General features: G+C 42.5%; 52 protein-coding genes and 2 tRNA genes (2 of these 54 only partly in view). 32 read left to right on the top strand and 22 right to left on the bottom strand.

Going from position 1 to position 57671, the window contains the following annotated elements; translation table 11 throughout:
- On the bottom strand, positions 1-780 hold the 5' portion of the coding sequence (locus tag H4K34_RS17330) for an alkane 1-monooxygenase (RefSeq protein WP_210758644.1). It extends 258 nt beyond the left edge of the window; the window shows 780 of its 1038 coding nt (coding positions 1-780); it begins with the start codon at positions 778-780; its stop codon lies beyond the left edge, outside the window.
- A gap of 131 nt (positions 781-911) precedes the next feature.
- Here H4K34_RS17330 and H4K34_RS17325 point away from each other — a divergent pair, with 131 nt between their 5' ends.
- The 3 genes from H4K34_RS17325 to H4K34_RS17315 are packed head-to-tail and all read left to right on the top strand — an operon-like array spanning position 912 to position 5517.
- The gene (locus H4K34_RS17325) at positions 912-4019 is read left to right on the top strand and encodes a WD40/YVTN/BNR-like repeat-containing protein (protein WP_210758643.1); all 3108 of its coding nucleotides are present in this window, start codon (positions 912-914) and stop codon (positions 4017-4019) included.
- The gene (locus H4K34_RS17320; RefSeq protein WP_210758642.1) at positions 4019-5266 is read left to right on the top strand and encodes an NAD(P)/FAD-dependent oxidoreductase; all 1248 of its coding nucleotides are present in this window, start codon (positions 4019-4021) and stop codon (positions 5264-5266) included. The genes H4K34_RS17325 and H4K34_RS17320 overlap by 1 nt, the downstream gene beginning before the upstream one ends.
- On the top strand, positions 5263-5517 hold the full coding sequence (locus tag H4K34_RS17315) for a hypothetical protein (RefSeq protein ID WP_210758641.1): 255 nt from the start codon (positions 5263-5265) through the stop codon (positions 5515-5517). The genes H4K34_RS17320 and H4K34_RS17315 overlap by 4 nt, the downstream gene beginning before the upstream one ends.
- A gap of 7 nt (positions 5518-5524) precedes the next feature.
- Here H4K34_RS17315 and H4K34_RS17310 read toward each other — a convergent pair whose 3' ends face one another.
- The 6 genes from H4K34_RS17310 to htpG all read right to left on the bottom strand — a co-directional run bounded on the left by H4K34_RS17310 (position 5525) and on the right by htpG (position 12884).
- On the bottom strand, positions 5525-6109 hold the full coding sequence (locus H4K34_RS17310; RefSeq protein WP_210758640.1) for a thioredoxin family protein: 585 nt from the start codon (positions 6107-6109) through the stop codon (positions 5525-5527).
- A 150-nt stretch (positions 6110-6259) separates the two neighbouring features.
- Positions 6260-7147: a 3-hydroxybutyryl-CoA dehydrogenase gene (locus H4K34_RS17305; protein ID WP_210758639.1), complete on the bottom strand. Its 888-nt coding sequence runs from the start codon at positions 7145-7147 to the stop codon at positions 6260-6262.
- 22 nt (positions 7148-7169) lie between these two features.
- Positions 7170-8411: a TlpA family protein disulfide reductase gene (locus H4K34_RS17300; RefSeq protein ID WP_210758638.1), complete on the bottom strand. Its 1242-nt coding sequence runs from the start codon at positions 8409-8411 to the stop codon at positions 7170-7172.
- Positions 8408-10117 (bottom strand): phospho-sugar mutase, encoded by a 1710-nt coding sequence (locus H4K34_RS17295; RefSeq protein ID WP_210758637.1) that lies wholly within the window; start codon positions 10115-10117, stop codon positions 8408-8410. The genes H4K34_RS17300 and H4K34_RS17295 overlap by 4 nt, the downstream gene beginning before the upstream one ends.
- 19 nt (positions 10118-10136) lie before the next feature.
- Positions 10137-10835, bottom strand: a complete 699-nt coding sequence (locus H4K34_RS17290) for a head GIN domain-containing protein (protein WP_210758636.1) — start codon at positions 10833-10835, stop codon at positions 10137-10139.
- 162 nt (positions 10836-10997) lie between these two features.
- Positions 10998-12884 carry a molecular chaperone HtpG gene (htpG, locus tag H4K34_RS17285; RefSeq protein WP_210758635.1) on the bottom strand — a complete coding sequence of 629 codons (1887 nt, stop codon included), beginning with the start codon at positions 12882-12884 and terminating at the stop codon, positions 10998-11000.
- 161 nt (positions 12885-13045) lie between these two features.
- On the opposite strand from htpG, the gene H4K34_RS17280 reads away from it, so the two are divergent.
- From H4K34_RS17280 to H4K34_RS17265, 4 genes are all read left to right on the top strand, one after another.
- A complete protein-coding gene (locus H4K34_RS17280) occupies positions 13046-14311 on the top strand; it encodes an acetyl-CoA hydrolase/transferase family protein (RefSeq protein WP_210758634.1) in 1266 nt (421 codons plus the stop codon).
- A gap of 65 nt (positions 14312-14376) precedes the next feature.
- Positions 14377-15384 (top strand): 3-oxoacyl-ACP synthase III family protein, encoded by a 1008-nt coding sequence (locus tag H4K34_RS17275; RefSeq protein WP_210758633.1) that lies wholly within the window; start codon positions 14377-14379, stop codon positions 15382-15384.
- 63 nt (positions 15385-15447) lie between these two features.
- Positions 15448-16158, top strand: a complete 711-nt coding sequence (locus tag H4K34_RS17270; RefSeq protein ID WP_210758632.1) for an META domain-containing protein — start codon at positions 15448-15450, stop codon at positions 16156-16158.
- A gap of 57 nt (positions 16159-16215) precedes the next feature.
- Positions 16216-17370, top strand: a complete 1155-nt coding sequence (locus H4K34_RS17265) for an AI-2E family transporter (RefSeq protein ID WP_210758631.1) — start codon at positions 16216-16218, stop codon at positions 17368-17370.
- Here H4K34_RS17265 and H4K34_RS17260 read toward each other — a convergent pair.
- A complete protein-coding gene (locus H4K34_RS17260) occupies positions 17348-19558 on the bottom strand; it encodes a response regulator (protein WP_210758630.1) in 2211 nt (736 codons plus the stop codon). The genes H4K34_RS17265 and H4K34_RS17260 overlap by 23 nt on opposite strands.
- Positions 19559-19666: 108 nt before the next feature.
- Between H4K34_RS17260 and H4K34_RS17255 the strand changes: the two genes are divergently transcribed.
- A complete protein-coding gene (locus H4K34_RS17255) occupies positions 19667-20260 on the top strand; it encodes a hypothetical protein (RefSeq protein ID WP_210758629.1) in 594 nt (197 codons plus the stop codon).
- Here H4K34_RS17255 and H4K34_RS17250 read toward each other — a convergent pair.
- From H4K34_RS17250 to H4K34_RS17235, 4 genes are read right to left on the bottom strand one after another with little or no spacing between them, the layout of a single operon-like run.
- Positions 20257-21621, bottom strand: coding sequence for a PrsW family intramembrane metalloprotease (locus tag H4K34_RS17250; RefSeq protein WP_210758628.1), 1365 nt, complete (start codon positions 21619-21621; stop codon positions 20257-20259). The two genes, H4K34_RS17255 and H4K34_RS17250, sit on opposite strands and share 4 nt — an antisense overlap.
- Position 21622: 1 nt before the next feature.
- Entirely contained in the window at positions 21623-22741 is a 1119-nt protein-coding gene (locus H4K34_RS17245; RefSeq protein ID WP_210758627.1) for an MBL fold metallo-hydrolase, read from the bottom strand.
- 9 nt (positions 22742-22750) lie between these two features.
- On the bottom strand, positions 22751-23278 hold the full coding sequence (locus H4K34_RS17240; RefSeq protein ID WP_210758626.1) for a hypothetical protein: 528 nt from the start codon (positions 23276-23278) through the stop codon (positions 22751-22753).
- A gap of 32 nt (positions 23279-23310) precedes the next feature.
- Positions 23311-24225, bottom strand: a complete 915-nt coding sequence (locus H4K34_RS17235) for an NAD-dependent epimerase/dehydratase family protein (protein WP_210758625.1) — start codon at positions 24223-24225, stop codon at positions 23311-23313.
- Positions 24226-24404: 179 nt separating this feature from the next.
- Here H4K34_RS17235 and H4K34_RS17230 point away from each other — a divergent pair, with 179 nt between their 5' ends.
- The 3 genes from H4K34_RS17230 to H4K34_RS17220 are packed head-to-tail and all read left to right on the top strand — an operon-like array spanning position 24405 to position 27265.
- Positions 24405-24953 carry a BatD family protein gene (locus tag H4K34_RS17230; RefSeq protein WP_210758624.1) on the top strand — a complete coding sequence of 183 codons (549 nt, stop codon included), beginning with the start codon at positions 24405-24407 and terminating at the stop codon, positions 24951-24953.
- Positions 24950-25555 carry a hypothetical protein gene (locus H4K34_RS17225; RefSeq protein ID WP_210758623.1) on the top strand — a complete coding sequence of 202 codons (606 nt, stop codon included), beginning with the start codon at positions 24950-24952 and terminating at the stop codon, positions 25553-25555. The genes H4K34_RS17230 and H4K34_RS17225 overlap by 4 nt, the downstream gene beginning before the upstream one ends.
- A 48-nt stretch (positions 25556-25603) precedes the next feature.
- Positions 25604-27265 (top strand): sodium:solute symporter, encoded by a 1662-nt coding sequence (locus H4K34_RS17220; RefSeq protein ID WP_210758622.1) that lies wholly within the window; start codon positions 25604-25606, stop codon positions 27263-27265.
- On the opposite strand, the gene H4K34_RS17215 is transcribed toward H4K34_RS17220, so the two are convergent.
- Complete coding sequence (locus tag H4K34_RS17215; protein ID WP_210758621.1) at positions 27262-27450, bottom strand: helix-turn-helix transcriptional regulator; 189 nt, start codon at positions 27448-27450, stop codon at positions 27262-27264. The genes H4K34_RS17220 and H4K34_RS17215 overlap by 4 nt on opposite strands.
- Positions 27440-27925, bottom strand: coding sequence for a hypothetical protein (locus tag H4K34_RS17210; protein WP_210758620.1), 486 nt, complete (start codon positions 27923-27925; stop codon positions 27440-27442). Before H4K34_RS17210 ends, H4K34_RS17215 begins: the two co-directional genes overlap by 11 nt.
- Before the next feature lie 389 nt (positions 27926-28314).
- On the opposite strand from H4K34_RS17210, the gene H4K34_RS17205 reads away from it, so the two are divergent.
- A complete protein-coding gene (locus H4K34_RS17205) occupies positions 28315-29721 on the top strand; it encodes a hypothetical protein (RefSeq protein WP_210758619.1) in 1407 nt (468 codons plus the stop codon).
- A 79-nt stretch (positions 29722-29800) separates the two neighbouring features.
- On the opposite strand, the gene dapA is transcribed toward H4K34_RS17205, so the two are convergent.
- The 5 genes from dapA to ettA are packed head-to-tail and all read right to left on the bottom strand — an operon-like array spanning position 29801 to position 35843.
- Positions 29801-30685 carry a 4-hydroxy-tetrahydrodipicolinate synthase gene (dapA, locus tag H4K34_RS17200; RefSeq protein WP_210758618.1) on the bottom strand — a complete coding sequence of 295 codons (885 nt, stop codon included), beginning with the start codon at positions 30683-30685 and terminating at the stop codon, positions 29801-29803.
- 1 nt (position 30686) lies between these two features.
- Entirely contained in the window at positions 30687-31205 is a 519-nt protein-coding gene (locus H4K34_RS17195) for a DUF6913 domain-containing protein (RefSeq protein WP_210758617.1), read from the bottom strand.
- Positions 31202-33220, bottom strand: coding sequence for an NAD-dependent DNA ligase LigA (gene ligA / locus H4K34_RS17190; RefSeq protein WP_210758616.1), 2019 nt, complete (start codon positions 33218-33220; stop codon positions 31202-31204). The genes H4K34_RS17195 and ligA overlap by 4 nt, the downstream gene beginning before the upstream one ends.
- A gap of 53 nt (positions 33221-33273) precedes the next feature.
- On the bottom strand, positions 33274-34149 hold the full coding sequence (locus tag H4K34_RS17185) for a glycosyltransferase family 2 protein (RefSeq protein WP_210758615.1): 876 nt from the start codon (positions 34147-34149) through the stop codon (positions 33274-33276).
- A complete protein-coding gene (gene ettA, locus H4K34_RS17180; protein ID WP_210758614.1) occupies positions 34149-35843 on the bottom strand; it encodes an energy-dependent translational throttle protein EttA in 1695 nt (564 codons plus the stop codon). The genes H4K34_RS17185 and ettA overlap by 1 nt, the downstream gene beginning before the upstream one ends.
- A gap of 33 nt (positions 35844-35876) precedes the next feature.
- Here ettA and H4K34_RS17175 point away from each other — a divergent pair, with 33 nt between their 5' ends.
- Positions 35877-36647, top strand: a complete 771-nt coding sequence (locus tag H4K34_RS17175; protein WP_210758613.1) for a carboxypeptidase-like regulatory domain-containing protein — start codon at positions 35877-35879, stop codon at positions 36645-36647.
- Between the two features lie 86 nt (positions 36648-36733).
- Here H4K34_RS17175 and H4K34_RS17170 read toward each other — a convergent pair whose 3' ends face one another.
- Positions 36734-37987 carry a cation:proton antiporter gene (locus H4K34_RS17170; RefSeq protein WP_210758612.1) on the bottom strand — a complete coding sequence of 418 codons (1254 nt, stop codon included), beginning with the start codon at positions 37985-37987 and terminating at the stop codon, positions 36734-36736.
- Positions 37988-38114: 127 nt separating this feature from the next.
- On the opposite strand from H4K34_RS17170, the gene H4K34_RS17165 reads away from it, so the two are divergent.
- The 4 genes from H4K34_RS17165 to H4K34_RS17150 are packed head-to-tail and all read left to right on the top strand — an operon-like array spanning position 38115 to position 43239.
- Complete coding sequence (locus tag H4K34_RS17165) at positions 38115-38807, top strand: TetR/AcrR family transcriptional regulator (protein WP_210758611.1); 693 nt, start codon at positions 38115-38117, stop codon at positions 38805-38807.
- On the top strand, positions 38788-40494 hold the full coding sequence (locus tag H4K34_RS17160; protein WP_210758610.1) for a peptidase domain-containing ABC transporter: 1707 nt from the start codon (positions 38788-38790) through the stop codon (positions 40492-40494). The genes H4K34_RS17165 and H4K34_RS17160 overlap by 20 nt, the downstream gene beginning before the upstream one ends.
- A complete protein-coding gene (locus H4K34_RS17155; protein ID WP_210758609.1) occupies positions 40488-41861 on the top strand; it encodes an HlyD family secretion protein in 1374 nt (457 codons plus the stop codon). The genes H4K34_RS17160 and H4K34_RS17155 overlap by 7 nt, the downstream gene beginning before the upstream one ends.
- Positions 41848-43239: a TolC family protein gene (locus H4K34_RS17150; RefSeq protein ID WP_210758608.1), complete on the top strand. Its 1392-nt coding sequence runs from the start codon at positions 41848-41850 to the stop codon at positions 43237-43239. The genes H4K34_RS17155 and H4K34_RS17150 overlap by 14 nt, the downstream gene beginning before the upstream one ends.
- Here the strand turns inward: H4K34_RS17150 and H4K34_RS17145 are convergent.
- Together H4K34_RS17145 and H4K34_RS17140 are read right to left on the bottom strand one after the other, a co-directional pair.
- Positions 43236-43823, bottom strand: coding sequence for a nitroreductase family protein (locus H4K34_RS17145; RefSeq protein WP_210758607.1), 588 nt, complete (start codon positions 43821-43823; stop codon positions 43236-43238). The two genes, H4K34_RS17150 and H4K34_RS17145, sit on opposite strands and share 4 nt — an antisense overlap.
- Entirely contained in the window at positions 43820-44329 is a 510-nt protein-coding gene (locus tag H4K34_RS17140; protein ID WP_210758606.1) for a shikimate kinase, read from the bottom strand. Before H4K34_RS17140 ends, H4K34_RS17145 begins: the two co-directional genes overlap by 4 nt.
- Before the next feature lie 143 nt (positions 44330-44472).
- Here H4K34_RS17140 and H4K34_RS17135 point away from each other — a divergent pair.
- From H4K34_RS17135 to H4K34_RS17065, 15 genes are all read left to right on the top strand, one after another.
- A tRNA-Lys gene (locus tag H4K34_RS17135) sits at positions 44473-44548 on the top strand.
- A gap of 59 nt (positions 44549-44607) precedes the next feature.
- Positions 44608-44691, top strand: a tRNA-Leu gene (locus tag H4K34_RS17130).
- 302 nt (positions 44692-44993) lie between these two features.
- Positions 44994-46463: a rhomboid family intramembrane serine protease gene (locus tag H4K34_RS17125; protein WP_210758605.1), complete on the top strand. Its 1470-nt coding sequence runs from the start codon at positions 44994-44996 to the stop codon at positions 46461-46463.
- 89 nt (positions 46464-46552) lie between these two features.
- On the top strand, positions 46553-47005 hold the full coding sequence (locus H4K34_RS17120) for a hypothetical protein (protein WP_210758604.1): 453 nt from the start codon (positions 46553-46555) through the stop codon (positions 47003-47005).
- A 48-nt stretch (positions 47006-47053) separates the two neighbouring features.
- Positions 47054-47443 carry a hypothetical protein gene (locus H4K34_RS17115; RefSeq protein ID WP_210758603.1) on the top strand — a complete coding sequence of 130 codons (390 nt, stop codon included), beginning with the start codon at positions 47054-47056 and terminating at the stop codon, positions 47441-47443.
- Between the two features lie 114 nt (positions 47444-47557).
- Complete coding sequence (locus H4K34_RS17110; RefSeq protein WP_210758602.1) at positions 47558-48247, top strand: helix-turn-helix transcriptional regulator; 690 nt, start codon at positions 47558-47560, stop codon at positions 48245-48247.
- Between the two features lie 71 nt (positions 48248-48318).
- Entirely contained in the window at positions 48319-49275 is a 957-nt protein-coding gene (locus tag H4K34_RS17105; protein WP_210758601.1) for an alpha/beta fold hydrolase, read from the top strand.
- Between the two features lie 140 nt (positions 49276-49415).
- A complete protein-coding gene (locus H4K34_RS17100) occupies positions 49416-49850 on the top strand; it encodes a GNAT family N-acetyltransferase (RefSeq protein WP_210758600.1) in 435 nt (144 codons plus the stop codon).
- A gap of 37 nt (positions 49851-49887) precedes the next feature.
- A complete protein-coding gene (locus H4K34_RS17095) occupies positions 49888-50700 on the top strand; it encodes a hypothetical protein (protein WP_210758599.1) in 813 nt (270 codons plus the stop codon).
- Positions 50701-50763: 63 nt separating this feature from the next.
- Positions 50764-51369 (top strand): hypothetical protein, encoded by a 606-nt coding sequence (locus tag H4K34_RS17090; RefSeq protein WP_210758598.1) that lies wholly within the window; start codon positions 50764-50766, stop codon positions 51367-51369.
- 1287 nt (positions 51370-52656) lie between these two features.
- A complete protein-coding gene (locus tag H4K34_RS17085) occupies positions 52657-53190 on the top strand; it encodes a hypothetical protein (RefSeq protein ID WP_210758597.1) in 534 nt (177 codons plus the stop codon).
- Between the two features lie 2 nt (positions 53191-53192).
- Positions 53193-53819, top strand: coding sequence for a type IX secretion system motor protein PorL/GldL (gene porL, locus H4K34_RS17080; RefSeq protein WP_210758596.1), 627 nt, complete (start codon positions 53193-53195; stop codon positions 53817-53819).
- 18 nt (positions 53820-53837) lie between these two features.
- The gene (locus H4K34_RS17075) at positions 53838-55241 is read left to right on the top strand and encodes a hypothetical protein (protein WP_210758595.1); all 1404 of its coding nucleotides are present in this window, start codon (positions 53838-53840) and stop codon (positions 55239-55241) included.
- A complete protein-coding gene (locus tag H4K34_RS17070; RefSeq protein WP_210758594.1) occupies positions 55241-56632 on the top strand; it encodes a hypothetical protein in 1392 nt (463 codons plus the stop codon). The genes H4K34_RS17075 and H4K34_RS17070 overlap by 1 nt, the downstream gene beginning before the upstream one ends.
- Before the next feature lie 10 nt (positions 56633-56642).
- A protein-coding gene (locus tag H4K34_RS17065) for a hypothetical protein (RefSeq protein WP_210758593.1) crosses the window boundary here: on the top strand, positions 56643-57671 show its 5' end (the start). It continues 1089 nt past the right edge of the window; the window shows 1029 of its 2118 coding nt (coding positions 1-1029); its start codon is at positions 56643-56645; its stop codon lies beyond the right edge, outside the window.

The following is a 57671-nucleotide window of genomic DNA, read 5'->3' as shown; positions in this document are numbered from 1 at the left end:
GCGACTCAGTCCGTAATGCTCAATGTAATTAACGGTTTCCAGCAATAAAGCTCCAAACAAAGCAGCTGCTAAAAAGGCTAATAAACTTTCCAATCCGAAGAACAGGAAAATGGCGGTCAAGGCAATGAGCTGAATTAATGACCACAGTAACAACTCATTCGAAGGAGACCAAAATGACTTTTTCCGGGACTTCAATAACTGGCCTTGAATTTTCCAGGCATGCAGATAGGAGAAGACTATACTGCGCAGCCAAAAGGCATAGAGACTCTCCTTGTAGCGAGCAGTAGCGGGATCTTCCGGTGTGGCCACATTGCGGTGATGTCCATAATTATGCTCGGTGAAGAAATGCACGTAGAGGCTGGTACTCAAAAGGATTTTCGCCAATACTTGCTCATATTTCTTGCGACGATGACCTAGTTCATGGCCCACATTAATTCCGATTACCCCACACATTAGGCCCATGGCAGTTATTCGTCCCCAAAAAGTGAGGCTATCGTAAGTATGATGATTAAGGTCCCAAAGAAAATAAAGCAGCAAAGCCAATTGAATGGGCACCATCAGGTAAAGCAAACGATCGTACCAGGGATCTTCCTTGATCATCTCTTCCCTTTGTTTATCGAGGTTTCCCGGATTCGGAGCAAAGAACAATTCCAATAAGGGAACCACTAAAAAGGCGTAAAACAAAGGTAGATAAGCCAAGAGTCCTTCCCTTTGCATAGACAGGAAAACCGCCAGCGGTAAGGAATAGGCCATTAGGTATTTGAGAAAGCGCCATTTCATAGCTCCAATTTAGCTATTGTTTAAACATTTTCAAGCTTGTACTGAACCAAAGTAGGGAGCCAGAGTTTTATTGTAGCTCTGCATCCTGCCGATTAATGACTATTTTCGAGGATAAGACCAAACAAGCTATTATGAAACGACCTTTATTCGTTGCCATTCTTCTCTTATTTTCCGTTCTGGGCTTTGCTCAAGACAGTATTCCCCAAAAACTTTTAAGTGATCTCAATTTCCGTTCTATCGGCCCGGCCGGGATGAGCGGTAGGATAACCGCCATTAAGGTTGATCCGCGTGATGATAATCGGATCTATGCAGGTTCGGCCTCGGGTGGACTGTGGCGCAGCGAAAATGGAGGCACCTCCTGGTCATGCATTTTTAATAATGAAGCGGTTAGCAGCGTAGGCTCTATAGCTCTGGATCCACAAAACCCGGATGTAATTTGGCTGGGTACCGGAGAAGGTAATCCTCGGAATTCCAATACAGGTGGGGCTGGTATCTATCGCTCTCCCGATGGTGGTAAAAGCTGGAAGCTGATGGGATTGGAGGAAAGCCGACATATCCATCGCATTTTGGTGCATCCCTATGACCCCAATATTATCTATGTAGCTGCGATTGGTAATCCCTGGGCAGACTCCAAAGATCGCGGGGTATATAAGAGTATTGATGGCGGTAAGAACTGGGAACTCATTCTCTACAATAATGAACGAACTGGTGCGGCTGAAATGGTTATGGATCCTCAAAATCCGGATAAGCTGATTGTAAATATATGGGAGCACCGCCGTAATCCCTGGTTCTTTAAATCGGGTGGTCCCGGTAGTGGTTTATATATCACCTATGATGGTGGTGCCAGCTGGAGCCAAAAAAGCGAGAAAGATGGTTTACCCAAAGGAGAATTAGGCCGCATGGGTATTGCGATTGCCCCCTCCCAGCCCAATCGCATTTATGCCTTGATTGAAAACAAAGAAAAGAACGCCCTCTACCGCAGTGATGATGGCGGTTCGAAATGGCAGAAGATTTCGGTGGACCCTAATATTGGCAATCGCCCCTTCTACTATGCTGAAATCTATGTGGATCCTGAAAATGAAAATCGGGTATATAGCATTTGGTCAGTGCTGAGTCGTTCCGAAGACGGAGGCAAAAATTGGGAGGTGATTGCTCCTTACGACTATATCCACCCGGATCATCATGCTTTTTACATTCACCCACAGGATCCCAACTATATTATTAATGGTAATGATGGTGGCTTGAACATCAGCCGGGATCGTGGTCGTAGCTGGCGATTTGTGAATAATCTACCCCTAGCCCAATTCTATCATATCAGCTACGATATGGAAATGCCCTATAATGTTTATGGCGGTATGCAGGACAATGGTTCCTGGAAAGGTCCGGCCTATGTATGGCGTGCCGATGGCATTCGCAATGATTATTGGGAAGAGCTCTTCTTTGGCGATGGCTTTGATGTTTTACCCGATCCTAATAACAATCGCTATGTGTATGCGATGAGTCAAGAGGGCTTTGTAGGTCGGGTAGATGTAAATACTGGGTATACCCAAATGATTCGCCCGGTGCATCCAGAGCATATAAAACTGCGTTACAATTGGAATGCCCCCATTGCTCAAGATCCCTTTGATAGCACTTGCATTTACTTCGGAGCTCAATTTGTGTTTAAGTCTAAAGATCAAGGTCAAAGTTGGGAAGTGATTTCTCCTGATCTCACTACTAATGATACCAGCAAGCAGCATTTTGATGAAAGTGGCGGTTTAACTTATGATGTAACCGGAGCTGAAAATTATACCACTTTACTCTGTATTGAGCCCGGCTTATCGCCCGGAGAGCTTTGGGTGAGCAGTGATGATGGCCTTTTACATTTAAGTCGTGATTCGGGTAAAAATTGGCAGGAATTAAGTGCTAAAATGAAGGCTCTGCCTGAAGGAGCTTGGATTCCCCAGATTGTGCATTCTGCCCATCAAAAAGGAGCGGCCTTTGTAGTAGCCAACGATTACCGCCGAGGAAATGAAAAGCCCTATCTCTATTATACCGATAATTACGGCAAGAGCTTCCGCAATATTGGTATGGACCTCCCCGCCTATGTGCTATCGGTGGTTCAAGATCCGGTTGATCCCAATTTATTATTTGCCGGCACCCAAAGAGGTCTTTTCTTTACTTGGGATATGGGTCTACACTGGCAAAAATGGACTAAGGACTTCCCTACTGTGCCCGTTAATGACCTTAAGATTCATCCCCGTGAGCATGACCTCATTGTAGGCACCTTTGGAAGAGCCGCTTATATTCTGGATCCTTTAGAGCAATTAAGGGAGAGTATTGCATTACATCGCCGTAATGAAAATCCTAAGCTGCAACTATACACGGTAAATGACCCTTGGAAGCATGCCACCAAAAGAGCGGATGGCTCTCGCTTTCCAGCGGATGGAATTTTCAAGGGGGAGAATCGTAATTCAGGATTGGAAGTCTTTGTTTACAATGGTTTTGAGAAGGAAGATTCGGTAAAAAGCAAAAAGCTCCAATTGAATTTATTCGATGCTCAAAATAAGCTTCAAAGAACCTGGTACCTCGATCCCAAAGAAGGTTTGCATAAATACCGCCTAGCTATGCAGGGCAAAGGTTTAGGTTTCCCTGATAAAAATCGAAGTTTGAATGATACCACAGAACAAGCCCCAACTCCCCTGCCCTGTGGCTATTATCGCCTAGAACTGAGCTATGCTGGCCAGAAGGCCGATCAAAGCTTTGTGTATCGACTGGATCCGCGTTTGAGCGACCAAATCTCTCTGGAAGATCTGGAATCTAGTTTCCATTATCGACAGAAATTAGATGCTTCTTTAGATTCATTGCATCTGGCAAGCGATTGGTTAAAAGAGGCCAAAATGAAAATCCAGATCAGTAAGGAATTAGCACAATTGAGCTTGAAGGCAGATCAGGCGAAAGCCTACCAAGACTCCTTGAAAAGCTTGGAGAAAGGCTTAAAAGAGCTGGAAGAAAAGATATTTGGCAAGGTGGTAGATGGCTATTACGATCAGCCGGAAACCCTGCAAAGTCAGTACAATGCGATCTTAATGTACTTCTGGGGCAATTGGGCGGAAGTCCCATCCCAAGCCCAAATTTTAGAGGATAAATACCGAAAATCGGAACAGGCTTTCCTGGAAGAATGGAAAGCTTTTAAGCAAAATGACTGGCCCAAATTTGAAAGCCTTCGTCAGCAATTCAATTTAAACCTAAAAGGATAATGGCAAATTACGATGCGATTGTAGTAGGCGCCGGAGTTTCGGGCCTGATCGCTGCGAAAGAACTGGAATCGTATAATTTAAAAACGCTGATCATCGATCAGTCTCCACAGGTGGGTGGTCGATTAAAAACCGATTTCTTTGAAGGCTTTACGCTGGATCAGGGTTTTCAGGTTATCCTGAGTGCTTATCCCATGGTAAAGAAGCATTTGGATTTAAAGGCTTTGGAATGCAAGGCTTTTGACCCCGGTGCCTTTATCTTTAATGGAGCCAAATCCTTTACTGTTAGTGATGTGAAACGAAATCCGGCCGCAGCCATTTCCATGTTTTTTAGTCCGGTAGGCAGTATTTGGGATAAATTAAAAATGGCTAAGCTCCGTAAATGGGTATTGGAGCAATCCGTCGAGGATATTTTTGAGATTAAAGAAGAAAGCACCTATGACTATTTACGTGGCTATGGTTTTTCACGCAAGATTATTGAGCGCTTTTTCCGCCCCTTCTTTAGCGGGATTTTTCTGGAAAATGACCTGGAAACCTCCAATCGTCAATGCCTCTTTGTATTTAAGATGTTTGCGGAAGGCGAAGCCTGTCTTCCTAAAAAAGGTATCGCCTCAGTTGCCCAGCAAATCAAAGCAGGACTGCGTTCTACCGAGTTTCGTTTAAATACCGAAGTATTGAAAGTCGAAAAGGGGCAAGTACATCTAAAAGACGGCAGCAGTTTGGAAGCAAAGCAAATCATTATTGCTTGTGAACCGGGTGCTCTATTGCCCCAATTGGCAGATAGCACTGAATGGAATCCCACCCTGCAAGCCTATTTTGAAGGTACGGCTGGCAAATTGGCGAAAAGCCTGATTGGGCTGAATTCAGATCCTGAAGGCCTAATCAGCAATGTGGCTTGCTTATCGAAGGTGCAGCCCGCCTATGCTCCTAAAGGCAAACATTTGTATTCAGTAAGCTTAAAACAGGATCCCGGTTTATCCGAAAATCAATTGGAGGCGAAAATTCAGTCGGAGCTGGCTCCCTTATTAGGAACTCAAGCCAGCCAATGGAAATTGATTCGAACCTATAAGGTCAATCGCTCCCTGCCTCGTATCGATCAAGTGGTTTATAGCCGGTCCTTTGAAGAAAGTAGGGTTTTAGATGGAATTTACCTGGCTGGAGATCATATCTTGAACCCCTCATTAAATGCCGCTATGCTAAGCGGTGAATTGGCCGCTAAGGCCCTCATTTTAAACCATCAAGCCTCATGAGAATAGTGGGACCTCTGCCCCATCCAAAGTTCAAAGTGGTGCTCTATGCGCAGGAGCAGCACTGGTATGTCGAAATAGAAACCGGGCCCATGAAACAATGTTTTAAGGTTCCAAAAGCCCGGGCTGCCAGTCAGGCAGAAGTACAAAAGTGGCTGGATGAGGAATTTAGCGAGGAAACCTATCGCATTTTTGAAGCGATGTATCGTAATTACAAGGCTTCTGCAGATCGGAACCTCGAAAATCCCTCCTAGCCAAATTTTAGTCTTTTAAGAAATCGGCAATTTCCTTGCTGAGGCTTTCACCACGATCGCGAGCATACCATTTTTGCAGGTCGATGGTCACATCCGCTTTAGCTCTTCCTTCTGCTTTGCCATCCAAATGAATTTGTTGCGCGGCTTCCGGTCTAGGTCCCCATTCTCCTAATACTTCGCCACTTTCGCTGTAACGAATTAATTTAGGAATAGATCGACCTCCATTCGTAAGATGTTGATCCATTAGGTCCAGATTTTCATCGCGAAGGAGAATGCTTAATTCTATATTAGGACTGTATTCTGCGATTTTAGCCAATACGGGTACTGAGTGAGCTGCATCGCCACACCAGCCTTCGCTTAGCACTACCCACTTTTCCTTGCGATTCAAATTATCGAGAGTGGACTTCAATTCATCGCTAAACTCATAGCGCTTGTCCCACTTGTCCATGCGGGCCATATTCAAGTCGGTGTATCGTAGGAAATCATCCGATTCAGAGCCGCCAGTAGCTTGGCCTTGGTAGCGCATTTGCTTAATTAAATCGCGGTATTCAGTGTAAGTATAGGATTTGCGTTCTGTTGCTGTATCAGACATGGTCTATTATTTTTTCGGTTTGCAAGGTATAGACGAAGCCATCGCTGTACTATGACAAAAGGCACCAAAAGCTCTATGAAAATATAGTTCCTATCGATAAAACAATAAAGGCCTCCACAATGGGAGGCCTTTCAATGCTGTTTGCTAGACTTAGCTAAACTGAGAAGAAACAGTTTCGCTTTTAGGGCCTTCACTGTAATCGTAAAAACCTTCGCCTGATTTTGCTCCTAATTTTCCGGCACGCACCATATTTACTAATAAGGGACAGGGAGCATATTTAGGATTACCAAAGCCCTCGTACAATACATTCAGGATGGAAAGACAAACGTCGAGGCCAATGAAATCAGCTAATTTCAAAGGTCCCATTGGATGTGCCATACCTAATTTCATAATGGTATCGATTTCCTTCACTCCTGCTACACCTTCAAATAGGGTGATGATGGCCTCATTAATCATGGGCATCAGGATACGGTTGGAAACGAAACCTGGGTAGTCATTACATTCGGTAGGTACCTTGCCTAATTTCTCAGACAATTCCATAATGGTTTTGGTAGTTTCATCGGAGGTGGCATAACCGCGAATCACTTCTACCAGTTTCATTACCGGTACCGGATTCATAAAGTGCATACCAATCACCTTATCGGGACGAGAGGTAACGGCGGCAATTTGAGTTAAGGAAATGGAAGAGGTATTCGAGGCCAAAATTGCTTCTGGCTTAGAATAGCGATCCATATCGCCAAAAATCTTCAATTTAAGGTCTACGTTCTCCGTTGCGGCTTCCACTACCAAATCGGCATCGCTTAAGGCGGTCGCCATATCGGTAGAACCACTCAAATTGGTGAGGGTAGCTTCCTTTTTCGCTTCGTCGATAATTCCTTTAGAAACCTGACGATCCAGGTTTTTGCTGATAGTGTTTAATCCGCGATCGAGGGCTTCGTCAGAAATATCAACCAGATTTACTTCAAAGTCATTTTGAGCAAAAACATGGGCAATTCCATTTCCCATGGTTCCCGCTCCGATCACTGCTACTTTCTGCATGTTATAATTTTAAGAGAGGTAATTATTCGTTGAGTAATTTTTGCAAAAATGCATCATTTTCGCTCACAAAGTCTTCCCAAACCGGAGTTCCTGGTCCGGAAAAGCCGGTATGGATCTTTCGCAGCTTATGCTCCTTGTCCAGATAAATGGCCGTTGGATAGCTCATTATATGATTGAGCATCGGCAATTTCTCCGCCGCTTTATCATCGCGAGTGGCTCCCGCCAGCAGCACAGTATAAGGAATACTAAGATCCTTCTGCATTTTAGCTAAGCGCTCTTGAGCGGTAGCATAATCGCGTGTGCGCTCAAAGCTCAGGCAAACGATTTCTAGGCCCTGATCTTTGTATTGTTCATAGACCTTTGAGAGGTAACGACTTTCATCATAGCAGTTAGGACACCAAGAGCCGCTAATTTGGATGATTACCGCCTTATCGGCAAAGCGAGGATCACTTAAAGCAATGGTATCCCCTTCCAAATTAGGAAAGGCAAATTCCATTTTAGAATAGCCCTCCTTCAAATAAGTTAGGGTATCCGGGTCGGGCAATTCAAAGGTACTGTCGCGATAAGCAATCCAGGTAGCATGATAGCTACGACCGGAATAGAAATGCCCTTGCAGTGTATCATGCAATTCGGCTTCCAGGTAAAAGAGATGCGCTCCATCAAAGGCAGAGAGGTATAATTTACCTGCAGCGCCCGAACCTTCCAAATAGCGGTAATCGCCAGTAGCTGTCATGATGGTACCATAAACCCCTTTCTCCTGATCCCATTCGAAATAAGCTTTGCCAAAGCTTTCATCTTCGGTACCCGGATTAAATACCACTTTCCAATATCCTGGCAAAGGATAAAGATGCTGGGCATTTTCATAGCGTTCAGAAACTCCGGCGGTAGCGTTAAAAGGTAGATAATAGTCCTCAGCATCGGGATTGATATACTGACCTTTTAGCTGATTTCCCTCCTTTTTAACCAAGAAATAATTGGCAAAAACGGGCATTTCAATTTTGAAACTATCGGCCGCTAAGCGAATTACTTTAGCATCGATAATCTCCTCCGCATTTTTAATATGTGCCACATATTCAGAATCACTTAAGGATTCTAAGTTGAAGTTGAACTTTAAGTTGGTACTATCGTTTTGCGCGATCACAGCCTGCCAAATTCCTTCTGCTAATTGGGAGTCGGCATTGCTACCATCTGGCTTGGGAGCCGAATTCTGACAAGCTCCGAGACTCAAGCCTAAAAGCAGAATCCCTGTGGCTCTTTTTATCATAATCCTAATTCTTTGGTAATTGCCTCTAATCGACCTTCGAGTTCTGCTTTCCTGACAGCAAATTCAGAAGTATCGGCTAAATTTCCTTTTACGCTTACATAGAACTTAATCTTAGGTTCGGTTCCACTAGGACGTGCAGTAATTTTGGTGCCCTGATCCGTAACAAACTGCACCACATTGCTTTTAGGTAAGTCGATAACTTCCGTACGATTATCCGCTACATAGCGATGCTCGGAACTTTGATAATCCAATACTTCCACAATTTTCTCCCCTGCAATGGTAGCGGGGGTTTTGGTGCGGAAGTCTTCCATCATTTGGGCAATTTCCTGCTGACCTTTCATGCCTTCACGCTTCAAGGAAACCAGTTTTTCGAGGTAGAAACCAAATTTGTGGTAAACTTCTACCATCATCTCATAGAAGCTGGAGCCTAGTGATTTAGCATAAGCAGCAGTTTCTGCTAGCATTACTGCAGAAGCTACCGCATCCTTATCACGCACGAAATCGCCAATCATATACCCGTAGCTTTCTTCACCACCACCAATAAAGGTGGCTTCACCTTCGCGCTTGCGAATGATATCGGCAATCCATTTAAAACCGGTTAAACATTCGGGGCAAGGCACATCGTAGGCCTTAGCGATATCTGCAATGAGGTCTGTAGTAACAATGGTTTTGGCTACATATTCATTACCGGTCAATTTGCCATTTTCCTTCCAACGTTCAAGGAGATAGTAAATCAATACCGAAGCAGCTTGATTACCATTGAGCAATTCCATTTCACCTTCAAGATTACGAACTGCAATCCCTACTCGATCCGCATCGGGATCGGTACCAATTACCATGTCCGCACCTAGCTTCTCAGCTTGTTTAAGGGCCATGGTTAGGGCTTCTGCTTCTTCTGGGTTTGGAGAAGCTACGGTAGGGAAATCTCCATCTGGAGTAGCTTGCTCTTCCACTATAGAAACCTTTTTGAAACCGGCATTTTCCAAAGCAGGTGGTACCAAAGTAATACTGGTACCATGGATGCTGGTGAATACTACCGAAAGGTCTTCTTTACCTTGATTGCTCAAGCTTAGTTCTTGCACTTTGGCGAGATAGGCCTGATCTACAGCATCGCCAATCATTTCAATCAGATCCGGATTGGCATCGTAGCGAATTTCATCGGCTTTAACCGCACGAACCTCAGTAATTACAGCCTTATCATGAGGAGGAACTAATTGACCGCCATCACTCCAATATACCTTATAACCATTGTAGGCAGGTGGATTATGGGAAGCGGTTAAAACGATTCCACTTTGACAGTCTAAATGGCGAATAGCAAAGGATAAAGCCGGAGTTGGACGTAAATCCTCATAAAGGAAAACCTTAATACCATTGGCCGAAAGTACTTCTGCCACTTGACGGGCAAAAGGTTTGGAATTATGGCGACTGTCATGCGCAATCGCCACTTTAATTTGAATATCAGGAAACTGCTTATTCAGGTAATTCGCTAATCCCTGAGTCGCAGCACCTAAGGTGTATTTATTAATTCGGTTGGTCCCAACCCCCATGATTCCGCGTAAACCACCTGTTCCGAAGTCGAGGTCTTGGTAAAAAGCATCATTTAAGGCATCACCACCGGCATCAATCAAGGCCTGGGTAGCTTTTTGGGTTTCAGTATCATAAGGAGCTTTAAGCCAGGCTTGGGCTCTTTCTGCTGCTTGAGTCATTTGTTTTAAGGGGCTTAGGTTAGTCTTTTACTACATTGGAAGCGCCACTGAGGTTTTGGCGAACAATACGGCCATTACCACGGTAGCGAATATCAGAAGCACCGGAAGCTTCAATTTCCAGCTCTTCACTTACATTAACTTCTAGTTCGGAGGCACCACTTACGTCGATGCGCATTTTACGGCAATTGAGATCAAACATCTTGCATTCAGAAGCGCCGCTACCCTCAATGCTCACTTTATCGGCGGTACCACTCATATTGAGTTCCGTAGCTCCGCTTAATTCCATTTTAATATCATCAGCATCTACGCTCAAATTGATTTGAGCCGCTCCACTGGATTCAATATCCAGATCATTGATATCCAAAGTTCCTTTGTTGTCGATAGTCACCGCACCGGAAAGCTGAATGGATTCATAATTAGGACTGCTGATATACACATCCAATTCCTTGGCTTTACCAATACTCTTGCGGCTGCGGATATGGAGAACTCCACCCTCTACATAGGTTTCGATCAATTCCATTAGATTATCGTCAGCCACTACTTTAAGTCGGTGAATATCAGCTTGTACCAGATGAATCTCGAACATACCGCTGGCATCAATTCCATCAAATTCTTCCACATTGCGGTTTTCTTCAACCACCTTACCACTGCCGGTAACACCAACCATGCAGGAAGTAGTGAGGACCAATACCGCTATAAAGGATAAAATGCTTTTCATAAGGGTCAATTTCCCGCTAAGTTAAGGTATCAGCGCTATTTGTAGAAGTCTGGCGCGGGCTTTCACAAATTAATAATCTTCAGCGCTGTACTAATTGACAGTATTCCTTCCAGGGCACAAAAAAAGCCCTCCAAATGGAGGGCTTTCTCTTATCTCTATTTCTTAGCCTTTTAAGGCTTCAAACTGCTTCTCTACAAAATTGGTAAGAGCTTCACCGTGTAACAGGTTCTGGGCTAGCATTGCCAGATCTTTACCTTGCTTAATCAGCTCTTTCTGTTTGGCTTCATCCTTCTCATCTAAAATCGAAGAAATCAAAGGGTGATTGGTATTTACCACCAAATTGTACATATCAGGCATATCCCCCATTCCCATCATGCCACCACCGGTAGCACTCATTTCCTTCATACGACGCATGAATTCAGGAACGGTAATATTGAAGGGTACTTCGCTGCTATCCAATGATTCGAGGACCACGGTATAAGTCCCTTTATCTACTTCTCCTTCAATAATGGGCTTCAGCTTTTCTTTTTGCTCTTCACTTAAAAGGGATACCTGCTCTTCATCTTTGGCAATCAGTTTATCGATGCTATCGCTATCTACACGAGCAAATTTCACTTTCTGATCACCACCTTCCAGCTTTTGCATTAAATGGCTCACCAATGGACCTTCCATCAAGAGCACATCATAGCCTTTATTCTGGGCCTTTTTGATGTAAGCATGCTGGCCTTCCTTATGCGCAGCATAAAGAACTACCAAATTACCATCCTTATCAGTTTGGCTAGCCTTGATCTTTTCTAAGTACTCTTCAAAGGTGGCATAGCTTTCATCCACCGACTGGTAAAGAGCAAATTTCTGAGCTTTCTCAAAGAACTTATCATCGCTCAACATACCGTACTCGATGATCATTTTGATATCGTTCCACTTGCTTTCGAAGTCGGCACGATCCTTCTTAAAGAGGCTGCTCAGTTTATCGGCTACCTTTTTGGTAATGTGGCCACTAATCTTTTTCACTGCTCCATCGGCCTGTAAATAGGAACGTGATACGTTTAGCGGAATGTCCTTAGAATCAATTACCCCGTGTAAAAAAGTCAGGAAGTCAGGTACAATACCTTCCAAATTATCAGTTACGAAAACCTGGTTTTGGTATAACTGAATTTTATTGCGCTGTAAGTCCATATTGGGCTTAATTCGCGGGAAGAAGAGAATACCATTCAGGTCGAAAGGATAATCCACATTTAGGTGAATATGGAACAAGGGCTCTTCGAAAGTCATGGGGTATAACTGACGGTAGAACTCTTTATAATCTTCTGCTTCCAAATCGGCCGGAGCTTTGGCCCAGGCAGGTTCAGTTACATTAATAATATCGGGAACGGTACGCTTGGTTTCCTTCTTATCCTCGCCATCACCTTCGGTTTCGGTAATTTCCTTTTCACCAAATTGAATGGCCACCGGTAAGAAACGGCAGTATTTTTTGAGCAAATCGCGAATACGACCTTCTTCTAAAAACTCGGTAGAATCTTCATTGATATGCAGAACGATATCAGTACCGCGCTCTTGACGTTGATCGCTTTCCTCCAAGGTAAATTCAGGCGAACCATCACAAGACCAGTAGGCTCCCTTTTCGCCATCGCGATGCGAACGTGAGAAGATTTCCACTTTGGAGGCTACCATAAAGCTGGAATAGAATCCTAATCCGAAGTGACCAATAATGGCCGCTCCATCGGCTTTATCCTCATACTTCTGCACAAACTCCTCGGCTCCAGAGAAGGCTAATTGATTGATGTATTTATCAATTTCCTCTGGGCTCATGCCAATACCTTTATCGGAGATGGTTAAGGTTTTATTTTCCTTATCCACTTTCACCTGGATAGTCAGATCACCTAATTCGGCCTTTGACTCACCAATACGACTTAAGGTCTTAAGCTTCTGGGTGGCATCCACCGCATTGGAAACTAATTCCCGTAAGAAGATTTCATGATCACTGTACAGGAATTTCTTGATGATCGGGAAAATATTGTCGGCTGTAACGTTTATTTTACCGGTACTCATAATTTTATTTTTTGGTCATCCATCGAAAGGCAAAGGCTGTGCCGAGGGACGCTAAACTGACATCTTATCAGCTTGCTGTCAGAAAAGCTCTGTAAACCCTGACAAGCATCATAGTTTCGCCTTTCGGGCCGTCGTAATCTTGTATAAAATTTGAAAACACCATGAACTATTGCAGCGCTGAAGAAGCCGTAAAAGTGATCCAAAGCAATGATCGCGTTTATGTACACTCCGTTTCTATGGCCCCCCAGCAACTTATTAAGGCCATGACTGCTCGCCACGCCGAATTACGCAATGTAGAAGTAGTGCATTTGCATATTGAAGGCGATGCTCCTTATGCCAATCCTGAATATGCCCAAAGCTTCCATGTAAACTCTTTGTTTATTGGAGCCAATGTTCGCCATACCCTCAAAGCCGGAAACGGTTCCTATACCCCGGTTTTCCTGTCTGAGATTCCTTATTTATTCCGTAAAAGAGTATTGCCTATTAATGTGGCTTTAATGCAAGTTTCGCCACCCGACAAACACGGTTTTTGCTCTTTGGGCACTTCCGTGGATGCGAGTTTAGCCGCTGCCCATGCCGCTGATCACGTTATTGCTCAGGTAAATCCTCGAGTTCCCCGTACCCATGGTGATAGCTTAATTCACGTATCCAAATTCGATTCTTTGGTAGAAGTGAATGAGCCAATCCCTTCTCATGAACCTGGCACTCCTACCGATGTAGAAATGGAAATCGGTCGGCATGTAGCTTCATTGGTAGAAGACGGATCCTGCTTACAAATGGGTATTGGTGCCATTCCCAATGCAGCTTTAAGCCAGATGGGGCACTTGAAAAACCTGGGTATTCACACCGAGATGTTTTCTGATGGAATTCTGGATTTAGTCGAAAAAGGCATCATCAATGGATCCGAAAAGAAAACCCACCCTGGTAAAATTATCAGTGGCTTTGTAATGGGATCTCAGCGTTTGTACGACTTTATAGATGATAACCCACAGGTTAACCTGCTGGATATCGGCTATGTAAATGATACGGCCGTAATCCGCAAGAACCCGAAAGCGATCAGTATCAATTCGGCCGTAGAAATCGATTTAACCGGTCAGGTATGTGCCGATAGTATTGGTGCCCATATGTACAGTGGTGTGGGTGGCCAAATGGACTTTATTCGCGGTGCCATGCTCTCTAAAGGTGGTAAACCTATCATTGCTTTGCCTTCTACCACTCGCAAAGGCCTTACTCGTATTGTTCCTTTCTTAAAAGAAGGAGCCGGAGTTGTAACCACACGTTCTCATGTTCATTATATTGTAACAGAATACGGAATTGCGGACCTCTATGGCAAAACTTTGAAACAAAGAGCAGAGGCTTTAGCGGGCATTGCCCATCCTGATCATCGTGAAAATATTCTTCGAGAGTACCACGACGCGATCCACTAAGGTCACCAAAGTCTCTCGTTCCTTTTTCATTTCTTTGCTTTCGCTTTAGGATTGAAAATTCAGACATGAAAAGAACAATTATAGCCGGGGTTGGACACTATGTTCCAGAAAATGTAGTAACCAACCTCGACCTCTCTCAAATTATGGACACTTCTGACGAATGGATTCAGGAGCGTACCGGTATTAAAGAACGTCGTTGGGTTCGCTCCGATGGCGATGAAACCACTTCCAGCATGGGCACTATCGCTGCGCAAAGAGCGATTGCCGATGCAGGATTGGAGCCCAATGATATCGACTTTATCGTTTTTGCCACCTTGTCTCCGGATTATTATTTCCCAGGACCTGGGGTGCAAGTGCAAGAGAATTTAGGGATCGACACTGTAGGGGCATTAGACGTACGTAATCAGTGTAGTGGCTTTATTTACGGACTTTCCGTTGCCGATCAGTTTATCAAAACTGGCATGTATAAAAATGTGCTGCTAATTGGCTCTGAACTGCATAGCGGTGGTTTGGATAAAACAACTCGTGGTCGTGGTGTATCCGTGATCTTTGGTGATGGTGCCGGAGCAGTTGTTTTACAAGCCAGTGATGATCATAGCAAAGGAGTATTAACTACCAAATTGCATTCGGAAGGCAAGCATGCCAAGGAATTAGCCTTATTAGGTCCTTCTACCTCCCATTGGGTAGATCGTATCATTGAAGAAAATAATCCTGAAGATTTAAGCTATTACCCTTATATGAACGGGAACTTCGTGTTTAAGCATGCCGTTACTCGTTTCCAGGAGGTTATTCACGAGGCCTTAAATGAAGCGGGCAAAAGCCCCGAAGATCTGGACCTTTTAATTCCACATCAAGCTAATTTGCGCATCTCCCAATATGTGCAAGCTAAAATGGGCTTGGGAGCCGATAAGGTATTTAACAATATCATGAAGTACGGTAATACCACCGCTGCTTCCATTCCGATTGCCTTAAGTGAAGCTAAAGCGGAAGGTCGACTCAAAGAAGGCGATCTCCTCTGCCTGGCAGCCTTTGGTAGTGGATTTACCTGGGGCAGTGCCCTGATCCAGTTTTAAGATTAAAAATCTGATAATCAAAGCCCGGCAAATTATGTCGGGCTTTTTTTATAGCTTGGGCTGATGCGAAATCCAGTCAAGCTCTTTTTCCTATTTGCCCTTGCCTTATTTGGCTCCTGTGGACTTCTAAATAATGGATCCACAGATAGCTCTTATTGGGCTGGTCAGTATGAAGCCTTTATCCATCAGGACACACTGTTTTACAGTATGGAGATAAAGATTTCTGCCGATGCTCAGGTTAAAATCGCAGCTTATGATTGGCGATTTCGAAAACTAGAGGAATACAGTACTATTGCCAGCATTGACCCTAAAGGTAGCTTGCAAATAAACTGGGGGGATGCTGTATTTCATATTGATTCTGGAATGCATAATACCGGCAATGAGCACTGGCCGGATTTTTACTGGAATGATGTGCAATCACATTATCAAATCAATGAAAGACAATGGGACCTAAATCTGATGGAAGGTTTCCATGATGTGCTATCCAGTAAAGAACCAATAACCTTATTTACTCAAGGCGATACTTTATTCGGTGGATTTGCCAGCTGTAATAGCTATGGCGGCGAATTGATTTTAAAAGAACCCAGTCAAATGGAGTTTAAGCAGATTCATAGCACGCTGCTCTTTTGCGAATCCATGGAATTAGAAGAGCAGTTTTTCGAAAAGCTAAAAGAAGTTCGTTCCTATAAAATGGTGGATGCGGAACATTTGCAATTGAAAAATGTAAATGGTGTGAGTGTCCTATTTTTCAAGCGTCATAGCTGGTTACGCTAAATATTTATTTCCCTTCCCATCAAAAAAATGAGCAAATTGCCAGCCTAAGCCGCTTTCATGAAATTACAGGATCGAATCATTGCCCGAATCCCCGAAATAAGTCTTTTAGCCGGAGGCCTTCTACTCCTCTACTTTTATGGCATATTCCTCCCCTTTTTTCTGGCCCTGGCTTTAGCCTATGGTATTGGACCCATTATTCAGAAATGGCAAAAACTCTTTCGGAATTGGGAGCTTAGTGTAGGTCTATTTCTACTGAGCTTAGGCTTAGTCTTGGTGCTATTCCTCAGTATTAGCGCCGGTTTTATTGCTCGTGACATGCAGCGCTTTAATCAAAGTTTTAGTCTCCTTCTGGAGGAAAATCAAAGTCAACTGGATGCTGGAGCGCAAAAGGTTCAGGCTTGGATGAGTGAATTTGTAGATAGCACCGATCTGGAACAAAAGATTCGTCAACAAATAGCTAGTTTCTCTTCTGGCGATAGTGCAAAAAGCGGTTTATCGCTAAGCATGGAAAATATCAGTGCCGGCTTTAGTAAACTGCAGTCCTTTTTTAAATCAAAGCCGACTGAGGCAGATAAAGGTTTTCAATTACCTCAATTCGGTTTTTGGTATCAATTCGGTTCCTTCCTGCTCTATTTTGTACTCATCCTTTTTTACTATCCCTATTTCGAATCGCTGCGCGAACGTTATCATAATCCGGGCTTATCCCGCAATTGGCAACAGTTCTGGACCGACTTCAATCAGAGTTTTGTGCGGTACTTCAAGTTGAGGACTCGCATTGTTCTTTGGGAAAGCCTGCTCTTTTTAGTAGCCTTCCTAATTCTGGATTTACCCGGAACTTATCTTTATTTAATTCTCATCGTCCTCCTACTCTATATTCCTTATTTACATTACCTACTACTGATCCCCATGGCTCTATCCGGATTAGTCCTGAGCATGGAATTAACCTGGCCATATTGGATGGTGATGAGCATCATTGTCGGGGTTTTCATCTTGGGATCTATTCTAGAAGAAGCCCTTTTAATCCCGAAAATCATGGAACGCCATATTGGATTAAACCCTGTAATAATGGTACTGGGGCTGAGTTTCTGGACTTACTTATTAGACTTTACCGGCGTTTTGATTGGCATACCCTTAACCAGCTTAGGCTTGATATACCTAAAGCGTTTTATACTACCGCAATGGTTTCCTGCTAGCTCAGGGAGTTCAGAATAAGATATTTGCGCAGGACGCGATGTAATTCATCCGGTTTAATGGGTTTAGGGATAAAGTCCTGGCAACCCATCAGCAAAGCTTCACGTTTATCCTCTTCAAAGGCATTAGCGGTAACCGCAACGATAGGACAAGGTCGACTTTGATATTTAGCGCTGGCAATAATCTCACGCGTGGCCTCCAAGCCATCCATAATGGGCATTTGCAAATCCATCAGGATTAATCCGAAATCCTCCCCCACATAGGCTTCCAGAGCCTCTTTGCCATTTTTAACCAAGTGTACATTAAGTCCCTGGCGTTCTAAAAGCAAGCCCAGTACCTTTTGGTTCACCTCATTGTCTTCGGCCACTAAAACCTTCTGACTTAAATGTGAGGGTGACTGGTAGGGATTATCCAAATCATTCAATTTGGCAGATCCTTTTGGGAATTCGAGGCTAAAGGAGAAAGTACTGCCAATAGCAATGCGGCTCTTCACTTCCAATTGTGAGCCCATTAATTTGATCAGTTCATGGGTGATGGCTAAGCCTAATCCGGTTCCTCCGAATTCCTTCTGAATACTGCGATCCGTTTGGGAATAAGCATCAAACAGGCTTTTAAGCTTCTTTTCAGGAATGCCAATACCAGAATCTTGAACAGCGAAGTAAAGCTTGCAGGTGGCCTCATTATCAGTAGATAATTCCCGAATAATGATCCGTACCTCACCATCCTTGGTAAACTTCAGGGCATTGCTAATCAGATTAATGAAGATCTGTTGCAAACGCAGGCTATCGGCAATAATTAAATGCTCTAAAGCCGAATCTTGATCGAGAATCAATTTATTATGGTTCTCTTCGGCTTTAAAGCGGAACATCTGTACCAGATTATGGATCACCTCCTCCAAATTCATGCTTTGAGGATTCAATTCCATTTTGCCTGCATCGATCTTGGAAAAATCTAAAATCATGTTCACCAGATCCCCCAAATGCTCAGCTGAGAACTCGATGGTTCGCATGTATTCCGCGCGCTGGGCAGGATCATGGGTGTCCTTTAAAAGGTGAATCATCCCCAAGACCCCATTAAGTGGAGTGCGAATTTCATGACTCATATTAGCCAGGAAATAGGATTTCACCTTGGCCGTTCGCTCTGATTTACGGGCCGCTAGTTTGAGCTCAGTTAAACTGGCCTGTAATTTTTGGTTCATCTTTCGGAAATCCTCCAGCAGTTCTTGTACTTCCAGGGTGCCGCTTTTAAGATCCTTGAATAAACCCCGTGTTTTAAAGTCACTACTGGTGTACTTCCGCAAGGCATCACCAAACTCCTTGAGGTCGCCACTAATGCGACGCGACAGGCTATAACTGTAAATTAAGATGAGCAGAATCATAAGAACCCCCAGGATATTAATCAGTTTATCCACCTGAGTTTGCAAAGCATTGAGCTCTTTATTGATACCGGATAAGGCTAAATCAAATTCGGCTTCCAAATCGGTATTCATATTGGCAATGGTTTCCACCAAGCCTTTTTTGCCCTCTAAGCTGATCTGGGCCTGAACGGCAGCAAACTGATTAAATGCCAAACGATAAGCACTTAAGAGACTGTCTAATCGACTACCGGGGATTATTTCCATTTCCCTAAGAAGCCTTTGATACTGCTTATTAAAGAGTTTTACATACTCCCATTGATTACGATTTATAAAATCCTTTTCATGTCGACGAAAGCTTAAATATAGCTCCGGCGGCAGTAATTCTTCCTCTTCTATTAAATGAATGGCTTCGCGCATCTGCCCTTCCAAACCAAAATCCTTGAAACCTCTTTGGATATAAAGACTACTTAATTTGGCGACCGAATCATTCAAACGATTCAGGGATTCTTCTAAAAGAGCGAGCTTCTGGTAGGGCAAATCCTCAGCAATGGCCCAGCTTTGTAATTCTTTAACCTCCTTTTTTAGGTCTAAGGTATTGCTCCGAAAAACTTCAAGGTACTCTTGTTTTCCACTTTGATAGAGGACTGTATCTTTATAGCCCAAGAGCTGAAAAAGCTGGAAATTTTGAATGTTGAATAATTGCTTTCTTTGGATTTCCCGACTTTGATTGATCAGGGCATTTAAATCTTCTCGGCGAGTATCAAAGAGATGGTAAGCAAAGCCCCAAAAAACAAAGAGGGCCATGATGATGATAAAACCGCGTAAAATCCGAAACTGTAAGGTCTTGAACATAATTATTTCCTACCAAAAACAGTAAACAAATTTCAGCGCGGCACATGAACTACATGTTGTACAGATATTAATTCTTTTCTCTAAAAACCTAAATCTAACAGTCTAAAAATGAAAAATTTATCTCTTATAAAACTAATCTTAAGCTTTAGCATCAGCTTATTAGCCTTCAACTTTTCGCATGCTCAATCTGATGCCCAAGCAGTAAAAGATGGCTTTAATAAATACCAGGTTTTACTGCAAGAGAAAAAGTTCAATGAGGCAATGACCTATATCTATCCTGAACTTTTTACCCTGGTTCCAAAGGAGCAATTGTTAAAAATCCTAAACCAAACTTTTAGCAATCCGATGTTGGAAGTGAAAATGGGCGAATCCAAAGTGACCAAAACTGGACAGGTTCAAGAAATTAATGGGAAGAAATACATGATCATCACTTACAAAGGGGTAACCCAAATGAAACCAGGTGGTAATGCCGAACAACAGGCCCTTTTAAAGGATCGGATGCAAGCCGGTTTCAATGAGCAGTTCGGTGCCGAAAATGTGACTTACAATGAAAGTACCGGCTTCTTTACGATTCATATGGAGAAAGAAGCAGTGGCCATTAGTACCGATGCTAAGAACTGGACCTATCTAAGCATAGAAGCCCAGCAAAAATTAATGATAGAAAAGATTTTACCTGCCGAAATTGTGGCGCAGGTCTTTTAAGATTCTAAAAGCGAATCACTTTCTGGCGAAGGAATTAAAGCTACCCATCCTAATAGCTTTAATTTCTTCGCCTTTGTTTTGGCTAAAACTGCAGGCTCGTCCAATGTATCTGGCCATTCGAACAAAGCGGCTATCGGGAATTTCTCATCCCCAATAAACTGGCTGCCCCGCAGTTTAGGCGCGATCCCAAAGTATTGTAAGCTCCCCTCCTGTTCGACCTGAACTTTATAAACTGCTAAATCGCCCTGAATAAAATGCTTGGATTCAATATAGGCACGGGCATTCTCTAATGGAAATTCTTCCTGTCCTGGAACAGGCCTTATCCAAACCCATTGATGCCAATAACGATGCAAATACACCGCATTGTAAGCATCGCCCTTGATACGAAATCGGTGAGATAAAATGGAGCTTCCCAATCCTGTATGACCAAAGCTAAAGGGCAATTCGAGTCTTAATGGATGCCATCTTCCTTTGATCAGTAAAAAGCGACTAAGGCGAACACTGCTTACCAGCACCACAAAGCCCGTGGTAATCATATCCTCCTTAAAGCGCATCAGGCTATAGCCTAAATCGCGGTCTTCCCAATACATCAGTCCTAACTGAATAAAAAACAAGAGAATATAGGAAGTCAGTAATCGACTGCTTACCGTGGTTGAATCAATTACCTTTTGATAGCTAAAGAAGGGGGATTGATTGAGGGCATTGTTGAGAATGGCCGCATAAATGCTGATGGTACTGAGGAAATAAATTAGAGTTAGCAGGTAGCCATAAATGCGCATCCCCTGATGCATTAAGGGGAAATTGTAGAAAGTATGGGCCAAGGCAGCCAGTATAAAAAAGAGAAGGATTAGGGCCGGTCGAGACTTATTGTAACGAAAGCGAAACAAGATAATTCCATAGGCAAAGAGCGCCGTATTAAACATATGTCCTACCGTAGAGAGAATTCCCCTCGCGACTATAATGGAGGCTCCTGCACTATTGAAATACAGAATATTCTCGAAGGCCGAAAAGCCCAAAGCACTTAAAGAACAATAGATTAGATAATCAAGGGGTTCATTGAATTGCTTGCGCATTAAGAGGAAACTTAGTCCAAAGGCTAAAACTTTGGCCAGTTCTTCCAAGCCGGCCACCTGAATAAATATGAAAAGGAAATCATCCAGCCAATTACCGCTCAGTTTTATTCCTAGGGCTTTGCCAAGCAGCGGACTGATCCAAAAGACCAAGGCTACGGAGCAGGCTCCTAAAAAGAAGCTGAGGACCATTGGCCCCCATTTTTCTCGCTCAAAAATGTCGATATCGCGGAAATAACGAATCCAGATAAAGGCGATAAAAAGCGCTATAATGGGAAAGAACCAGCCCATATTATAGATCTAACCACCATTCCGTTTTCGGACGATCCAACTCTAAGGCAAAGCGTTCGCCAATCATAGGATGAATCATTTCCTGCCCTTCTTCTTTGGCTTTAGCCTGAAAGCGCACAATGGGGTCCGTCCAGCTATGCAAAGCCAATTGAAAAGCCCCCCAATGAATGGGCATTAGTAACTGACCTTTAACTTCCATCCCGGCGATCACACTTTCTTCGGGCATCATATGAATTTCACTCCAGGCCTCATTATACTGCCCGCATTCCATCATGGCCAAATCAAAAGGTCCATACTTAGCCCCAATCTCCTTGAAGTGAGGACCATAGCCGCCATCGCCACTAAAGTAAATACGTCGTTTTTGGCCAATTAATACCCAGGAGGCCCATTGAGAGCTATTGCGATGTACAAGACTACGACCTGAGAAATGTCGGGATGGACAGGCCACCAATTTTAAGTCTTCTAAAGAACCTTCCTCCCACCAGTCTAATTCAGTAATGCGATCCGCTTCAATGCCCCACGATTTCAGGTGAGAGCCCACTCCCAGAGCGGTATAAAAATGTCCTACTTCATTATTAAGAGCCATAATACTGGGATAGTCCAGATGATCATAATGGTCATGCGAAAGAATAACAGCATCAATATCCTTAAGCTCCTCGATGGGAATAGCCTCCTTATAGGGGAAGCGCTTGGAGCCAAAGCTAATAGGGGCCGAATAATCACCTAACATAGGATCAATTAATATCTTTTTGCCATCCATTTCAAAAAGGAAAGCCGAATGCCCGTACCAGGTGATGTAAGTGAGGCTATCGCTTTGAGCATCATTAAGGCCAAATTGAACCGGCAAACTATCCTCTGGTGAGGTGTTTTCAGCATTGAGATAATCTCCCAGGGTACCCAAAACATCTTTCAATGAACCTACGGAAGTGGGAATGAGATTTTCGAAATGATCTTCCTCCCAATGGGGCGATTGGGAAATGCGTTCCAAATCCTCTCCCACCGGATGCTGACCAATTTGAGGTGAAAAACTTAAGAAAAGTACTAGCGCCAAGCTAAATAGAAGCACTAAGGCCAGAATCGCCAGACCTAGTTTCTTCAGAACCCTTAAGAATGCTTTCATTCTATGAAATCAAAAACGGTATACAATAAAAAGGAAGGCCACATTGCTATTAGCGTTTAAAGACAAAGCTGTTTGATCTGCACCACCCACATCACTTATATTAAAGTTCAAGGACGGACTAAGCTCCAAGCCAATATAAAAGCTCTGACTCAATTGATATTGGGCGCCGAGAATATAAGCCAGACCTAAACCTAAATTCGAACTGCTATTGCTAAAACTCGCGCTAATTCTGGGTTCCGGTCCATGAATAAATTGGAATTCGGAATTGATCGATTTACGATATTCATATCCGACTCCAAAAGCCACTGCCCCAACACTACTGTTAAAGTTGGTATTGGAATTATCTTGATATTGATACTGTAAACTGGCTAAATGAAAACGCCAATAATTTCCTTTATCAGTGGGTTTCTTATAAATGAGCCCAAAATTATTTAGACCTGCACCGCGCAATCCAAATTCACGTTTGGATGCTGGCTTTTCCTGGGCAAAGGCAGAAATACTAATACAGCTTAAAAGGATTAGAGTTAGTTTTCGCATGCTTCATTTTTTTCAAAGCTGCGGAAAATTTTTCAGATCAATGACTTTAATCCCTCCTGATAGGATACCGGTGTATAATTAAAAGTTGATTCAAATTTGTCCGAATTGAAATAGTAGGGACGATCGTACTGATAGATCATTTCCAAAAGTTCCTTCATAATGGGATTGAAGAGACCTAAAATCCGCAAGATTCCTTTTCCCGCCACCTGGGTCTTGGGCTTTGCTCCTACTAAAGCTGCTAGGGTCTCAATGTACTCCTTGCCCGTCAATGGATTTTTGGCGGTGGGCAAATGCCATTCTTCTCCCCAGGCAATTTCGGAATTACCCAAGATCGCGGTTCCTTTGGCAGCATCTATGGTATAGGTAAAGGAATGTGGATTTTTAAGGCTAGCAAACCAATTTGCGGACTTAGCATTTTGAAGAGGTTTTAATACCGCTTCTTCCATAACACTCACCGAGCCCGCATTGGGTCCATAAAAATCGGCCGAACGTGCCACAGTGGCTTGAATGCGTCCTTCATTATGAGCTGCCCATAATTGATTTAATATGCCCAAACGTACTTTGCCCTTTTCACTTTGGGGATCTTTCTTGGAATCTTCGGTGATATTGGACATCTCTGAAGGATGATACATGTATATATTATCGAAGAAAACCAATTTGGCCTTCGCATCGACGCAAGCCTCAATGGTATTAGCCATAATGCGCGGCCAGCTGCTCTGCCACACCTTAATATTGTAGGTAAGTCCAACACAGAGATATACCACTTCACTACCTTGAACAGCGGCTTTGGTGGCCTCTAAATCCAATAAATCAGCCGAGACCAATTCTTCATTACCCATTACCGCTTTGGGATTTCGGGCCACTAATCGAACCTGGTCGGTATATTGAGGTAAAACTTTAGCTAGTTCTTTTCCGATGGCCCCTCCGGCCCCTAAAATTGTTTGCATTTTCTGCTTTTTTGGTAAAGGTCTACTTCTCTTCGAGTCGGGAAAAACCCAAAAGCCTGAACTAAGTAAAAAAGGCGGTGAAGGGTATGTATTGGATGTTAAATGGATTTCTGGAATAATGCCAGATCCAAACAAAGTTTCCTATTGCTTTTTCTAAATTGGCATTTAAATCCACACATATGAAAAGCCTTGTCTTTCTGGTATTACTAGGTTTCGGCTCTGGCCTGATGGCTCAAAACATCAAAACCCGCTTGGAATTTTACGATCAAGGAGAAGGCACGGAAAGGGTTCGGATTATTGTTTCGGTAGATGAAACTCCAGATTCAGTAGCTCATTTGGAAATTGATGGGCAAATCCTGCCTATCAGCAGTACTTCCAGTCATATGAGTATAATTAATGGTGTTACCACCCGTGAAGTTTCCTACACCTATTACTATTACCCTAATAAAAAAGGAGACTTCAGCTTTTATCCTCCCACTATGTATTTTGATGAAAAGAGAGTTAAGGGGAAAAAAGTGGACTTTAGTATTAGCAGCTTTAAAGAAAATGAGGAAAATAAACCCGATGCCAAATCCATTTTAAGCAGCCCCGACAAACGTATTAGCCTAACTAAAGATGGTGGTATTTTAGAAGAATACCGCAATGGAGAATGGATGGTAGTGCGCAAATTAGATAAGGAAACCTGCGCGAAGATTATCTTACTTAGCCAAGAACAGAAAGAATTATGAGTCGCTACCTTTTTGGTTTATCGCTAGCTTTAGTTTTATTCAGTTCTTCCTGTAAAATCCAGAAGAACATTCCCTTGGATGAACATCCTTATGTTCCTGATATCCATGCCATAGTGGCCCATTATGATTTAAGCTTGGGCAGCTTGAACCCCTATGAGCAAAATTCCTTGATAAGCTTCACGGATGGTAGTTATGTTTTGGAATATGTTTTTGATAATCGTAAAGGCCATCCTCTGAATGAAGTCTACTACAGCTATATCATGGAACATAAAACCAATGTTCAAGAAGCACGTAATTCATTGGTAGACAATATCTCAGCCTTCGACGAAGCCTTTGATCCAGAAGTATTTAAAAAGAAGGAACGTCCCGACCTAAAATTACCAGGCGACGAATTTTATTGCACCGAATATTATCGCTCGGGTCAGCCGGTGGGAAGCCTCTTGGTAGCGCGCTTTGGCAATAGTGTAGTCACGATTTATATAAATGCCACCGAAAAGGAATTAGAAGGATTTTTCATGGATTTCTTATTCCCCTATCTCGAAAGCACCGCTCTGGCCAAGCGTAAAAATTACCAGAGCCGGACGCCATTAAAGACGCTTTAAGCAAAGGGGAAATTTGTATTATTGTACATAGTACTATAAGTAAACACTATGCAGGGTCTGGATTACCTGATTATCGGGCTGTATTTCCTCATCATATTTGGTATTGCCGCTTGGGTAAGCTGGCAACAAAAAGGAAAAGCCAAAGATTCAGCTTCCTATTTCCTGGGGGGACGAAATTTGGGTTGGTTTGCCATTGGAGCCAGCCTCTTCGCTTCCAATATTGGCAGTGAACATTTAATTGGACTCTCAGGAGCCGGTGCCCGCGGTGCATTCCCCGAAGCTCAGTTTGAAATATTAGCGGCTCTAATCTTGCTCCTTTTAGGCTGGGTATTTGTGCCCTTCTACATTAGATCAGGAGTTTTTACCATGCCTGAATTTTTGGAAAAGCGCTACAATAAAGGCGCGCGGGCTTATTTATCCATCATCTCCATTATCTCCTATATCCTCACCAAAATCTCCTTTACCATTTTCGCAGGAGCTTTGGTATTTGAAGTATTGATTGGAATTCCCTTTTGGACCGGTGCTTTAATTACGGTGATCGCCACTGGTTTGTACACGGTTTTTGGCGGACTCAAAGCGGTAATTTACACCGATATGATTCAGAGTATTATCTTTATTTTAGGTGGATTAGCGGCTACCTGGTTCGGCTTAAAAGCAATTGGCGGTTGGGATCAAGTCATTCTGGCTATTGATCAGAATCATGAGTCGGCCGATACCTTTATGAGTCTTTGGCGTAATAAAGATTATCCCTGGACCGGTGTATTACTAGGGGCTCCCATTTTAGGGGTCTGGTATTGGTGTACCGATCAGTTTATCGTGCAAAGGGTACTCTCAGCCAAAAACATCTCCACTGCTCGCAAAGGCACTATTTTCGGAGGTTTCCTAAAATTATTACCCCTATTCATTTTTGTATTTCCGGGCATCATTGCCTATGCCCTCTCTCAAACCGAATATCCAGGACTATTTACCATCGAGAATCCTTTGACCGGAGAAATTCGCAGCACTACCGATGCAGCCCTGCCTGCTTTAATACTGCGCGTTATGCCTGTGGGAATCAAGGGGCTTATTGTCGCTGGCTTTTTAGCGGCATTAATGAGTTCGCTTTCCAGTGTTTTCAATAGTACTTCTACCCTATTTACCATCGACTTTTATCAGAAATGGCGACCAGAAGCCACTGAAAAGGAATTAGTGAGGATTGGCCAAATCGCCACTTTGGTGCTGGTGATCATTGGCCTGGCCTGGATACCCTTTATGCGTGCCTTAACCGAAGGGGGCGGGATTTATAAATACCTCCAAAGTGTTCAGGCCTATATTTCCCCTCCTATTGCCGCTGCCTTTCTATTGGGAATCCTTTATAAGAGAATCAACGGTCGCGGCGCCCTGCTCGCCTTATGGACAGGCTTTATATTAGGTATAGGTCGATTAGTATTAGAGTTCCTGGAACAGAGTAACAAAATTCAAATTGAAAGTGCGAGCCTCTTGGGCCAATTGGTGCACATGAACTTTTTACATTATGCCATCTTCCTCTTTGTGATCAGCATTATGGTTATGATTGCCGGCTCACTGCTTAAAGCGCCTAATATCAGTCCGAACTTAGATTGGATGAAAGCGGCAGATACGGATCAAAGCAGAAAATGGAGTCCATCCGAATTGTATGGCTCCATTGCTCTGGTGATAGCAGTGCTGGCTATCTGGATATACTTCTATTAAAGTTCGAAGAGATCTTCCACCTTACAATCAAAAAGCTGAGTCATTTTTAGGGCCAGCTCTAAAGAAGGTGAATACTTATCATTTTCGATGGCATTAATGGTTTGCCGACTCACCTGAAGCTTATCCGCTAAATCCTGCTGCGAAACCTTATGCATGCTGCGATATACGCGAATTTTATTCTTCATTACGGCCCGATTTATAATGCCGATACAATTTGATATCGAAAATGAGATTAAACAAAAGCAGGATTAAGAAAAGCTGGGCAAACATAAAGCTTAGATAGATAGCGCCATAGACCCCCAATAAGGTTAAGAGGAGAATGCCATAATTGATAAAGAGACTCCAACGCAGGGAATCGTTGCGCATCTTATCAATCAACTCATCCTCATGCTTTTCCTTGGAAAATCCGGCGAAGATGCCACTGAGAACCAAAAACACGCTCAGGGCCTCATCTATAAACATGGTGTCTACCCAGTGCCAACCCAATTCGAGCTTGCTAAAGAAATCTTTACTGATAAAGGCCGGTACCTTAAAGGTGAACCACTCTTCCAGAGTTTCATTTCCTTCTAAAAAGATCAGATAAACAAAGCCATAGAGAAAGCAGAAGTAGAATAGTATCCTACTGACTTTCTTATACCGATGGTGAAATAATAAGGTCATACAATTTGAATTTGTTTCTTCAAATGTATAAAATATTTTACATCATGTAAAAATATCTTTACATATTGTAAATGATGTTAGACATAGTAGAATTATAACCATTTCAATTCTATGGGCTCTTGGAATTTTATTCGATTAGACTTTCCTCCTTTATATGGAGGGAGTATTTTTGATGAATCCCGAGAGGGACATTCGCTATTTTTTTAACCAACCTAAACCTGAATTCAATGATTTCAAGGCTATTTGCAGTACTTCTTGGTATATGCCTTTCAATTTCAAACCTCCAAGCTCAAATTAAAACAGTTAATCTTCCTGTCGAAGAGGACAGCGAAATACTGGCTACCGTTGACATGGGTAGCAAAGGTTTTTTCGTGTTAATTGGTCATGAAATGGCCGCATCTCCAAAGAGTTCCAGCTATTTTCTCTACAAATTTAACAGTGACTTAGAAGAGGTTTATAAAGCACAGATTCCTTATAAGCGTAGCATTTTAAATGGTCTTCTTGAAGCAGCCGTATACGTTAGTCCCAATGCAGAACATGCTTATGTAGTTTGGGCAGATAAGAAGAATTATATGATTCATCAAGTAAATCCTGATGGACAAACAAAGAAACTACTGCTTACTAAAGCTAAATTTAGAGATAGACCCTATACCTTTTTTTGCACTGATACTCATTTAGCAGCGCTAGTCTACTTTACCAAAACTGAGACTCATTTCATGGGCTTAATCGATCATGAACGATTTCGCGCTAAACCTGCTATTCCGTTGGATTTACCTAAGGTTGAGAAGACAGAAATGACCGATGAAAAGGAAACTACCTGGGATTTTATCCAATACACGGCTGACCACCTAATTTTCAGTCGCAGGTTAAAAATCAGAAATGAAGAAACGCAAGATGCTGATGAACGTGAAGATCGATTGATATCTAAAATCTTTGTAGCAGAAATCGATTATAAAGGTAAACTCAAACGTGAGTTTGAAATTAAAAGTGCTCTGGAAAACAACTACAGACCTATCATTAGTCGTACCTGCGAAAAAGGTCCAAATTCTTCGCAGTTTATAGGGCAATATAATTCAAGCATTATTAACTCTCAGTATTACAGTGGTTCTTTGGTGGGCCTGACAGTTGGTGAATTCGACGTACACCAATCTTCGGAATTAGACCAAACAGGATTTAGGAAATCCAGAACCAGACTTATGCCCAATCTTAATTCTTTTGGCACCTTGATGTACCATCAAAAAACTGATCATTATTTCTATTATGGCATTCACAATTTAGGTGACCTCGATAATGGATCTACACGATCTGAGTTTTTGGGATTCTTTATTAGTGAATATGATGCAAACGGAACTCTTCTTAAACATGTACAGTACAGTGCACCCTCTGAAGAGGAAATGGAAGACAGCGACTTAAGTTCAAGAATGAAAGGTGGCTTTGGTCGCCAAATGAAACTTGAAATTAAGGAAGATGGAAACTTGCGTTTTAAACTTTGGACCTTTCAAGATTTCTATATCGCCGAGCTTAATTCAGATTTAGAGATTCGTGAATACAATCTCTACATTGAGTTGGAAAAAATCACCGATATACGCAAACCACAATCCGGAGACCGGGTAATTTATCCTGCCAATCACCCTGTTTCTAAGTACTTGGCCTCTTTAGGTGATTTGCATTTGGATTTGATTAACGATATGTACTTGCGTGCTATGGAAGGAGCAGCGGGACAGGAAATTCTAATCCATATGAGCGATATGAAAAAAAGAGACAATGCAGTAGTGCTACTGTTTTCAGAGAATTAATAAGCAGTTTCAATAGATATAAAAAAAGCCTCCATTTAGGAGGCTTTTTTTTATATCTATTTAATTTGAAGCGTTCAGCTTATAGCAATCCCTGTTTCTTCATCTCCCCTTCAATTTGAGCGGCCAAAGCATCGCTTATGGGCCAAAGAGGTTGACGCATATAAGCTTCCATAATGCCTTGTAATTTCAGAGTATGCTTCACACCACCGGGATTTCCTTCAGTAAAAAGCATATTGGTGATATCATACAGCTGATAATGTCCGGGACGGGCAGCAGTGATATCCCCAGCCAAAGCCTTGCGTACCATATCGGTAAATACTTTAGGAAAGGCCTGACCACTAACGCTAATCACCCCATCACCGCCTAAGGCGATCATTGGTAAAGTGAGATTGTCGTCTCCACTAATTACCTTAAATCCTTCAGGACGCTCATTGATAATTTTCATTACTTGATTCAAATCGCCGCTGGCTTCTTTGATGGCTATGATATTATCAAAATCACGGGCTAAGCGTAACGTGGTGTCCGCGCTCATATTAGATCCGGTTCTACCGGGAACATTATAAAGGATAATGGGCAAGGGTGAATTCTCACTCAGGGTCTTATAATGCTGATAAATTCCTTCCTGCGTAGGTTTATTGTAATATGGGGAAACGCTCAAAATGGCAGAAACTCCTGTAAAATCAAAGCTCTTTAACTCCTCTACCAGAGCGGCGGTGTGATTTCCTCCAACACCATAAACTACCGGTACACGTTGTGCATTGCACTTTATAACTGCATCCAATACCTGGCGTTTTTCCTGTTTACTTAAAACCGGATTTTCACCCGTGGTTCCCATCACCACTAGGTATTCTACACCACCTTCAACACAATGGTTTACCAATTTATCGAGGGCGCTAAAATCAATTTCCAGATTGGCCTGGAAGGGAGTAACCAAGGCTACTCCAGTACCTCTGAATTCAGGCATTTTATTGAGCATTTATAAATTTCAGCAAAGCTAATACTTCTTCGCGGCAAGCTTGCGTATAGCCCTCTTTTTCGCAACGCACAACCAGGTCGGCCCAATCGGATTTTCGCTTTTGGAAAGCCACCTTCATTCCTGCTACCGCTGTTTCCGCTACAATTTGATGTACGGGCTCCTCACCCTTACTAAAGTCGAAGAAGAGATCAAAATTATGTTGCTTAAAGGTGCCGAAGTCCAATCCACTAGGCCAGCCCCACCAGCTTTTATCATCCTTACAAATTGATGGATAGGGCCAATTAGGATTAAGGTCTTTGCGCTTCACTGATTGGTAAACCAGTACTTCCACATTTTTACCCGCCGTTTCAAAAAATTGAATCCAGGCTTCAATCTCCGTTTCCTTGATTTGGGTAGCTTCAAAGTAAAGGGCAATGCGCTCTACCCCTTCCCAGCCCTTATAATCCGAATGATGCTGTAAATTGAGTTTTTGCAATTGACGATTACGATACCAACTTAAAACACTCATAATCCAATCATTTCAGCAAATTCATTTTCATCGATAATCCGCACCCCTAAATCCTCTGCTTTCTTGCGTTTGGAAGGCCCCATGCCTTCTCCAGCCACTATTAAAGAAGTCTTACCAGATACCGAACCGGTATTCTTACCACCATGCTGCTCAATCAATTCCTTGAGTTCATTGCGACTAAAGCGTTCAAAATTGCCGCTGATTACAATACTTAGTCCGGCCAATGATTCTGAAGCGCCCTCCTGTTTTACGATCTCAAATTGCAAGCCTGCCTGCTGCAAGCGCTCTATCTGCTTGCGATTTTGACTATCGGAGAAATAGGCCACCACGCTTTCAGCAATGCGATCACCAATTTCATCCACATTCACCAATTGCTCTGCAGTTGCAGCCATTAGGGCCTCAATAGTCTCAAAATGACGGGCTAATTTCTTAGCTACAGTTTCGCCTACATAGCGAATTCCCAAGGCGAATAATACCCTTTCAAAGGGAATAGCTTTGGAAGCCGCAATCCCATCCACAATATTTTGAGCCGATTTTTCGGCCATTCGCTCCAGCGGGAGAATATCTGCCACCTTAAGATCATAGAGATCCGCAAAATTCTTAATCAAGTCCGCCTGCACAAATTGCTCAACGGTTTCAGAGCCCATACCTTCAATATCCATGGCCTTACGGCTGATGAAATGCTGAATTCTACCACTTACTTGCGGGGGACAAGTCTCGGCATTGGGGCAATAATGCTGGGCTTCATCCTCTGCTCTTTGCAATTCGGTGCCGCATTCCGGACAATGACTGATATATTCAAATTCTGGCGCATCAGCGGAACGCTTGCTATAATTAACCCCTACCACCTTAGGGATAATCTCACCACCCTTTTCTACGTAAACCCAATCACCAATGCGTAAATCCAGTTTTTTGATCTGATCCTCATTATGCAAACTGGCACGTTTTACCGTAGTTCCGGCGATGGAAACGGGCTTCAGATTAGCCACAGGAGTAATGGCACCGGTACGCCCTACCTGATAGGTCACTGTTTCCAATACTGTTTCCTGCTGCTCTGCTTTGAACTTATAAGCAATGGCCCAGCGCGGACTTTTGGCGGTAGCTCCCAGGCGCTCTTGCAAGCGAAAAGAATTCACCTTAATTACAATGCCATCAATCTCAAAGGGCAATTGATGCCTTTCCTCATCCCAGCGATTAATGAATTCGAAAATCTCATCAATGCTCTTGGCCTTATGCAAATAGCCCTTCTCCGGTCTGGGAATATTAAAACCCCATTCACCAGCCGCTAAAACCGCATCATAATGGTTGTCAAATAAGGGCTGCTCCAGCATCACGAAATAGAGAAAACAATCTAAGGGACGTTGCGCCACTAAGCTGGAATCCTGCATTTTCAAGGTTCCTGAAGCTGAATTTCGGGGATTGGCAAAAGGCTCCAGCCCTTCATCAATCCGCGATTGATTCAAGCGAGCAAAGCCTTCCAGCGGCATAAACACTTCCCCGCGTATCTCAAAATCCTCCGGATAGTCCTTACCTCTTAAATGCAAGGGAACCCGAGGAATGGTTTTAATATTATTGGTAATCTCATCGCCTTGACTGCCATCACCCCGAGTTAGGGCCTGCACCAATTGGCCATTTTTATACTGAATGCTTACCGCTGCTCCATCGTATTTAAGCTCGCATACAAATTCCAAATCCTCATCGGGTAAGGCTTTTTGGGTGCGCTTGAGATAATCCTCCAGTTCTTCTCGGCTATAGGTATTGCTCAGGGAAAGCATGGGATGCCGATGCGGCTTGGTGGGAAAATCTTTGGTGATGCCACCACCCACACGACGGCTAGGCGAATTAGGATCATCAAATTGCGGGAATTCCGCTTCCAGCTTCTGTAATTCTTTTAATAACTGATCAAACTCGAAATCGGAAATCTCGGGTTTATCCAATAAATAATAGAGGTAATTATGGTGATTAAGCTCCTTGCGTAAGAGCTCAATTCTATTGCGGGCTTCATCTGGACTCATAGTCCAAAAATAAGACCTTGGCTCAGTGTTTCAGGCCTAGCCCTGCTAAATTATCAACGTTCCTTTGTCGAAGTTTGAAGCTTTAAAATGCTGAAATCTTGCTCGTAATTACAAGCCTTGATATGATCCGCTTCCCGCTTTCCAGATCGCTCATCTCCAAAGGCTTGTCGCTTTAATCGCTTTTCAGAATTGTAATACTCTTCGCTGCGGTACCAATAGTGATTGAGGCGCAAGGGTTCATGCAATATTCGTGGCTCTTTGGCCTGATAAGTACTGCCATCCGAATAAATAAATTTCGCTCCGTTTTTAGCGAAAGGTCGATGAGGACCTTCTAAAAAACCCTGACAATTAGCGAGATACACTATGGGTTTAAGCATTTTATGCTCTCCCAAGCTCCAATGCGCCCGCCAAGTTAATTGTTCGAGCATGGATTTTTGTGGATCAAATTTGGGCAAATTGGAAGTACCGAACATCAACCAATTAACCACCACTGCTGCTACTTTTTGCCCAATGAATTGCTGAAGGAAAACATCCAGCTTTTGCCCCTCATGATGAAAAAGGAACTCATCGACATCAATAGTAGCGACCCAACAATCTTTAGTTTCCTCTTTTTCAATTAGTTTGAGCAGGCGATTCAGTTCGAGGGCCTGCAGTCGCGTATTCATTTCTGGGCTCTGGCTTTTTAGAAGAACCACCTGATTTTTATCGAGATAAGGCTTTAAGACAGTTTCTGGATTATCAGTACTGTAATTGTCTGAAAGATAAACTCTTGATACCCCCTGATTGAGATGAAAGTCCAGCCACTCTTTTAAAAAAGGAGCTTCATTTTTAAAAACTGTGGCTATAAAAAAAGGCGCCTGCTGTACCGCTTGAGCAGGATACAGCAGGGCCTTTAAGCTTTTAATTTTATAGAGTAGCTTAAGCCACACTATTGATCCTTAAGGAGTTTACGGTATTTGATACGAGTGGGATCCACATCACCCAGGCGTTTTCGCTTATTCTCTTCATAATCGCTAAAGCCTCCTTCGTAATAATACACATTGGAATCGCCTTCAAAGGCCAGGATGTGGGTACAAACCCGATCCAAGAACCAACGGTCGTGAGAGATAATTACCGCACATCCGGCAAAGTTCTCTAAACCTTCTTCCAAAGCTCGTAAGGTGTTAACATCTAAGTCGTTGGTAGGCTCATCGAGGAGTAATACGTTACCTCCTTCCTTCAAGGCCATGGCTAAATGCAAACGGTTTCGCTCCCCACCGGATAGACTGCCAATCTTCTTATTCTGATCGGATCCTCCAAAATTGAAACGACTGATATAAGCACGGGCATTGGTCTTGCGATCCCCTACCATAATTTCTTCATCGCCTTGAGAAATAGCCTCATAGATCGATTTCTCTGGTAGGAGGTCCTTATGACTCTGATCCACATAGGAGATTTTCACAGTGTCACCTACCTCAAATTTACCCGCATCAGGATCTTCTTGCCCCATAATCATGCGGAAGATGGTAGTTTTACCAGCACCATTAGGTCCGATAATCCCCACGATACCCGCTGGAGGCAAGCTGAAATTTAAATCATCATAAAGAAGCTTATCACCAAAGGCCTTTTTAACCGACTGGGCATCAATCACATTAGAACCTAAGCGCGGTCCATTGGGAATGAAGATTTCCAATTTCTCTTCACGCTCCTTTTGCTCCTGATTTAAAAGGTTTTGATAATTATTCAAACGCGCCTTTCCTTTCGACTGGCGGCCTTTAGGGCTCATTCGCACCCAATCCAGCTCTCGCTCCAGGGTTTTACGACGTTTGCTTGCTTGCTTTTCTTCTTGCTCCAAACGCTTGGATTTCTGATCCAACCAAGAGCTGTAATTACCCTTCCAAGGAATTCCTTCACCGCGATCGAGTTCCAAAATCCAGCCCGCCACATTATCCAAGAAATAACGGTCGTGAGTTACTGCAATTACAGTTCCCTTGTATTGTTGCAAGTGTTGCTCTAACCACAGAACCGACTCAGCATCAAGGTGGTTAGTAGGCTCATCCAGAAGTAATACATCAGGTTGTTGAATTAACAATCTACAGAGTGCCACTCGACGGCGTTCCCCACCAGAAAGCACCGAAATTGGGGTATCAGGTTCCGGACAACGCAGGGCATCCATAGCCCGATTCAAAGTCGAATCCAGTTCCCAGGCATTAAGAGCGTCGATGCGATCTTGTAATTCGGCCTGACGTGCCATGAGTTTCTCCATTTTATCGGGATTCTCATAAACTTCCGGCAAACCAAAATCATCGTTAATTTTATTGTATTCATCCAGAATGGCCACAGTTTCGGCGGCCCCTTCTTTTACTACATCCAAAACAGTTTTGGATTCATCTAAATCCGGCTCCTGCTCTAAATAACCTACCGTATATCCGGCAGAGAATACAACATCACCCTGGTAGTTCTTCTCTACCCCGGCAATGATTTTTAATAAGGTGGACTTACCCGAACCATTGAGACCAAGAATTCCGATCTTGGCGCCGTAGAAAAAGCTTAGGTAAATATTCTTTAAAACGGTCTTGTTATTCTGAGCATAGGTTTTAGTTACCCCGCTCATTGAGAAAATCACTTTCTTATCGTCCGACATAAATCTAATTTCGTAGCGTTACTGATGATGATCATGCGAAACTTCAAAGATACACTCTCCCTACTATTCGCCCTAAGCCTTTGCCTGCTTAGTTTATCAACATTCGGGCAAAGCGAAAAAAGCCCCCTTAGTTTAAATGGTTGGGTGCTCGATGGACATTCTAAGGAGGTGGTTCCAAACGTGCATGTAATCAATAAACGTACTTTAAAAGGAACGGTTAGCAATGCCGATGGCTACTTCGAAATAAAGCTGGAACTGGGCGACAGTATTATCTTTTCGAATATCGCTTATAAATATTTCTACTTCATCTATACCAATGACAGCCTGCAATTGAACGATGTAATTGTAGCGATGGAGGAGCAAAATTATCTACTGGAAGAAGTGAGTGTTTTCAGCTACGAGTTGAGCACCAATAAACCCAAGGAGATGAAACTTCGCAAGCCCAATATCCCTTCCAATGACGAGATTGATGATCCTGAAATCATTCAAGCGGGAATGGATAATCCGGCCGAATACCTTTATAATCTCTTTGGATCCAAACCCCGTCAACTACGCAAATTGGCTCAGTTAAAAGCGGAAGATGCCTATCGCGAAAAGCTGGAGGAATCCAATAATCGACAGGCCGTAATGCGCATGACCGGCTTAAGTAAAGATGAACTGGAAGCCTTTATGTTTTACTGCAAATATGTACCGGTAAGTATGCATCAATTAAATGATTACGAATTTCTTCTATCCGTTCAAGCTTGCTTCCGACGCTATATGAAAGACCGTGAATTAGAGAGTTTCCTTAATCAGTTCGATTAGGCTTTTTATACTGCTTTGTTTTTGGCTTTCGCCTGATAGGACTTTAGCGCTGTTCGGAGGTTTTAAGCTTATACCTTTCTCCTAAGCTATTTATTAGAATCCTGCCCCTTCAAGGTAATTTTAAGCACCTTTTTTAGACTGAGACCTTGCACGATGATGGAGAAAATCACCACGATATAGGCCATCGTCAAGAATAAATCGCGATTCATACTTTCTTCCAAGCTCAAGGCCAAAGCAATAGAGATACCACCGCGAATACCACCCCAGGTAAGCAACAAGGCGGTTTTAGGGGCAAAGTCCAATCTTTCTTTATGGTATTCAACCGGACCTAATACCGCTAAATAGCGCGCTAGGAGCGTAATGGGAATGGCCAGCAAACCCAACAAAATATAGAAGCCATCCAATTGAATAACCAATAATTCCATCCCAATAAGCACGAATAAAATCGCATTAAGGAAAACATCCAGAATCTCCCAAAATTTATCGATATACAACTGGGTATTAGGACTCCAAGCCTTAGCTGGCGATTTATTCCCGATGAATAAACCTGCAATAACTACTGCCAAAGGACCACTAAAATGAAGTGCTGAAGCCAATGAATAAAGCCCCATCACTAAGGCTAAACTCAACATCACTTCAGTTTCATAATGATCGATAGAACGCATCAGCCGAAAGGCCAAATAACCACCTGCCAAACCCAAAGCTAAGCCACCTCCCACTTCTTCCAGAAAGAGAATTCCGATTTCACTAGCGCTAAAATCAGCTCCAGAACCGGCGGCAATGGATAATAAAGCTAAAAAGACCACCACACCCACTCCATCATTGAAAAGGGATTCCCCTACAATTTTCACTTCAAGGTTTTTAGGCGCTCCGGCTTCCTTTAAAATGCTTAAAACCGCAATGGGATCGGTTGGAGCCAACATGCTACCAAATAACAAACAATAGATAAAATCTACCGGGTAATTCAGCCATTGCAAAATGAAATAGAGCATGCCTCCAATAAGACCGGCCGAAAGGAGAACCCCCACCGTAGCCAATAATAAGATCGGACCTATATTTCGCTTTAGGGGCGCGAACTTCACATGCAGGGCGCCTGCAAAAAGCAAGAAGCTGAGCATAATATCGAGCAAGAGGCTTTTAAAATCCAAAGCCGAAACGAATTGAGAACTCAGGTCCATTAGCCAGGGTTGCCAATTACCAATCACTATTACCAGCATAGTGAAAGCCAATGCCATGATCATTAATCCTATGGTAAAGGGAAGCTTTAAAAAACGCTGATTCACAAAGGCGAAAAGAGCCGCAAGCGTACTGATAATCGCAAATACAGAAAATAGTTCCATTCGAATCGATTGGGTTTAGAGCCCGAATTTCTATTAAATAAAATTTAACGGCAAGCAATTGAACAAAAAGCTAAACTTGCAGTTATGATAGTATTACTATTATATTTGTGAGCACTGAACTTAAGATATGCGAACATTACTAGGAAGTCTTAGAATTCAAATCCCGGAGCAACTCTACGTTAAAGACCCGGAAACTACTGATCTCGGCAAACGTATAGTTGAACACAGCATATTGCTAATCAATGAATTAGGCTTCGAATGTTTTACTTTCCGCAAATTAGGCGCAGCCATTGGATCGCCAGAAAGCACTATTTACCGCTATTTCGAAAACAAGCATAAACTCCTACTCTATCTGATTTCCTGGTACTGGGCCTGGCTCGAATACAAGGTAGTTTTTGCCACCGCCAATGTAGAAACCGCTGAGGACCAGCTCTGCAACAGCATCCGCACCATTTGTGAAACCGTAAAACAGGATCAGAATTTCTCGCATATTAATGAGGAAGTATTGCAACGCATTGTAATTGCAGAATCTTCTAAAACCTTCTTAACCAAAGAGATTGATCAAGAAAACAAGAATGGTTATTTCAAGAATTATAAAAACCTGATTGAAAGATTAGCGGGGATTATTTCGGATTTAAACCCCGATTTCAAACACCCTCGCACCCTGGCTTCTACCCTTTTAGAAGCAAATCATCTGCAAAAGTTCTTTGGGGAACATATGCCATCCATAACGGATATCGCTACCCAAGACGAAGACCTGATACACTTTATTGAAACTATGACCACCAGTATTTTAAACTATGGCCCTAAACGATCCTAAACGACCGCTTCGCCGATTTTGGAAGCTACTGGCGACGGAGCGAAAAGACATCGGCAACATATATATCTATGCCCTTTTTAATGGTTTGCTCTCCCTCTCCATTCCTTTGGGTATTCAAGCTATTATTAACCTTATCCAAAGTGGAACCACCTCTACCGCCTGGGTAGTGCTGGTAATAGTGGTTTTGGTAGGCCTTATTCTGGCTGGGGTATTCCAAATTTTCCAGCTCAGTGTGGCAGAACGCATTCAACAGCGCTTATTCGTAAATGCTTCTATTGAATTCGCCTATCGTATTCCCCGACTTAAGTTAAGTGCTTTAAAGAATTACTATCCACCTGAATTGGTGAACCGTTTCTTTGATGTGCTTACCGTTCAAAAGGGGCTCTACAAACTGCTATTCGACTTTTCGGTAGCCAGCCTGCAGATTCTGTTCGGCTTAATCCTGCTATCCCTCTACCACCCTTTCTTTATCGCCTTTGGCTTCTTCCTGATCTTTATTCTGATCATTTTCTTCCGCATTACCTCTCGTCGCGGATTGGAAACCAGCTTGCAGGAAAGTCAGTATAAATACGAGGTTGTTTCCTGGTTGGAAGAATTAGGTCGAAACCTGTCTACCTTCAAAATGGCCGGTCGCACCAGTCTCCCCATGGATCAAACCGACAAGTTGAGCTCCAATTACCTGCGTTCGCGCCGCTCTCACTTTGCGGTTCTGGTACGTCAGTACACCTCATTAGTGTTCTTTAAAGTACTGATTGCCGGTGGCCTACTCTTATTAGGAGGTCTATTGGTATTTGATCAGCAAATGAATATCGGTCAGTTTGTAGCTGCGGAAATCGTAATCGTGCAGATCATTTCTTCGGTTGAAAAGCTGGTCTACAGTATCGAAACCATTTACGATGTATTAACTGGTTTGGAAAAACTGGGGGCCGTTACCGATTTGGAATTGGAGAATCATGATGAAGAAGAGCAAATCCAATTAAAAAATGGCGATAAGCTCAAGGTAAAAATCAAAAACCTTAACCTCGATTCTCCGCAATGGGGTCAACGTATTTTGAGTGATATCAACCTAGAAGTCAACCATGGTGAGAAAATTGGCATCACTGGCACCATGGCTTCCGGTAAGTCTTCGCTACTGCAATTAATTGCGGGCTTGTTTGATTCCTATCAGGGTAGCCTTCTTTATAATGACATCCCCTACAATAAGGTGCAATTGGAAACCCTCCGCAGTTTGATAGGTGATAATTTACGTCAGGAGGAGATTTTTGAGGCTTCTATTTTAGACAATATCAGCCTGCGCCGTGAGTCGGTAGATCAAAAACAAGTTATGGAGCTCCTGGAATTAGTTGGTCTCAAAGATTTTGTTGAAGATCTGCCTAATGGCATTTTCACCACTCTACCCACTGGAGGCCTAGGTTTGGCATCCAGCACCCGAAACCGCATATTAATGGCTCGAAGTCTCGCTGGCACCCATAGCTTACTACTATTGGAGGACAATTGGTTTGATGTAGATGATGATACCCGTATTAAGTGGTTAGACTACCTCTGCTTCGATTGTGGACAATCGGTAATAATTGCTACCAACAATAAAGCTTCATTAGAGCGCATGGACCGTATCCTAATCCTGGATAAAGGTCGAATCGTAAAAGAAGGAAGCTATCAAGAACTTAAAAATGATCTGCCATGCTAAATATATCGCCCGAAAATGATGTGGCGAAAAAGATAGATCGCCGTCGCTACTCCAGTATGCGGGTCTTTTTAGATGAAGCCCAATTACAAAAGAGTCGTAAACGTCTGTACCTCATTTTCTTCTCCATTTTGGTGGGCTCTCTCTTTTTGCCCTGGACTCAGAACATTCGCTCGAAAGGTTATGTAACCTCTCTTCAACCGGAAAAAAGGCCGCAAACCTTGCAATCGGTAATTGGCGGTAGAATTGAAAAATGGTATGTGCGCGAAGGAGACTTTGTTCGCAAAGGCGACACCCTACTCTACATATCCGAAACCAAAAATGACTATTTCGATCCGCAACTTTTAGAGCGTACGGATGCGCAAATTCAGTCAAAGCGTTCCTCACAAGACAATTACCAACAAAAGGCCGCTTCCCTGGAAACCCAAGTGAGAGCGCTAAGGGAAAACCTACGCTTAAAATTGCAGCAGGCCCAAAATAAGATTGAGATCAGCCGCCTAAAAGTAGTAGCCGATTCCATCGATTTGGTGGCTGCTCGTACTAATGAAAGCATTGCCGAAGCGCAAATGCAGCGAATGGATACTCTTTACAGTCAAGGTTTGTATTCCAAAACAGATTTGGAAAAACGTCGCCAAAAACTGCAGGAAACGACCTCTAAACGCGTGGCACAGGAAAGCAAATTACTGGCTGCTCGCAATGAGTATATCAATGCCAAGGTAGAGTTGAATGCCATTTCGGCCGACTACGACGCTAAGATCTCCAAGGCCGAAAGTGAGCGCTATGCCACTCTTTCCTCCATGTATGGCACGGAAGCCGAAGTAAGTAAATTGGAAAATCAATACAGTAATTATGCGGTACGGACCAGCAACTATTATTTGCGCGCACCACAAGATGGATACATCACCAAGGCCCTGAAAACTGGTTTAGGTGAAACGGTTAAGGAAGGCGAGCAAATTGTAACCATTATGCCGGCCGACTATGATTTGGCAATTGAAATGTATGTGCGCCCTATCGACTATCCCCTTATGCATGTGGGGGAAGAAGTACGCATACAATTTGATGGTTGGCCAGCGATCTTCTTTAGTGGTTGGCCCGGAGTATCAGTTGGAACCTTTGCCGGTAAAATTGTAGCCATCGATAATTTCACTTCCAGCAATGGTATGTATCGATTGCTGGTAGCTCCCGATCCGGAAGGAGTTGAATGGCCGGATGGAATTCGTCCGGGGGCTGGTGCTAAAACCTTTGCCCTCTTAAATGATGTGCAAATTTGGTATGAAATCTGGCGTCAGATCAATGGCTTCCCTGCCGATTTCTATACTCCGGAAAACAAAGCTGAGAACCCAGAAAGCAAAAGCAGTGCTAAGAAATAAGCTCCTTATTTTAGGCTTAAGCCTGATTTTAGTTTCAAGCAAGCTATCGGCGCAAAGCCCCGACTCCATTGCTTTTCCGGTGGATAGCTTCATGACGATTGTTTTAGAGCAACATCCCATGGCTCAAAAAGCCCGCTTAATTGAAGAGCAAGCCAGAGCGGCTAAACTCAAGGCTAGTGGTGCTTTTGATCCCAAGTTATTTAGCGAAGTAGAGCAAAAGCGCTATGGCGATTACCTCTACTACAGTTTGCAAAATTCGGGTTTGGAGATACCAGCCTGGTTTGGTTTTAAGGCTAAGGCCGGATACGAACTAAATGAAGGAGTATATCTCAATAATGAGAATACCGTTCCCGCCAGTGGACTTTGGTATGGTGATATTAGCTGGACCTTAGGACAGGGCCTCTTTTTAGATGAGCGCCGGGCCAGTTTAAAGCAAGCGCGACTATTGGAAGAATCGGCGGAGTTCGAAATCCAATTAGCGCTAAACGAATTATTGAAAAATGCCCTGCAGGCCTATTGGGACTGGTATGCTGCTTATCAGGAGTATAATATCTATCAGCAAGCTTATGAAATGGCTCAATTTCGTTTTGAAGCATTGAAAAGATCGGCTCTTATCGGCGATAAGCCAGCGATAGACACTCTTGAATCCCTAATACAAGTGCAGGATCGCCAAATCAAATTACAGGCGGCAGAAGCGCAAATTATCCAGACTCGCAATCATCTTAATACCTTCTTATGGTTGGATGGTCGTATTCCTTTAGAGTTAAGTACAAAGAGCTATCCCCAGTTTGAATTGGGCCAAATTGCCAATCCCCTGCCAGCAGATTGGTATGAAAAGCATCCAGCCTTGCAGGCCTATGCCCTTAAAATCGAAGGCTTGGAAATTGACAAGCGCTTGAATCAGGAAATCTTAAAACCGGATTTAACGGTACATTATAAGTTCTTGAACGCCCCTACTCAGAATGATTTCTTTAGCCAGTATTCTACAAACAACTATGCTTGGGGACTTAAGGCCAGCTTCCCCTTATTTATCCGCAAGGGTCGTGGTGAAGTACTAAAGTCGAAACTAAAAATCCAGGAAACCGAATTGGACTTGGATTTAAAGCAGATTCAGATTCAAAATAAAGTGGAAGCCTTAAGCGCTGAGCTCAGTCTCCTTATTCAACAATTGAATAATGCTCAAAAGATGCGAGCCAATTATGCACGCTTGCTCGAGGCAGAGAATATCAAGTTCCGCAATGGAGAAAGCTCCCTCTTTTTGGTGAATTCCCGAGAGCTTAAGTATATCGATAGCCTAGTGAAGCAATTTCAATTAGAAGCAAAGCTAAAAGCCACCCAGGCCAAATTAGAGGCCGAGGCGGCAATACTTTACAATTAATCTTCCCAGCGAACCTTAGATTCAATTTCTGAGATTCGACGTCCTTTAGGATTCTCTTTGGCCGGTTTCCCGAGGTAAAAGAGTCCCATAGCTTTATGATCTTCGTCGAAACCCATAAAATCGCGCAGAGCCTCGCTAAAGGCCACTTCGCCGGTGCTCCAATAAGAACCTAAGCCCAAGGTGTGGGTCATAAGCCACATATTTTGCACCGCCATGGCCACGGCAGCTACTTCTTCTATTTCCGGAATTTTTGGATTGGTTCCGCTTTTCATAGCAATGCCAATCACATGGGAAGCCATTGCAGGTCGATTAGCCTTGCGATCGAAGCGAATTTGATTAAATCCTTCGGCTTCGGGATCCGCTTGATCGTAGGTGGCTAAAAATTGCCCCAAGCGATTCAAAGCTTCCCCTTTATAGACCACAAAACGCCAAGGTTCTGTATAACCGTGGGTAGGCGCCCAGTTGGCTTGTTCTAAAATGAGTTTAACAAAATGATCATCGATCAATTCCCCGCTATAGTCTTCGGGTTTTATGCTGCGCCTTTCAGCGAGAATGCGTTTCAGAATAGCTAATTCTTCTTTCATTTAAGGTAATTGAGAATACTGTGTAGACGTTCTTCCTCGTCTTTTTGTTTTTGACTAATCTTGAAAATGGCTTTTTCGTAAAATTCGCGTCGCTCAAAGAGATGCTTCGCGATAAATTCTTTGAGATCTTGGTCGGCCAGATGCGCAATTAAGGGACGTTCCCTGCGGTCTTTTGCCAAAACATCGTACAAATCCTGGATGGATCGCTCTAAATAAATGCTAATGCTGGAACGATTAACTTGATCCATATTATCATAGTAACAAGGCGTTCCTCCTCCCAAAGCCAACACAAAATCAGGCTTTTGTAAAATATCAAGTAGGATTTCCCGCTCCTTTTGACGGAAAAAGAGCTCTCCCCGATTAAAGATGAGCTCCGAAACCGACTGCCCGCATTCCTCCTCAATTAAATGATCTAAATCGAGTAGTGGTAATTCTAAATGCGCCGCCAGAAGCTTTGCCAGGCTTGATTTGCCTGATCCCATATATCCGAGCAAAGAAATTTTCATGGAGCTAAATTACTGCGAATAAAGGGAATGCGCTGCGCAAAATAGAGACATTGAAATTTCTTCATAATTTTTTCCTTTTAAGGCTTGGTCAAAACAAAAGATTGACGCTATATTTGCAGCCCCAAAACGAAAGGGGTATAAATGATTCAGTAGCTCAGTTGGTAGAGCATCTCCCTTTTAAGGAGAGGGTCCAGGGTTCGAGCCCCTGCTGAGTCACCAAGAGCTTCGGTAAAACGAAGCTTTTTTTTTTAGATTTGAAATACAGATCTAAACCCTTTGCCCAGGTGGTGGAATTGGTAGACACGCCATCTTGAGGGGGTGGTGGCCTTATGGTCGTGCAGGTTCAAGTCCTGTTCTGGGCACTGAAAGTCTTCGTAGCAATACGAGGACTTTTTTTTGTTTTAATCACTACGATTGACGGGGATCTTCTTCCTTTTTAAATACGATAATTCGCATTTTGGAATAAATCAGCAGCTTGAAATCATCTGCTCAATTCTACTACCCTATTTTTGATTTAGATAAGACTAGCTGGGGAACCTTCAAAAAGGTCAATAAAATCACCAGGGTTCCTATCGAAACAGGAATTATCGAAGCCCAATTCATTTTATGGCCTTTGGGCTAAATGAAATTAAACTACCAGATTAACGAAGCTAATTAATTGTACATGGCATTTGGACTTTCTCCCAAGCACATTGAACATTTCGATAGTGCTGGCCTTTCCGCAAAGGAATCGCTGGTTATTGCATTTGAAACCCTTAAGGACCTAGGCTGGAAAATTGGAAATATTGCTAAAAACGGTATTAAAGCCTACACCCATTTTTCATCAAACTCCTGGAGTGAAGAAATACTTATTTATATTGAGAAAACGCAGATTAGCCTAAAAAGCGAAAGCAATGGCAATCAGCTTATAAATGGGGTCAACAACAGACAGAATACGGAAGCTTTTATTGCCAGGTTCAAGTCACTTCAACAGGAACTTGAGCCCTCCTATTTAGAATCAAGCTATTCAGAACTTGAGACACGTTTTACTGAAAACTCTGAAGAGCTACATTTTTCCAAAAAACAAAGTGGCAAGGAGAAGATCCTGGATTTCTTTTCCCTCTTTATACCCAGAAATGGCTTTTTCATTAGTCCTATCCTGCTGAATGTAAATATTTTGATTTTCATCCTGATGGCTATGAGCGGGGTAAATATTTTAATGCCCGACAATGAAAGCTTACTGCTTTGGGGAGCCAATTTTCGACCGGTCACCTTAGATGGCGAATGGTGGCGCTTGATCAGCAGTTGCTTTCTACATATTGGCCTGCTACACTTATTGATGAACATGTACGCCCTTTTATACATTGGCGTTTTACTAGAGCCTTATTTAGGCAAAGCGCGGTTCTTAAGTGCTTATCTTCTAAGCGGTCTGGCAGGCAGCACGGCCAGCCTTTACTGGAATGAATTAACCATAAGCGCAGGAGCCTCTGGAGCGATATTCGGTATGTATGGTGTTTTTCTGGCCATGCTAACCACTAACCTTATCGAAAAATCAACCCGGAAAACTATGCTATCTAGCATAGTGATTTTTGTGGGTTATAATCTTATGTATGGTCTCAAAGGTGGTATCGATAATGCCGCCCACATAGGAGGCTTATTAAGTGGTCTATTAATTGGCTACGCCTTCTATCCCAGCCTATTAAAGCCTGAAAAGCCTATTCTAGCACAGCGTAGCATAGCCCTTCTATCTCTATTTATTCTAAGCATTTCAACCTTAGTTTTAGTATATAAAAATCCCGGAGATCTGCTTAAGTACCAAACTGAAATGGAAGAATTTGCTCTCCTTGAAGAAAAGGCCCTTGGTATTTATAATCTACCGAAAACTTCAACTGATCTAGACTACCTAAATGAGATTCGTAATACCGGGATACCTAGTTGGAAAGCAAATATTGAGCTCTTGGAGAGAATGGAACAGTTGGATTTACCCACTGACATTCATTCGCGTATTACCAAACTTAAGGACTATTGCAACTTAAGAATCAAAGTCTATGAGCTGATTCAAAAAGGAATCTTGGAAAAAACCGACTTTTACTACTCTGAAATTGAACAATACAATTTGGAAATAGAACAATTGATAACAGATTTAAACAATTAGAATTTCGACTAAAACCTCCTGCCTTTTTAAACCAGATTGGTAGGTTTTGATCTGAAATTTCAATTTATACAAAACTTAAAACCAATACTTTGGGATTAATCACTGACTTTCTTTTTGGTAGAAAAAAATCAATAAATGATCCATTACTTGGAACCTTAACCACTAGGGTAAAGAGCACAAAACTGAAAAAAGACTATTCCTGGATAACTAGTTATTTGTTTGATCATCAGGCTAAGGAATCCTTTTTACTGCTGGAGGGTAATGCTCTGGGGCCATTTCCTAGTCAGCTCCAAGCTGCTCAGTCCCTAATCAAGGGCTTTGAAAGTATGAAGAGTCAAATTGATCTAGAATTGCAGAAAGAAGAGCAAAAGTCCTTAAAGTATAAGGACTGGCAGTCTAAACTTTATTTGGCAGCTATATATCCGAATCATAGCAAATCAAATGCTTTAGAATTAAACTTTGAAGCATTGGATGAAAATGATAACCACTTCTTCTCCTGTACTTGGCAAGATGGTAAAATATCAGAATTAGAACTTAAGTAAGCACCAGGCTAATTCTTCAAGAATCATTTATTCCAGATCAACCAAAGAATGCTAAAACCATTAACGCTTTTATTGAGCCTATTCTTCCTATGCGCTTGCTCCAATTCAGTTACTAAAGAGCAGCTATTAACTAAGCAGCCATGGACTATCAATAAGGTAGAATACTTAGAAACTGGCGAATGGGCACCAAGCTATATCAATCAAGGAAGCCTCTGGACATTTTCTGAAGATTACAAGGCTAGTTTCAGCATGAACAATGATTTTCAGCAAACTTCAATTCATGGAAATTGGGAACTCAAGGCTGACAGCCTCTATTTTAATTCTCCAATGGACTCCTCAGTAATGCTGATTGAAGAATTAACAGATTCAAACTTAAACTGGATCTGGACAGCTCATAATTTAAAGTTCTATTTAATCAAATACCAGGAAAGGGATTAATTAACTGATATTGAAAAGATAAGCCAGGCTAAAGCTTCTAATACCAGCCTTAAAAACTAACGGAATTCTATTAACCAGATTAAATACCTTCATCACCAAATCATTTTCAAGAAAATGGATTCCCCAGAAATCAGCCGATTATCCCGCCTCAGCGCTATTCTCATTCAAATTCAAACCAAACGAATAGTAACCGCCACAGAATTAGCTGAAAAATTTCAGGTTAGCAAGCGCACCATTTATCGTGACTTCAAGGCGCTTGAGGATGCTGGCGTTCCCATTTTTACCGAAGAAGGCAAGGGCTATAGCCTGATGGAAGGCTATAAACTGGCTCCAGTGATGTTTAGCGAAAAAGAGGCTAATGCCTTGATCCTGGCCGAACAGCTAGTACTTAAAAACAAAGACGCCTCCTTTATAAAAGATTATTCCCAAGCCATTGATAAGGTTAAGGCCATCCTTAGATATGCAGAAAAGGACAAAGCTCAAATCTTAAGCCAACGCACCCAGTATAATGAAATCAAGAATTTGGAGCGCAACAGTGCCAACCTCTCCGATATTCAATATGCGCTTACCAATCACCTGGTCCTGAATATCAATTACCAAAACAAAGAAGAGCAAACTAGCCAAAGACAGATAGAACCCTTTGCCTTGCTCAATAGCGAAAACTGGTACCTGATTGCTTATTGTCGGCTTCGTAAAGAATTCCGTTTTTTCCGTTTAGACCGAATCCAAAAGCTCGAATTGAGCAATGAAAAGTTTGAAGCCCATAATATGACTTTGCAGGAGTTTTTCGATAAAAATCAATAAACCATCCCGACCCTTGACATAGGGCTGTCACAAGGCCCCATTAGGTTTGCTGCCAATTCAAATCTAAAAACATGTCACAAGTCAATCAGTCTAGCATTTCCCCTATTAATTTCCCTAAGCCTCAGCTAATTCCTATAAATGGAATTGAATTAGAAGTTTTTGAAGCCGGTACCGAAAATGCCGGTAATCCCATCGTTCTCTGCCATGGCTTTCCCGAGCATGCTTATTCCTGGCGCTTCCAAATTCCAGCTTTGGTTAATGCGGGATTTCACGTGATAGTCCCCAACCAAAGAGGCTATGGTAATTCTTCCCGCCCAGAGAATGTTGAAGCTTATGATATCATTAAGCTTTGTGAGGATATGGTTTCCCTTCTTGATTATTTCCAATACGACAATGCTGTGTTCATGGGCCATGATTGGGGCGCTAATGTGGTGTGGAATTTGGCCTTGCTGCATCCAAAGCGGGTATCTAAAGTCATTAATCTAGCTCTACCCTATCAGGAGCGAGGCCGCAAGCCTTGGCTAGAAATGATGGAAGAATTCTTTGGAGAGGACTTCTATTTTGTGCACTTCAATCGCAAGCCTGGAGTGGCCGATGCTATTTTGGAGGCCAATACCGCCCAATTTATCTCCAACCTTTTCCGGAAGAATCTCCCGCCTGCTCCACCAGCGCCGGGTATGCTGATGATCCAATTGGCTGAAGCTGAAATGGCAGCGGGCGATCCAATACTCAATGAAGAAGAATTAGAGGTCTTTGTTTCTGCTTTCCAAAAATCCGGTTTTAGCGGCGCCATTAATTGGTATCGAAATCTAGATCGGAACTGGCATCTAATGGCCGATGTAGAAGCTCGAATTGAGCATCCTACTTTAATGGTCTACGGCGATAGAGATATTATTCCAAAGTCTGAAAGCTTGCCCAACTTTGCCCCGAATTTAGAGGTGCTTAGCTTGGATTGCGGTCATTGGATACCTCAAGAAAAACCAGAGGAATTGAATGAAGCCTTAATTAAATGGCTAGCTAAATCTTAAGAAGGTATTCCCAGATCGGTCTGAGCTTAGGTTCAGGCCGATTTTCTTTTAAACAGACTTTGAAGGAGCATTTCTGCAAATAATAATTCTAAGGTATTGATGATATCAATAGGTTTGTTCTCTAATAAAGCCGAATAGCCTTGATCCTTAGAGCCCTTAGCCCCAACGAAAATAAGGAAGAGGAAATCTTCCAGTCTGACGAATGTCAACAGCTCCTTGAAATTTACGATCAGTACTATCCCAAAAAGGGATATGATTTTCCATGGGTGGCTTATTTGATTATCAGGAATAATCAAGTGCTAGGCACCGGGAGTTTTACCGGAAAACCAGTAGATGGACAGGTGGAAATTGCCTATTGGACTTTTAAGGCTTTTGAAGGTCAAGGCATTGCTTCCTTTGCTTGTAAAGAATTGATTTCCATCGCCCAAAAAGAAAATCCCAATATTGTTATTAGTGCTAAAACCGCCCCAGAGAACAATGCTTCCACCCATATTTTGGAGAAAAATGGCTTTCGGCTAATCAAAACAGTTCAAGATGAGGAGATTGGTGATGCTTGGTTGTGGATATTACAATAGCTAACAAATGATGTCAAACGGTTCAGGTATCACAAACATGAAGGCCCTATTCATCTGCACTTTGCTCATCCTCCAAAGCCCTTCCCTATGGGCTCAAGAAAAGATCATCAAAGCCTTAGGCATAAAAAGCAAATCGGAGATTAATCAATACTTTGAAAATGGAGTACTGGAGTCCTCAGACACTATTAAAGATTTGATTCAATACGATAGCGCTGGAAGGATCGCTAATATCAAAGACTTTAGCTATATGAATATCTATCCATCTCCTATCAATCAGCGGCATTATTATAATGAAGATGGCTCTTTGGCCTTCGAACTGAGCTTTTATCCCGATTCAAATCAACTAAGTGGCGATTCTCAGGATACCTTTAGGTTCCAAGAATATGTTTATGACCCAAAGGGTAAATTGGTGGAAACCAAGCTTCAGTTTTTCGACCTTGGTGAAACTATTTATTATCAGTACAATAATCTCGGGAAACTAGTCTCGGCAATGGGATATGACCTAAAAGGTAATGTTAGCACTTTTAGTATCCTGAAGTACCATAAAGACAGTTTAATAGATCTTTTCGTTACCGGTTCAAATTCAATGTCTAGTGAGTATCGCTATTTTTATGAGCCAGAAACCAATCAATTACGGTACAGAGAAACTTGGAATCGAGGATACAAGATAGTGGAGCACTTTAACAGTCTTGGAGAAATTAGTTATAGCAAAGTAAGCCACGACAATAAACAGGTAGCAGAAAGAAGGTATATTTACACAAATGGCCTTCTTACAGAAGAGCATTATTCCGAAATTACAGAGGAAGGCGATAAGAATCTCATTTATCGCACTTTCTATATCTACGAATAATAAAGGTTTTACTAATTCGCTCGAATCGCAAATGGGTATTAATAAGAGCTTAAGCTTATCTGGATGAGAATACTTTTCGCTTTAGCCCTTTTCTGCAGCTTAAAGCCCATTATGGGGCAAAATCAAAAACCTATAAGCCTGGGAATAGGCTTTGCAATCGCCGCTAATCCTTATCAATTTGAGGATTTTACGATTCCTGAAAACCTATACCAAAATCAAGGTTTATCAGAAAAGTGGAAAGATGAGAAAGTGGAGCCCTTTTTCTTTAAACCTGATTATGGATTGTATCATTTTATCTGTTTAGAGCAAAGTCCAACCTATTTTAAAATCTTAGTAAACGATTCAGCTATCGGCTATCTCCCTCGGGACTCAAGCTTTTATTTCAAGACATGGGAGGAAATATTAGTTGAATCAAGTGTGCAAAGACTCACTAAGGATAATCCAATCCTAGTTGAACTAGAAATTCAGAGTCAAGAATTGATCAAGCCCTGCGATATTGAGCTTTTAAAGGTGCTAAGTTTAGTGGAAAGAAATGGAGAACACTGGTTGCAAATTGAATTCTCACCCGATTGCGAGCCTTATCCCGAAGAGTGGAAACTATCTAAAAGAGGCTGGATTAAATGGCGCGATGCCAACAATCTTCTGGTTACAATTAGGCTTCTTTATTAAGCTAATTTCTATTTCGCCAAATTAGCTTACTGCTTGATCAGGCAGAACAATCTATACCCCAATCCCAATGCGGGTCATACTATGGAATGTGATATAGAACATTGAGTACTTGGGCAGAACCTTTTTCGCCACCGATTCAAATGACAATTCAATTGATTTATATCTGGCCCAAGTCCAAACTTAAATAACTATAAACCAACCTATAGTGAATTATTGGAAGTAGAAATTAGCCTCAATTCTAGTCAGCCGATATTTCAAGGTATTTAATACTGTGACTTAGCAGCCGATATTCATTTATAATTACCGATAGCGAATAAAGAGAGCCCCAGTCATGCCAAAATTGATCACTATTATTGTGAATAATTTTCAATTGAAGATGAAACAGCTTTTCTACTTATTAATAGTAGTCAGTTTTTACCCCCTGATGGGGCAAAACCATCTGGAATTAGTACAGGCCGAAAAATTTACATTTCCGCTGGATTCTAATCTCAAAGAATTTAAAAATTGTGAGGAGTATTTTAATCTAGCCGGTCAAATTAGTGATCTACACTACTCAAATGTTCGACGATATAAGATCCTGGCTGACTCCTTAAACAAATTAACAGTTGTCAGGGAACAATTTGATTATATAGTTGAAGTTGAATGTATTACTCATTTGAGTGATAGCCTAAATTTACCTGCAGACTGTTCTACACCATGGTTTATTGAGCCAAACCCCTGTATTGAATACACAATATTCATAACAAAACATAAACCCTTTCGATTTATGGACAATAACAAAAGCAGGACCTTGTTTTACCGAGAGGATTTTATGCGGAACAGATAAAATAAGCTATAGCAGCTTCTCAAAATCTAAACAATCCGCGCTTTCAAAAAAGTCCATTTTCAAAGCTGCAGAAAAGTATCAAGCAAGTCCCGTTGAATCAATTTGACGGACTCCTTCCCCTAGTCTTAAGCTCAAATATCACGCTATAATCTGCCATAACCTAAGGGTGGATTACCTCCCTTTTCCCAAACTTGAAATTCACTTCTAGGATTTCAAATGTATCAGAGCTGACATCTACTCAATCAAGCGCCACTTAGTCCAAAAAAGGCGGAAAAATGAGTATCAATTTTTATTTTATACAATTGTCGTTTTTTACACAAAAACACTATATCCTTTTTATATCAAGGTTTTGCGGTATTCAATTTTAGAATAATTTACCTATCAAATTTTTATTTTAAGGTTTTCAACAAGTCATTGTTAATTCTACATTTGGAGATATCCTAACCAATCATAAACTCCCCATGACAGTAAGGAAAACTTTAGTCATTCTTTTAATGATCCCTCCTTTCCTGCATGCAGAGAACGATTCACTACGGCTCAATCGACTGCAACAGGACATCCGGATTATGGAAAGCCGCATCAGCAATGTGATGCAAACTCAGAATCAGGTTTTACGCGAAACCCAGGCCCTGCAACTGGAATTGATTCGAATGGAAAGCAATAGCGATTCCCTCAATCAGAAGGTAGCGAGCCAAATCGCAGAAAACCAGAGTCAAATGGAAAATTTCCAGGCACAGCAAGTGCAAACGGAAAGAGCCTTGAATCTGGCACTGGATCAATTCCAGGAGCAGTTTGAAGACCAAAACCGAGTGGCGGCCAAATTAGAGGCGCAACTGGCGGGTCAAATCAATTATCAATTACTAGCGGCCGGAATAGCCTTTCTGGTGCTGATCATCGCCTTTGTGCTGATCAACCGCCGCAGTGTAAATCGCAGTTTGGCCAGCAGCCAGGCTAGCTGGAATCATTTTCAAGACCACTTTCTTAAAAACAACTAATCATGCAAAGTCAAGAAACCACAACTCGAAACGGAAGATCAAATGGCTATCGCAATGGCCATTCGGAAAGAAATGGAAAACGAGATATGCGCAATGGCAATGGTCATCAGATCAGTAATGGTCATACTAGTATGAACAAGTCCAAAGAAGCCAAAAAAGGTAAGCTCGATAGCATCACCTTTATTTATGGCTTTGGTGCCGCCATCGTACTGGTAGGTGCCATGTTCAAATTCCTGGGCTGGTCCTTTGCTAATGAGCTCTTTATCGTTGGTTTAAGTATCGAGGCCGTTGTATTCCTTATCTCTGCTTTCGAGCGCAAGGAGGAAGAAAAAGAATACCAATGGGAAAATGTATTCCCGCAACTTAATGGTCAAGGTCAGCCAATGAATGGCAGCGCCGGCAACTATGGTGAAGCGATGCAGCTCTTTAATGCCAGTATGGAAAATATGAGCAGTGAGATTCACAATCTATCCCTTAGCATTCGTGATATCCGCGCCAATATGGAAGCATCAGCCCAAAGCTCTGTGGCCATGCAAAATCAGATGGAAGATTTTATCCATTTGATGGACCATTACAATGCCAATTTGCGCAGTATCAATGATAAGTACGACCGGGTATTGGAATCCTAGTCTGAATAGCGCTGCACAATGGCGAATACCATTAAAATATCAAAAGCGAAGAACCTGATCTTCAAGAAACTGAGCTTCTTGTACCTGGTCTTCATTTTGTTCCTCTTTTTATCCAGTCCGGGTAAGTTTTTGGATCATTATGAAAACCTGGTTCCCGCACAGGAAGTGGTTCTTGAAAAATTGAGGACTCAACTCGAAGAATTGCCGGAAGGCGACTCCAAGAGTCAAAATCTCAAGGCGCAAACGCTATCCAGCTTGCAAAAGTTAGAGGAAATCCGCACGGGCTATTACGATTATCGCAATACAAACCATATTGCTGGTGAGAAGCTCAAGGAGAACCTCTTTGCTACCAACGAAATCATTCAAGGTAGCTATGGCACCCGTTTTCAGGAAACCCTCGAAAACTTCAACCAGGCTTATCTGGAATTTGGCGGTTCGGATCTAAGTGCCGAATTACTCAGTCCTAAAGATTTTGCCGATCAAGAAATACAGGCGCGCGATTTCTTCTTTAAGGAAACACCCAATGCCGTGATCGAGTCGGTGATTAATCATTTAGAAACTGTAATTCTCATCCACAGTATCGAAGCCTTGAAAGGCGAGAAAATCGAATTACTCAAACAGGAAGTAAGTGAAGCGGATCAATTAGATCTGATCCAAAACTTCAAAAAGACCCTTTCCAAAGGTGAAAAGCTCCTGTTTAAAGTTCGATTGCCGGATAGCATTCAAAATTTGAAGGTATTGATCAATGGCAAGGACCTCGCTCCCTTTCAGGTAGATTCGGGCTTTCAACATTTTGAGTACCTACCCGAAGCTCCCGGAAATTATGTAGTGGACCTATATCTTGACGAAGAACGCTTCTTCCATAATTTCAAAGTTACCAAGCCAGGCATCAAACTTAATCGCCAGGGCTCCTCCTACCTCTCACAGGTTGGGGAAACTCAAATTCTGCAACTAAACCCGCAGTATTTACCGGAGGGGGATTTAAGCTTTGTTTCGGAGCATGCTGATTTGAGCTATGAAAATGGCCTATTGAAGATCACCCCCTACAATCCTGGTGCCTTTGATGTATTCATGAAGCTGGACGACAAAAAGGTAGATTCCTTGAGCTTATATGCCAAGGACGTAAATACCATCGATGTTGCGCTTATGGATATTGCCGGCAAGGAGAATGGGCTAAATCAATTAGCCTATCTGGAAGCAAGTAATCCTTTTTGGCAAGTTGTGAATTTCAAATTGCGCATTAAAAGCCCTGGTGGCCGAGATCAGGTATTTCACAATGCCACTCGTTTCCTGCGCAGTGAATTGAAGGAAGCAATCCTCAGAGCTCCTGAAGGCAGCATTATGGCTTTTGAGAATATCAAAGTAATTGGCAAAAACGGACATAGCTATCGCGACGGCCGAGCTATCCTTAAAATGAAATAATGGCAAAGTATATACGCATCAAAAAATCCAAGAACCTTCGGTTTCGTTTGATCAGTATCCTTTACCTACTGTTCATTTCCCTATCTATTATTCAGATTCCGATCGGCTGGCTAAGAGTAAATCCCAATTTGAGGACTACCTTATTAAGCTTCGATTCTGAATCTAAGGAAGGTGATAATATCGAAGGATTAAAGAAACGCATTAAGACCATGGAAAGTGATTTCATGGCTTTCGCCGGATCTGATCCTCTTACCGGTGATTTATTAAATCCCGAGAATTATGCCCAAACCGACCAATTTTTCCTGGAAGGTAAAAAGGGAGAAGAGCTCTTTTTAGCACTTCAGGCCTTGGACGATAGTGTCAACCAACTTCCAGAAAACAATTCAACTCGCATAGCCTACTTAAAGCTATTTCAAAGCGATTTGGAGCATGGATTGGAAGCTAAAAGCCATCAAAGCTGGACCAGTTGGAAATTTTCTCATGTTCCGGCTACCGTGGTACAATTGCAAATGGCAGATCTACTTTTAAAGCTCAATCTTTTACAGGGCGATCTTAAAGTGGAACCTGCCGGTAATGGCGATAGTCCGGAATTGGTTTTAGCTTATAATATCGACGAATTACATATTGGCGACACCGCCTATTTTGTTTACCAAGGTGAGGTTCGTCCTAAGCTGGAACTCACAGTAGGAAAGGGAAAAGCACAAAATTATGACTGGGAAAAAGACAGTCTGGTTTTCGTGGCTTTGGATACCGGTTCCTATAAATTGGAATTCCAATTAGGTCGTGAGCAACGCAGCTTCCAGTTTGAGGTATTACCCGGGAATTTTAACTCAAAAAGTTATAATGCTCCAGAAGCCTATTATTCTGGACTCCCCTTTTACCTACCTCTGGAAAACTGGCAAAGTCAACTCGACTACAGCTGTACTTGTATGCCCGGACGCACAATCCAAGCTCAAGGAAATAAGCTAAGGGTACAACCCTCCAGATCCGGCTGGTGCTATATAAAAGGCATGGACCCAAAACTTCAGGCATTGGCCTTTGAAGATTCGGTATATATCCATCCTTTGCCAGCTCCTTTGGTTTATGCCAGTGGTATTTCCCAAAATCAAATCTCCAGAACGCGCTTAATACAAAAGCCTGAGATCGACCTTAAGGTATTATTCCCAGGACAGGATGAGGCACCTCAATTAGACATCAAAGAGGTTAGAGCTAAACTTTATGGATCTTTTGGAGAGAAGACGGTAAGCAGTCCCAACAAACTCATTTTAGAGGCCACTGATGTTAAGGGCCTCTCCTATATCGAAATAGAAGAAGTACTGATTCAAAGTCCCGATGGCGAGATGAAAATCAGTGATCGACTCATCATTAATGTGTTAACTCATGAAAAGTAAAATCTACTCAATGCTGCTTGCCATCGGCCTCACCGGAGCTGGCAGCACAGTGCATGCGGCCTCAGACACGCTGCGCTTTGAGAAAAACACCTTCTTTAAGGAAGGTCAGAGCCTGGAGGCCTATGCCGGCTCTGTGATCGAATTAGGCCCTGGAGTACTGCTCCTTATCGAAGGGTCCTTATGTTTAGAAGGAAGTGCTGAGAAGCCCATCCGAATTATTAATAGTGACCCTGAAAACCCAGGGGTGGGAATTCAAATCCAGGCTCAAAGCGCCGATGCCGCGGTTAAAATTCGAAATGTAGAATTCGAAGATCTGACCCAAGCTTTGCGTTTTGATCCCTTTTGGTATCGAAAGGAAGTCATTTTAGAACAACTTCATTTTCAGGGGAGCACCAGTGGTGAGCCGGTATTGTACTTAGGCGATCCTTATATCGACCGTAGATGGGGACGAAGCATCGACCTCAAGGTAAAAGACCTGCTCTTTGTCAATAATCGCTCCGGCATGGTTGTCGAAGCCTACGGCTCTCCATTGGTGAACTATGATTTTGACCAAATCCATTTCCGCGATAATTATTTTGAAGGTCCGGAACAAGCTTTGGTTCATTTTGACCTTTATCCAGATGAGCGCAATCCTCAAGATATCGGAACCTTTATCTTCGATCGTAACCGTTTTGAAGATGACGATTACCTGATTTCTGTAGGAGGCAATTTTGAACAGGAATTGAAAATTAAATCTCTAGCTGCCGAAACTAAGGAAGTTAGCATCTTGGATCATCGCGTAGACCATCGCTTAGCCCAATTAGAGGTTATAGAGCTTCGTCCTCTCGAAACCAAGGAGGCTACTGACTTCAAAATTCTAAAGCATGTGCAAGACAGCATTCAAATGCAAATTGCCAATGTGGGTCAGAAAAACCTGATGTTCACCCTTTTGGATGAAGCAGAGAATTCGTTGGACTATGAATTAATTCGCCAGAAGGATCACAGCTGGGTAATCTACACCGAAGGACCAGCTAAATTCTTAGAATTGGCCGATGGATAT

Source organism: Croceimicrobium hydrocarbonivorans, from assembly GCF_014524565.1.
GTDB classification, from domain to species: Bacteria; Bacteroidota; Bacteroidia; order Flavobacteriales; family Schleiferiaceae; genus Croceimicrobium; species Croceimicrobium hydrocarbonivorans.
This window is presented reverse-complemented; position numbering and strand designations above follow the sequence as displayed.

Bases quoted from the DNA above. Each gene is read 5' to 3' on its own strand.
- H4K34_RS17265 (WP_210758631.1), top strand. From the start codon at position 16,216: ATGAAATTACAGGATCGAATCATTGCCCGAATCCCCGAAATAAGTCTT.
- dapA (WP_210758618.1), bottom strand. From the start codon at position 30,685: ATGCCTGAATTCAGAGGTACTGGAGTAGCCTTGGTTACTCCCTTCCAG.
- H4K34_RS17125 (WP_210758605.1), top strand. From the start codon at position 44,994: ATGGCATTTGGACTTTCTCCCAAGCACATTGAACATTTCGATAGTGCT.
- H4K34_RS17215 (WP_210758621.1), bottom strand. From the start codon at position 27,450: ATGAAGAATAAAATTCGCGTATATCGCAGCATGCATAAGGTTTCGCAG.
- H4K34_RS17315 (WP_210758641.1), top strand. From the start codon at position 5,263: ATGAGAATAGTGGGACCTCTGCCCCATCCAAAGTTCAAAGTGGTGCTC.
- htpG (WP_210758635.1), bottom strand. From the start codon at position 12,884: ATGAGTACCGGTAAAATAAACGTTACAGCCGACAATATTTTCCCGATC.
- H4K34_RS17225 (WP_210758623.1), top strand. From the start codon at position 24,950: ATGAGTCGCTACCTTTTTGGTTTATCGCTAGCTTTAGTTTTATTCAGT.
- H4K34_RS17085 (WP_210758597.1), top strand. From the start codon at position 52,657: ATGACAGTAAGGAAAACTTTAGTCATTCTTTTAATGATCCCTCCTTTC.
- H4K34_RS17095 (WP_210758599.1), top strand. From the start codon at position 49,888: ATGAAGGCCCTATTCATCTGCACTTTGCTCATCCTCCAAAGCCCTTCC.
- H4K34_RS17305 (WP_210758639.1), bottom strand. From the start codon at position 7,147: ATGCAGAAAGTAGCAGTGATCGGAGCGGGAACCATGGGAAATGGAATT.
- H4K34_RS17325 (WP_210758643.1), top strand. From the start codon at position 912: ATGAAACGACCTTTATTCGTTGCCATTCTTCTCTTATTTTCCGTTCTG.
- H4K34_RS17115 (WP_210758603.1), top strand. From the start codon at position 47,054: ATGCTAAAACCATTAACGCTTTTATTGAGCCTATTCTTCCTATGCGCT.
- H4K34_RS17165 (WP_210758611.1), top strand. From the start codon at position 38,115: ATGCGAACATTACTAGGAAGTCTTAGAATTCAAATCCCGGAGCAACTC.
- H4K34_RS17205 (WP_210758619.1), top strand. From the start codon at position 28,315: ATGGCCGCATCTCCAAAGAGTTCCAGCTATTTTCTCTACAAATTTAAC.
- H4K34_RS17235 (WP_210758625.1), bottom strand. From the start codon at position 24,225: ATGCAAACAATTTTAGGGGCCGGAGGGGCCATCGGAAAAGAACTAGCT.
- H4K34_RS17070 (WP_210758594.1), top strand. From the start codon at position 55,241: ATGGCAAAGTATATACGCATCAAAAAATCCAAGAACCTTCGGTTTCGT.
- H4K34_RS17140 (WP_210758606.1), bottom strand. From the start codon at position 44,329: ATGAAAATTTCTTTGCTCGGATATATGGGATCAGGCAAATCAAGCCTG.
- H4K34_RS17220 (WP_210758622.1), top strand. From the start codon at position 25,604: ATGCAGGGTCTGGATTACCTGATTATCGGGCTGTATTTCCTCATCATA.
- H4K34_RS17240 (WP_210758626.1), bottom strand. From the start codon at position 23,278: ATGCGAAAACTAACTCTAATCCTTTTAAGCTGTATTAGTATTTCTGCC.
- H4K34_RS17195 (WP_210758617.1), bottom strand. From the start codon at position 31,205: ATGAGTGTTTTAAGTTGGTATCGTAATCGTCAATTGCAAAAACTCAAT.
- H4K34_RS17260 (WP_210758630.1), bottom strand. From the start codon at position 19,558: ATGTTCAAGACCTTACAGTTTCGGATTTTACGCGGTTTTATCATCATC.
- H4K34_RS17145 (WP_210758607.1), bottom strand. From the start codon at position 43,823: ATGAAAGAAGAATTAGCTATTCTGAAACGCATTCTCGCTGAAAGGCGC.
- ligA (WP_210758616.1), bottom strand. From the start codon at position 33,220: ATGAGTCCAGATGAAGCCCGCAATAGAATTGAGCTCTTACGCAAGGAG.
- H4K34_RS17155 (WP_210758609.1), top strand. From the start codon at position 40,488: ATGCTAAATATATCGCCCGAAAATGATGTGGCGAAAAAGATAGATCGC.
- H4K34_RS17210 (WP_210758620.1), bottom strand. From the start codon at position 27,925: ATGACCTTATTATTTCACCATCGGTATAAGAAAGTCAGTAGGATACTA.
- H4K34_RS17290 (WP_210758636.1), bottom strand. From the start codon at position 10,835: ATGAAAAGCATTTTATCCTTTATAGCGGTATTGGTCCTCACTACTTCC.
- H4K34_RS17245 (WP_210758627.1), bottom strand. From the start codon at position 22,741: ATGAAAGCATTCTTAAGGGTTCTGAAGAAACTAGGTCTGGCGATTCTG.
- H4K34_RS17250 (WP_210758628.1), bottom strand. From the start codon at position 21,621: ATGGGCTGGTTCTTTCCCATTATAGCGCTTTTTATCGCCTTTATCTGG.
- H4K34_RS17295 (WP_210758637.1), bottom strand. From the start codon at position 10,117: ATGACTCAAGCAGCAGAAAGAGCCCAAGCCTGGCTTAAAGCTCCTTAT.
- H4K34_RS17320 (WP_210758642.1), top strand. From the start codon at position 4,019: ATGGCAAATTACGATGCGATTGTAGTAGGCGCCGGAGTTTCGGGCCTG.
- H4K34_RS17270 (WP_210758632.1), top strand. From the start codon at position 15,448: ATGCGAAATCCAGTCAAGCTCTTTTTCCTATTTGCCCTTGCCTTATTT.
- H4K34_RS17170 (WP_210758612.1), bottom strand. From the start codon at position 37,987: ATGGAACTATTTTCTGTATTTGCGATTATCAGTACGCTTGCGGCTCTT.
- H4K34_RS17075 (WP_210758595.1), top strand. From the start codon at position 53,838: ATGGCGAATACCATTAAAATATCAAAAGCGAAGAACCTGATCTTCAAG.
- H4K34_RS17160 (WP_210758610.1), top strand. From the start codon at position 38,788: ATGGCCCTAAACGATCCTAAACGACCGCTTCGCCGATTTTGGAAGCTA.
- H4K34_RS17110 (WP_210758602.1), top strand. From the start codon at position 47,558: ATGGATTCCCCAGAAATCAGCCGATTATCCCGCCTCAGCGCTATTCTC.
- H4K34_RS17280 (WP_210758634.1), top strand. From the start codon at position 13,046: ATGAACTATTGCAGCGCTGAAGAAGCCGTAAAAGTGATCCAAAGCAAT.
- H4K34_RS17310 (WP_210758640.1), bottom strand. From the start codon at position 6,109: ATGTCTGATACAGCAACAGAACGCAAATCCTATACTTACACTGAATAC.
- H4K34_RS17230 (WP_210758624.1), top strand. From the start codon at position 24,405: ATGAAAAGCCTTGTCTTTCTGGTATTACTAGGTTTCGGCTCTGGCCTG.
- H4K34_RS17175 (WP_210758613.1), top strand. From the start codon at position 35,877: ATGCGAAACTTCAAAGATACACTCTCCCTACTATTCGCCCTAAGCCTT.
- ettA (WP_210758614.1), bottom strand. From the start codon at position 35,843: ATGTCGGACGATAAGAAAGTGATTTTCTCAATGAGCGGGGTAACTAAA.
- H4K34_RS17105 (WP_210758601.1), top strand. From the start codon at position 48,319: ATGTCACAAGTCAATCAGTCTAGCATTTCCCCTATTAATTTCCCTAAG.
- H4K34_RS17255 (WP_210758629.1), top strand. From the start codon at position 19,667: ATGAAAAATTTATCTCTTATAAAACTAATCTTAAGCTTTAGCATCAGC.
- porL (WP_210758596.1), top strand. From the start codon at position 53,193: ATGCAAAGTCAAGAAACCACAACTCGAAACGGAAGATCAAATGGCTAT.
- H4K34_RS17275 (WP_210758633.1), top strand. From the start codon at position 14,377: ATGAAAAGAACAATTATAGCCGGGGTTGGACACTATGTTCCAGAAAAT.
- H4K34_RS17090 (WP_210758598.1), top strand. From the start codon at position 50,764: ATGAGAATACTTTTCGCTTTAGCCCTTTTCTGCAGCTTAAAGCCCATT.
- H4K34_RS17300 (WP_210758638.1), bottom strand. From the start codon at position 8,411: ATGATAAAAAGAGCCACAGGGATTCTGCTTTTAGGCTTGAGTCTCGGA.